Consider the following 49,130-nt stretch of genomic DNA (forward strand, 5'->3'; position numbering starts at 1 on the left):
CTGTGGAGGCGTGGTGCAATCAGGCCGCCCGATGAAGCAGGAACCCGGTACTGCGCGAGCAGCTATCACCCAGTAATGGGAATCCCCCTCCTGTGACGCGAAGCGCTAAGGTGGGGGAGGATGTCAAGGACTCTTCATCTTCGGTGGAGAGGAACACCTTCTTCTGCTCGTTCCAGAGCCAGGGCGCATGGGCCTTGTCGTCGTAGTAACGCACATACTGGCCTTGCATCACGTGGGCCGGGTTGTTGGGATCCAGACCCCAGGCCTGGCCGTAGCTCGGCAGGGTGGTGATGCCGAGGCTGGCGGCGTGCTCCAGGTTCTTGGCATGCCACATGGGCACGGCGCCACCGCCAATCTCCTTGCCGTTCTTGTCAAGGTCATGCCAGATGTTGTCGATGCCTACCGCCCCGTTGCCGCACGGAATGGTGCTGCCACCGGTGCCCGGCTGGCAATCGCTCTGGCTCGGCAGCGCCGCCTTGCCACCCAGACCGTGGGTGCCACCGGTGACCCCCTGCCAGCCACGGGTGTAATAGGGCACCCCTATGTTGATCTTGCCCGCCGCCAGGGCACCACGGAAGTAGTGGGCCGCCCAGGCGGAGTTGAGATAGCCGATGCCGCCAAACTGGGCCTGGGTGTAGACACCCCACTGGGACAACTCGGGATCCGCCTTGTTGTCGAACAGGGCGGCGTTGTGACCGACGAAGTGGTTCCAGGCACCGTGGAAGTCATAGGTCATCAGGTTGACGTAGTCGAGGTACTGGGTGACCTGGAAGTTTTCCATGCCGCGCAGCAGGTAGGCCGAGGCCGGCGAGGCGATGGTCAGCATGTACTTGCGACCGTCCTCGGTGCCGGCGCTGTCGAGCTTGTTGCGCAGGGTCTTCATCAGCACTTCATAGTTCGCAAAGAGCTTGCCGCGACACTGGTTGGAGAGCGGGAAATCGTTGGGGTTGCCCGCATCCTTCATGGAGGTGGGGTACTCGTAGTCGATATCCACCCCATCGAAGCCGTACTGGCGGATGAAGCCCACGGCCGAGTCGGCAAAGGCGTTGATGCTGGCGGTGTTGACCGAGCAGTCGCCCTTGGTGGTGGCGGCGTAGAAGCCGCGGGTATCGGCCCAGCCCCCGACGGAGATGAGGGTCTTCACGTCCGGGTACTGCTTCTTGTACTTGGACAGCAGGTTGAAGTGACCCTGATAGGCGAACTCCGGATCCATCTCGGCGCCCGGCACCCCGTTCCAGGTCAGCTTGGTAGCGGCGTCATCCACCTTGATGGTGTGACTCTGCTCGTCCACCGCCGCGAAGGCGTAGTTGATGTGGGTGATCTTGTCCCAGGGAATGTCGCTCACCAGGTAGGCGGGCAGGCCGTTCTTGCCGGTGCGCCAGGAGGTGAAATACCCGATGACGCGGCGGCCGTGGTCATCCCCCATGCACTCGCTGCCGTCGGCGCGGTAGATCTGGCGCACGTCGCAGGAGAGGTTGCCGCCGGTAGGGGGCAGGGCCGCTTCTTCCACCTGCACGTCCACCTGGGCCGACTCGCCAGAGAGGTTGCTCTTGTCGGTCGCCACCAGCTTGAGGCCGGTCAGCCCCTTGTTCTGGGGCGTCCAGCTCAGCTGCCAGGGGGCGCTGGTGTCCTCGCCCACCTTCTGGCCATTCACGAAGAGCTCGACCTTGGCGACGTCGTCATTGGCATCGGTGACATTGCCGCTCACGGTGAGGGCGCGGCCCAGGGTCACCCTGGCACCGGCGGCGGGGCTTGCGATGCTCACCCTGGGCGCCTCTGGCGCCACCACGGCGGCGACCTTGAAGCTCGAATCCGCCTCGCTCAGCACCTTGCCGTCTTTATCCAGCGCCCGGGCCTTGAGGGCGTGATTGCCCGCACCGGCGGCAGACCAGCTGGCACTCCAGGGAGAAGCCGTGGCGGTGGCGACCAGAGCGCCGTCGATGAGGTATTCCACCCGGGCGAGCGCCGTGACCGGGCCGCTCAGCGTCACCGCCAGGGCCACACTGGCCCCCTCGCTGACGCTGGCACCCACGGCGGGGGAGCCGATGGCGACGACCAGGGCCGGCGGCGGCACCTCGCCACCATACAGCTTCCAGGCATCGGCCCAGACCACCCCCACCCCGGGGGCGTAGTGATAGGGGGACGCGCCGCACCAGCCGGAGTAAGGGAATTCCTTGCATTCATAGAGGGCGCCTGCGTTGCTGACGATGTCGCCAGCCTTGTAGGCGGTGCCGGCCTGATAGGCGGGGTAAGCAGCCTGCGCCCAGGCAGGGACGGCCGCAAGGGCGACCAGCATGGCAAGCCTGCTGGGCCTCAAGATCTGTTGCATATTGTTATCTTCCTTGTTTTGTCTTGGCTTCAATACCGGGAAAAGCGCAATCGCAACAGGGAACAAGGGAGCGACAACAGGCCATGGACGGGCCACAAACCCTCAAGTCACCCTGGGTAACCCCGCTGTCTGGCCCGGATGGGACAGATCGGAGGCTTTGCGTCCCGGCATCACTGCCGGTTTGCCCTTTGCCTGGGTTCCGTGAGGAACGGCTCGAGTATAGGAAGCAAGTGACCACTGCTCAATCTTTATTCTCGAAGGAAAATATGTGAATGCTGGCCGCCTCACACTTTTCGCTCCCACCTGATGACAAATAGATCATCAATATCAAACTGTTAGCCACGTCAAAAAATGGCAAATGGGCTCCTTTGTCTCCTCATAATGTGCGTTGGTTCACTGGTCAGAGCTGCCAGAAATGTGACAATGCGCGCCCTTGGCCACGATGCCAAGGCTATGGAAACACTGGCAAAAATAAAAAAAGGAATACCCATGAAAGGAACACCTACCCTGCTGTCGCTGGCCGTGGGGCTCGCGCTCGCGTCCCCGTCTCTCTACGCCGCCGGCTTCAGTTGCCCGGCCGACAGTGCCCTCACCCCCATCCCCGCCATCCAGGGCAGTGGCGACAAGAGCCCCCTCGTCCCGGACGATCAGTTCGAAAGCACCCAGAGCGTCTCGGTCAAGGCGGTGGTCTCGGGTCTGGGCGAAAGCCTCAACAAGGGCTTCTACCTGCTGGATGTGCAGGGGGACGGCAACCCCGAGACGTCGGACGGCATTTTCGTCTACCTCAACGACAAGAACTTCGCCAGCAAGTACCCGGATATCCAGCCGGGTGCCCTGGTCTGTCTGGAGGCCAAGGTCGAGGAGTATTACGGCCACACCCAGCTCAAGCCCCTGTTTGACGGCAGCACGCCGCGCCTGACGACCCTGGCCCAGGGCGCCGCCCCGGCCGCCACGGCGCTGCGGGTACTGGAGGGGGAAACCCTGGCCCGAGCCCTGGAACGTCACGAAGGGATGCGGGTGCGCCTCGACGCCGACAGCGCCCTCAAGATCAGCCGCAACTTCAGCTACGACTATGCCGCCCGGCGCAACAACCTGGTGCTCGCTCACGGCGCCCCGCTGATGAAGCCGACCCAGCTCCATGTAGCGAGCAGCCCCGAGGCCGTGGCGCTGGCCGAGGCCAACGCCAGCAACCGCGTCTTCCTCGAGTCGGACGTCAAGGCGGGGGACGGCAAGCTCCCCTGGCTGCCCGCCTGGGAGCCGGAGCAGGGTTACCTGCGCATCGGCGATGCCCCGGTCAACCTGGAGGCCATGGTCGGCTACAGCTACAACGAGTACCGCCTGATCGTGCCCCGGGATCAGACCATCACCGCGGGGGATCTGCTGCGCACCGGCGACAACGACCGCCAGAGCGCCCCGGCCCGCCTGGATGGCTCTGACCTTCGCATCGGCAGCTTCAACGTGCTCAACTACTTCACCAGCCACTCCAGCGTGGGGGGCGCCCTCAACGTGCTCTGCGCGGATCAGGCGGATGCGGACAGCGCCAAGGGCTGCAACCGCGGCGCCAAGAGCCTGGAGGAGTTCCAGTTGCAGCGCGCCAAGATCGTCAACGCCATCACCGAAATGGACGCCGACCTGCTCGGCCTGATGGAGATGGAGAACAACGGCTTTGACGAGCACGCCGCCCTCCACGATCTGGTGGAGAGCCTCAACGCCAGGCAGAAGGAGGCGAGCAAGCACTACGCCTTCGTCACCCTGCCCAAGGCCCTGCTCACGGAGGATCGCTTCTTTGGCGGCGACGCCATCATGGTGGCCATGATCTACCGCCCCGCCCTGCTCACCCCGAGCGGGGATGCCGACGTTATCCCCCTGCCCCAGCAGCGCTACACCACGGGCGGCGTCACCAAGAGCGCCGGTCAGCGGGACTCCCTGGTCCAGCGCTTCACCGTGGCGGGCAGCGACGCCCCCCTGACCCTGGTGGTCAACCACCTCAAGTCCAAGGGGTCGGGCTGCTATGAAAACGGAGATGGCAAGACGGAGCCTGCGGACCTGCAGGGCAAGTGCACCGAGTTTCGGGTGAGCGCCGCCAAGGTGTTGGGGGAGGCGGTGAGCAAGATGCCGGGCCAGGTGCTGCTGGTGGGGGACTTCAACTCCTACGCCAAGGAGGATCCCATCCGAGTGCTGACCGACTATGCGCCGGTCGCGGGGGAGCGCCAGATCCGCTCCGCCTCCCACACCTACATCGGCGATAAGCCCTATGAGCAGATGGGCCAGACGGTGGCCAAGGGTTACGGCCTGGTGGATCTGAACGTCAAGTTCAACCAGGAGAAGGCCATCTCCTACAGCTACGAGGCCGAGCTCGGCACCCTGGACTACGCCCTCGCCAACCCGGCGCTGGCTGACAAGGTGGTGGCGGTGGCCGACTGGCACATCAACTCCTTCGAGAGCAACCTGTTCGAATATGGCAGCGCCTACACCGGCGATCTCATCAAGTCGGACAACCCCTTCAGCGCCTCGGACCACGACCCCGTCATCGTTGACCTCAAGCTCAAGGAAGCGAGCAAGGGGGGTGGCGGCGCCATGGGCGCCCTGCTGCTGGCCCTGTTGCCGCTCGCCTGGCGGCGTCGTCGCTAAGACGCGGCATCCTCGATGCCAGGTGCAAAGCCCGCGATGATCGCGGGCTTTTTTTGTGCCAGGGCCATTTGAAAAACAAATGCAAAGGGCCACATCATGGGATTAATAAATACCTTGTTGCCCCACCCCGCCCCTTTCCCGGAGGGCTGGCACCCTGCCGACGGGGAAACCCGGTGCTGACACCAGGGGCCGGATAGCGTATCCCGCAGGCTGCCGAACGAGCCAACCGCCACGCGGCAGAGGATGGCATCGCGCAGCCCGCGCCATGGCCATGGCTGCATCGGCGCCAATCCCCACCCTCACCCCCGTCAGCGGCGGCCAGGGCCGCTGATGCCCTCGCGGACAGGGTGAAGCGCCATCGCAGGCTGCCCAATGAACCAACCGCCACACGGCAGAGGATGGCATCGTGCAGCCCGCGCCGTGGCCATGGCGGCATCGGCGCCAATTTCCACCCTCACCCCCGTCAGCGGCGGCCAGGGCCGCTGACGCCCTCGCGGAGAGGGTGAAGCGCCATTTGCCAGACAAATGCAAAGGGCGAGATCATGGGAAATTCAAATAACAGGCAAACAAAAAGGCCACCGCGATGCGGTGGCCTTGGTGCTTTCTTGCGAAAGATGGTGGAGCTACGCGGGATCGAACCGCGGACCTCTTGCATGCCATGCAAGCGCTCTCCCAGCTGAGCTATAACCCCGATGTGTGTGAGTGACGCTGAATCACTCTGAATTTGGTGGAGCTACGCGGGATCGAACCGCGGACCTCTTGCATGCCATGCAAGCGCTCTCCCAGCTGAGCTATAACCCCAAATTCGGTACTCAATGAATGGTTCTGGCGGCCATTCATCCTCAATAATGGTGGAGCTACGCGGGATCGAACCGCGGACCTCTTGCATGCCATGCAAGCGCTCTCCCAGCTGAGCTATAACCCCACAAAGGTCGGCCTGGGTGATACACACCGCACTGCCCTGGGTACTTCATGTCAATCGGGAACCTGGTGGAGCTACGCGGGATCGAACCGCGGACCTCTTGCATGCCATGCAAGCGCTCTCCCAGCTGAGCTATAACCCCTTGGATTCCAGATTGTTCGAGGAGAATTTGGTGGAGCTACGCGGGATCGAACCGCGGACCTCTTGCATGCCATGCAAGCGCTCTCCCAGCTGAGCTATAACCCCAACTCACCTCGGCGCTACCAAAGTTATCTCTGGCAACGGAGGCGCATGATAGGCATCACCCGCTTTGCTGTCAACCCAAAATTCTCGCCCACTGGAGCGTTTAGTCAAAATTCAGGCAGTTAGCTGTTTTTACCGCCAACCTCGTCGCTATGTCGCTGTTTTACGTCGCAAATCCGCTTGAGGCCAAAATACGAAGGGCCCCCGTCAGGGAGCCCTTTTCATGCCATGGCCGATGTTTATTCAGCGGCCATGCGCGCTTCGATATACGCCAAAGCGCGGTCGATGCGGGCCAGTACCCGCTCCTTGCCCACCAGCGCCATCACGGCGTCGATGCCGGGGGAGATATTACCCCAGACCGGTGACGGCAATGTGCGACGGCAAGCTTACTCGGCGGCCATGCGCGCTTCGATATACGCCAAAGCGCGATCGATACGGGCGAGGACCCGCTCCTTGCCCACCAGCGCCATCACGGCATCGATGGCAGGGGAGAGATTACCCCAGACCGGTGACGGCAATGTGCGGCGACAAGCTTACTCGGCGGCCATGCGCGCTTCGATATACGCCAGGGCGCGATCGATACGGGCGAGGACACGCTCCTTGCCCACCAGCGCCATCACGGCGTCAATGGCAGGGGAGAGATTACCCCAGACCGGTGACGGCAATGTGCGGCGGCAAGCTTACTCGGCGGCCATGCGCGCTTCGATATACGCCAGGGCGCGGTCGATACGGGCGAGGACCCGCTCCTTGCCCACCAGCGCCATCACGGCGTCGATGGCAGGAGACTGGCCCAGACCGGTGACGGCCACACGCAGCGGCATGCCGACCTTGCCCATGCCCTGACCCAGCTCGGCGGCGGTCGCTTCAATCAGCTCGTGCAGCGCCTCGGTGGTCCAGGTCTCCAGGGCCGCCAGCTTGGCCTTGGCCAGCGCCAGCGGCTCGGCAGCCACACCGCGCAGGTGCTTCTTGGCTGCCGCTTCGTCGATGGCCTCGTACTCTTCGAACAGGTAGCGGCTCTGGGCGGCCACTTCCACCAGGGTGTTGCAACGCTCGGCCAGCAGGGTCACCACGTCGGCCAGGGCCGGGCCCTTGCGGGTGTCGATCTGCTGGTGTTCCATGTGCCATGCCAGATGCTTGGCAACATAAGCCGGATCCAGGCTGCGCATGTAGTGGTTGTTCAGCCACAAGAGCTTGTCGGTGTTGAAGGCGGAGGCGGACTTGGAGATGGCATCCAGGCTGAACAGCTTGATCATCTCGTCGAGGGTGAAGATCTCCTGATCCCCGTGGGACCAGCCCAGACGCACCAGATAGTTCAGCAGCGCTTCCGGCAGGTAGCCGTCGTCGCGGTACTGCATGACGGAGACGGCACCGTGGCGCTTGGAGAGCTTGGCGCCGTCGTCACCCAGGATCATGGAGACGTGGGCAAATTCCGGTACCGGCGCGTTCAGCGCCTTGTAGATGTTGATCTGGCGCGGGGTATTGTTGATGTGGTCTTCGCCACGCACCACGTGGGTGATCTCCATGTCCCAATCATCGACTACAACACAGAAGTTGTAGGTCGGCGCGCCATCGGTACGGCGGATGATGAGATCGTCCAGCTCGGTGTTGGCGAACTCGATGCGGCCACGGACGTGGTCATCGAACACCACGGAACCTTCGGTCGGGTTGCGGAAGCGAATCACGTGCGGCGCATCGGCCGGGTGATCGTGGGCACCATCCCGGCACTTGCCATCATAGCGGGGCTTCTCGCCGTTGGCCATCTGGCCTTCGCGCAGCGCTTCCAGCCGCTCCTTGGAGCAGTAGCACTTGTAGGCACGGCCGTCGGCCAGCATCTCGTCGATGAGGCCATTGTAGCGATCGAAGCGCTTGGTCTGGTAGTAGGGGCCCTCATCCCAGTTCAGCTCCAGCCATTCCATGCCCTCAATGATGGCGTCGATGGCCTCCTGAGTGGAACGTTCCAGATCGGTATCCTCGATACGCAGCACAAACTCACCGCCCTGGTTCTTTGCAAACAACCAGGAATAGAGTGCGGTACGGGCACCGCCGACATGCAAAAAGCCGGTCGGGCTGGGAGCAAAACGGGTTTTGACTTTCATCTTTAAGCCTTGTGTAGAGGGCCTTGGGCCAATTCGTTAAAAAAACCGTCGCATTTTAGCACCGACAATGACGGATGGGAAAACCATGGCGAGGCAGAGGGGAAAATAGGGTCTATTCCCGCAAAAACCGCTGTTTTAGAGTGATGTCTCAGAATTTTCCCTTTTTTCCCGCTTAGCTAGGCGAGGTTGCTGGAGAGATCTCCCGCACAGCCGATACTTCAGTCACCCCGTCAACGAACCCTCAACGATACAAGGAACGCGCGATGCAGTTTCGTTCTATCCAGAATCGTATCCTGGTACTGGCCGGTGTCGCCATGACCACGGCCCTGGTCATCCTGATCCTGCTCAACCAGTATTCAGGCCGGCAGACCCAGCAGCTCACCATCGACTCCAGTCGCGCCGCCCTGCAACAGGAGGCGTGGCAGAAGGTGAGCGCCAACGCCCGTGCCGAGGCCGCCACCATCACCCAGCTGCTGCAAAAGGGGCTCTCCTACACCCAGCAGATGGCCAGCGTCTTCGCCCGCCAGCAGGAGGGCAAGCTGCCGCTGGATCGCCAGCAAGCCACCGATCTGCTCAAGGCCCAGCTTGCCCTGGAGCCCCAGCTCTATGGCGCCTTCGCGGGCTTCGAGCCCAACGGCTTCGACGGCCAGGACGAAAGCTTCGCCGGCCAGAGCGCGCTCGGCAGTGACGACAAGGGGCGCTTCGTGCCCTATTTCTATCGCGACAAGGAGAGCATCGGCACCGACCTGCTGCTCTCCATCGAGAAGAGCGATCCGGACGAGTTCGGCAACCCGGCCAACGACTACTACGCCTGCCCGAAACGGGAGGGACGCTCCTGCCTCATCGACCCCTTCAAGGTGGACATCAACGGCCAGCAGGTGCTGGTGAGCACCATCACCACCCCCATCCTGGTGGATGGCCAGTTCAAGGGCATCGCCGCGCTGGATCTGGCGGTGGACTCCATCAGCCGCCAGGCCCAGTCCCTCAACAGCAACATCTATGACGGCAAGGGGGAGACCCTGATCGTCAGCGCCGCCGGCGTCATCACCGGTACCAGCGGCGACGCCAGCCTGCTCGGCAGCCGCGCCGACAAGGTGCTCGGCAACGGCTGGCAGCAGTACCTCAAACCGGACGTGCAGCGCCAGGAGCTCGACGACGCGTTTCGCATCTCGGTGCCCATTGCGGTGCCCGGCATGGCCCGCAACTGGGCCATCATCGTCACCCTGCCCTACAAGGTGGTGCTGGCAGGAGCGGACGAGCTGGCACGCCAGCTCACCGACATGAACCGCGCCGCCATGACCCAGCAGCTCATCGGTGCCCTGCTGGTGCTGGTGCTGGCCCTTGGCACCATGCTGGTCATTGCCCGCAGCATCACGGGCCCCATCCGCCAGATGGTGAGCCTGGTGGATGACATCGCCGACGGCGACGGGGATCTCACCAAGCGCCTGGAGACCCGCTCCAGGGACGAGCTGGGGGCCCTGGCCCGGGGCATCAACCGCTTCATCGACAAGCTGCAGGCCTTGCTCGGGGATGTGCAGAAGACCGCGAGCGAGGTCCATCGCCACGCCGGGGACACCGATCGCATCGCCGGCCAGACCGACAGCAACCTGCAGCATCACCAGGCGGAGATGGAGCAGATGCTGACCGCGGTGCAGGAGATGTCCTATGTCAGCCAGGAGGTGGCCACCCACGCCAACAACACCGCCGACTCCGCCAAGCAGGCCCAGGGCGCGGCGGACGAGGGCAAGGTACGCTTCCAGCGGGTGATCCACTCCATGCACAAGGTGGCTGCCGAGGCGGGCAAGGGAGCCGAGGTGGTGGAAGGGCTGGCTCACGACAGCGAGCAGATCACCAGCATCCTCACCGTCATCCAGGGGATCGCCGATCAGACCAACCTGCTGGCGCTCAACGCCGCCATCGAGGCGGCTCGGGCCGGGGAGCAGGGGCGCGGTTTTGCGGTGGTGGCCGACGAGGTGCGCAAGCTGGCGGGCAACACCCAGCAGGCGGTGCAGAATACCCAGGAGCTGATCGACAAGATCCGCCACAGCTCCACCAACGCGGTCAACGCCATCCAGCAGAGCCAGCAGCTGACCCATCAGGCGGTGGGGGAAGCGGATCAGGCGGAGGCGGCCCTCGGCAGCATCTTCCAGGCCATCGCCACCATCAACGACATGACCTACCAGATCGCCTCCGCCGCCGAGGAGCAGAGCTCGGTTTCCGAGACTGTCTCCGGCAATCTGTCAAAAACCAGCGCACTGGCCAACGACATCGCCAGGGACGCCACCAGTACGGCCAACGCCAGTCAGGCCTTGCGTCAGGCGGCGGAACGTTTGCAGCAATTGTTGGGTCAGTTTCGTCTCAGCTGATAATTTTCATGCTCCGGACTCTCCCCCTCGGGGGCGAGTCCGTTTACCATAGGCGGCATATTTGCCTGATGGCAGGCAATGTAGTGAGAGGTAAATGCCGTGCCCACCCCGGACCGTCGCCCACGTGGCCATAACAGACGAGCCCAGCAGCGTCGCCAAGACGAATCACAAGGAACCCTGCTCCAACGTATCAACGCGGCTACCCTGCCCCTGCGCCAGCGTCTCGGCCAGGGCATGAGTGGCCTGGGTCAGCGCAACAAGGAGCCGAAGGCGGCCTCGTTCAAGCTGGCAAGCCCCCTGCCCCGCAAACACACCATAGGGTTGCTGGTGCTGATCCCGCTCTGGCTGCTGGTGCTGGCCTGGGAGCCCGCCCCCGCCGCCCCGACCACGGCGCCGTCAGGCTCCCTGGCGGTCCCCCTGGCCGTGCCGGCCCAGGCCCTGACCGTCGGCAACGCCGGTGAGCCCCAGGCCGCCAAGCCCGTCGAGGAAAAAGTGGATGGCACCTGGTTGCAGCACGACGTGCAGGCCGGTGAAACCCTCTACTCCATCTTCCGCAAGTTCGAGCTGCCGGGGGCCGAGCTCAGCCGGCTCATCGCCATCGAAGGGCCGGACAGGCCGCTGACCCGGCTGCAGTCGGGCAAGTCGGTGTTCATCCTGGTGGACACCAGCCGCCGCATCCAGCGGGTCGAGGTCCGCTCTCTCGGTCAGGTCAGCTACCGCTACGACCGCCAGGGGGAAGGGTTCGCCCTCAAGGAATAGGGGGCTCGACCCCCCCCTTATGCAGACGGGAGGCCATGGCCTCCCGTTTTTTTTGATGTGAAGCATGAAACAAGCTGCTGACTTCACAATACTTTTAGCTCGCTCAAAAAATGAAAAGTGCCAAATTGACAAGGGATCGGGCTCCAGTACAATCGGTCAGGCTTTAGACAGGGATTTTGCTACATGCTACTGGGACAAAGAGACGTGGTCAGTCATGCTTCAACCCCTGACTTCCAGGCAAATGCTGCCCAACCAGGCTTAGTTTCATTTTGTTATAGATAGGACTTACCACATGTCTGACATTCGCACCGGCCAAGTAAAATGGTTCAACGAAACCAAGGGTTTTGGCTTCATCGAGCAATCCCAGGGACCGGACGTTTTCGTTCACTTCTCCTCCATCCAGAGCGCCGGTTTCAAGACCCTGGCTGAAGGTCAAAAAGTCCAGTTCACTGTGACCCAGGGCAAAAAAGGCCCTCAGGCCGAGAACGTCACCGTTATCTGAGCCAGCGCCAGTGAACCCGTAGGAGGAGCCATCGCCCCTCCTATTTTTTTGCCCGCGATTTCCCCTCCCCGATCGGCAGAGCCCTTGCCGGGCTTGCCATCCCCACCTGCAATCCGTTTATGGCCGCCACCAGCCGCTATAAATCAAAATGATGAGTTTTGGTTAAATGCCCCGGTTTTAACTTACACCGAGCCACTGTCTGTCATTCAGGCCCTGCCAAGCCTGTTAGCCGACCGCAAAGGGTTGTGCCCGATCTCCGGGAGGCTATTAGCAAGCAATACATCTTGGTCTTATGACTTGGGATGTGCGGGGAAGAGAGAAATCAGGCAAACGCCGGATACGACAAATCATCGCGGCGCGATGTGATGGGCAATTCAAAGGGATTATGAGGACGTCGAAGAGAGATTGGAGCGGGAAACGAGACTCGAACTCGCGACCCCGACCTTGGCAAGCGCGGATCATGCTCTACCAACAGGACGCGGCAGTGATGGTACTGAGAAACTGGATTCGTGTACTTGGGGGAGAGATTGAGTTCGAAGGGTTCGAAGAGAGATTGGAGCGGGAAACGAGACTCGAACTCGCGACCCCAGCCTTGGCAAGCACGGATCATGCTCTACCAACTGGATGTGGTAATGAATGTGCTGAGATATTGGATTGATGAACTTCAAGGAGAGATATTGGAGCGGGAAACGAGACTCGAACTCGCGACCCCGACCTTGGCAAGGTCGTGCTCTACCAACTGAGCTATTCCCGCAACAGGATGTCATCTGCAAGTGTTTGGAGCGGGAAACGAGACTCGAACTCGCGACCCCGACCTTGGCAAGGTCGTGCTCTACCAACTGAGCTATTCCCGCAACAGAATGTCATCTGCAAGTGATTGGAGCGGGAAACGAGACTCGAACTCGCGACCCCGACCTTGGCAAGGTCGTGCTCTACCAACTGAGCTATTCCCGCATCGGAATATCACTTACATATCTTTGGAGCCAGCAACGAGACTCGCGCTCGCTACCCCGACCTTGGCAAGCACTGAACACGCTCTACCAACGCGGTGACTCCGGCACTGCATATTGGAGCGGGAAACGAGACTCGAACTCGCGACCCCGACCTTGGCAAGGTCGTGCTCTACCAACTGAGCTATTCCCGCAACATGGATTGTCTTGAGGCTGTGCTGATGATTGGAGCGGGAAACGAGACTCGAACTCGCGACCCCGACCTTGGCAAGGTCGTGCTCTACCAACTGAGCTATTCCCGCATCGGAACGTCATCAGCAAACATTTTGGAGCGGGAAACGAGACTCGAACTCGCGACCCCGACCTTGGCAAGGTCGTGCTCTACCAACTGAGCTATTCCCGCAAAACCTGAAAACAGACCGTACAGCATTTGGTTGCTTGCGCTACTGTACGGGAGCCGAATTATAAGAGCAGACATTCCAATTGCAAGGGCTTTTTTGTCTGGTTGCAGCCGTTCGCTCAAAAGCTGGCCGAACTGCTGATTTTAGCAACCGAACGACGGCAACCCCTTGCCAGCCACTCAGATTTTGAAGACGTGGGCGCGGTAGAACTGCAGTTCGGCGATGGATTCGCGGATGTCGTCCAGCGCCTGGTGGGAGCCACTCTTCTTGAACTGATCCAGCAGTTCAGGCTGCCAGCGACGGACCAGCTCCTTGATGGTGCTGACGTCCACGTTGCGGTAATGGAAGAAGGCTTCCAGATCGCTCATGTGCTTGACCATGAAGCGGCGATCCTGGCCGATGCTGTTGCCGCACAGGGGGCTGGTGCGCTCCGGCACCCACTGGCGAATGAAGGCGAGGGTCTCGGCAACGGCCTTGGCCTCGTCGTATTCACTCGCCTTGACCCGGGCCACCAGCCCGCTCTTGGTGTGGGTGTTGACGTTCCAGTCATCCATCTTGCCCAGCTCTTCCTCGCTCTGGTGGATGGCGATGACCGGCCCTTCGGCCAGCACGTTCAGGTCCTTGTCGGTGACGATGGTGGCTATCTCCAGTACCACGTTCTCTTCGGGGTCCAGACCCGTCATCTCCATGTCGATCCATACCAAGTTCTGCGCGCTGACTGTCATGATTGCTCTCTCTATTGGGAGGAATGGCGGAATTTTGCCAATTTGCATGTATCATACTGGCTTTGAATCTGTTCATAAACTGGCAAACCCCGTGGCAAAGAAAGCAAAACTCAATCTGGGTCAACAAAGGCGCGTCCAGGCCAACCGCGAGCGGCGGCTGCAAAAAGAGCACACCACAGTGGTAGATGACACCCTGTTCGGCCCCGCCATCGAAGGGGTGGTGATCAGCCGTTTCGGCCAGCACGCGGATGTCGAGGCGAGCGATGGTGCCATCCACCGCAGCAACCTGCGGCGCAGCAGCATCAGCAGCCTGGTGTGCGGCGACAAGGTGGTGTGGCGCCCCGGCCTCAATGCCGCGACTGCCGGCGTCATCGAGGCGGTGCATCCGCGCCACTCGGTGCTGACCCGGCCGGACTTCTACGACGGGGTCAAACCCATCGCCGCCAACATCGACCAGATCATCATCGTCTCGGCGGTGATGCCAGAGTTCTCCACCAATATCGTCGACCGCTACCTGGTGGCGGCAGAAGATGTGGAGATAGCGCCCCTCATCGTGCTCAACAAGGTCGACATGCTCGATGACGCGGCCCGCGCCCGTATCGAGCACCAGCTCGAGACCTACCGCAAGCTCGGTTACGAGGTGCTGCTGGTGAGCTGCGAGAGCGGTGAGGGCATCGACGCCCTCAAGGCGGCGCTCACCGACAAGATCAGCATCTTCGTGGGCCAGTCCGGGGTGGGCAAGTCGTCCCTCACCAACGCCCTGATGCCGGGGCTGGACGTGCTCACCGGCGAGATCTCCGAGAACTCGGGGCTCGGCCAGCACACCACCACCACGGCGCGGCTCTACCACTTCCCGAGCGGCGGCGATCTCATCGACTCCCCCGGGATCCGCGAGTTCGCCCTCTGGCACCTGGAAGCCGACCGCATCACCCGGTGCTTCGTCGAGTTTCGCGACTACCTGGGTGGCTGCAAGTTTCGCGACTGTACCCACAAGGATGATCCCGGCTGCGCCCTGCGCGCCGCGGTCGAAGCGGGCGCCATCAGCGCCGATCGCTTCCACAACTACCACCGCATCCTGGAAACCATGCAGGAAGCCCGCCACGGTCGCCAACAGGCGCGGCTGTGACCCGTTCAACTCATTCCCAGATGAAGATCATGAGCATCACTGACAACCTGAAAATTGCCGGTCAATACTGCCTGCCCAAACACGCCCTCTCCCGCCTGGTGGGCAAACTTGCCGCCGCCGAAGCGGGCAACCTCACCACCAGGGTGATCGAGGCCTTTATCAAGCAGTACCAGGTCGACATGAGCGAGGCGCTGCACGAGAGCCCGGCCCACTACAAGAGCTTCAACGCCTTCTTCACTCGCGAGCTCAAGCCCGGCATCCGCCCCGTGGTGGAAGACGCCATGACCCTGGCCCTGCCGGTGGATGGCACCGTCAGCCAGCTCGGGCCCATCAGCCAAGGTCGCATCATCCAGGCCAAGGGCCACGACTACAGCGCCCGCGAGCTGCTGGGGGGCTATGAGGATCTGGTGGCCCCGTTCAAGGATGGCGACTTCGCTACCATCTATCTGGCACCCAAGGATTACCACCGCATCCACATGCCGCTGGACGGCGTGCTGGAGAGCATGGTGTTCGTGCCGGGGGATCTCTTCTCCGTCAACCCCCTCACGGCCGAGAACGTGCCCAACCTGTTTGCCCGCAACGAGCGGGTGGTGGCCACCTTCCGTACTCCCCACGGCCCCATGGCCCTGGTGCTGGTCGGTGCCACTATCGTCGCGAGCATCGAAACCATCTGGGCCGGCAACATAGCGCCGACCAAAGAGAAGAAGGTGGTGCGCTGGGACTACACCGGCGATGAAGCCATCACCCTGCAAAAGGGGGCCGAGATGGGCCTGTTCAAGCTGGGCAGCACAGTCGTCTGCCTGTTTGGCCCGGGCATGCTGGCCGGTTTCGCGCCGCACCTGGCCAACGGGGTCACCACCCGCATGGGTCAGCCCTTTGCCACCCTGGCGGCGCAAGCATGAGCGATCAACCCGCTTCCCAGAAGAACAACCCGCTGCACGGGCTGACCCTGGAGGCCATCGTCACCGCCCTGGTCGCGCACTATGGCTGGGAAGCGCTGGGGCAGCAGATCAATATCCGCTGCTTCACCGATAACCCCAGCATCAAGTCCAGCCTGAAGTTCTTGCGCAAGACCCCCTGGGCCAGAGAGAAGGTCGAAAGCCTCTATCTGTACGTCCAGCGCAAGCAGGCCAAAGAGAAGGAGTGACGCCATGGCGTTCAAGATTACCTACACCTACAAGAAGCAGGCCAGGGAGATTGGCTACGCCAACGACAAGTTCAACAGCATCTATGATGCCGTTGCCGCCGCCGAGGGGATCGATCTGACCCGCTTCCACGCCATGGAAGAGCAGCTGGCCCAGGTGTGCCGCCGCGACAAGAAGAGCGTGAAGGATTACCGGGAGAACTACTTCAAGGAGCTGGGCTTCTCCAACATCGTCATCGAACGGGACGCCAAGGAGTAAGCATGCGCACCCTGACCCTGATGGCCGCCTCCCTGCTGCTGGCCGCCTGCAACACGACACCGAGGGAGCCCCTGGTCGGCGCGGATCGCGACGAACATGGCTGCATCGGCAGCGCGGGTTATCAATGGTCGGCGCTGGCAGGCAAGTGCGTGCGGCTGTTCGAGCAGGGCATTCGCCTCAATCCGACCGATGCCGGTCAGACCGTCAGCGCTTTCGTGCTGTTCAATGCCGATCAGAGTCAGGCCGAGCTGACCCTGCCAGAGGGCGAGCCGATCCGGCTGGTCCGCCAGGGCGAAGAGGGCAACTGGTCCTGGCAGGGCGGCGGCTATCAGCTCTTCCCCTGGAAGGGCTATGTGCTCAAATCCGGTGACCATGTGCTCTATCACGGTGATCTGACCCCCTGATCCTCTGGCGTCATCCCTCCCCTCACGCCCTGATGGACGCAGAGCAGGCATAAAAAACCCCGTTGCACGCAACGGGGTTTTTTATGATACCCGGCAGGATCAGTTGCCGAGGGTGGAGAACAGGCTCTGTTCCAGGCTGCCGCGAGAGACGCACACCGGGGTGATGGAGGGGGCCGGTACCCGCTCGCCGGAGGACTCGACGAAGTAGAGCTGGGTGTTGCCCTTGACGTTGACGGTGGCCACGCTGTTGTTGCCGCTCTGGGTGATGATCAGGTTGATCTGCAGGTTGGGGTTGCCCAGTGCGACCTTGGAGCCCATGGTACCGCAATCCAGCCACTCCAGACCGTCGGCCGAATTCTCGACGTTGGCGGTCATCAGGCCGGAGCCACGCTGGCTGTTTTCGATGTTAAGGCCGTGATCGCCAAACCACTTCTCGGCGCGGGCCCACACCAGATCCACCGGGATCTGCATCTCCTGGGTGTTGTTGGTCGCCTTGGCTACCGGCGGGGTATAGCGGTACTGCTCGCCGCCATTGTTGTCGCTGGCACAACCGGCCATCAACAGGGCCAGTGCTACTCCCACTATCTTTTTCATGCTGCTTCTCTCATCCATATAATCCGGCCCTAGGCCGACCGGCGGCTATTATGGCGGCAGCGACACAGACTGTCAGCAGGGATCGGCAGAAATGAGTCAGCCTTAACCCAAGCTTTACAAAACCAGCCTGCTATCATAGATTTGCTCGAAGTCTCCCCCGTGAGTGTCTGTGTGAACTCCTTGCTCACCCTGCCCCTGCTGCAGCAGATCATCGACCAGCTACCCATGAATATCTTCTGCCGGGATACGGATGGGCGCTACCTGTTTGCCAACCGTGCCTTCACGGAGCAGGCGGGTCTGCCGCTGCCGGCGGATCTCGTCGGCAAGACAGACGCCGACATGCCCTGGGGCGACATCTTTCGGGAAGAGGATCTGCGCCTGCTGGCGGAGGGCAAACCCCTGCTCTATCAGCAGTTGCACTGCAGCAACGGCGACGCCACCAGCTGGATGGAGATCCACAAGATCCCGCTCTACGACGAGCAGGGCAAGCCGGTGGCCCTGTTCGGCATGGTCAACGAGATAGATCAGCGCAAGGAGCTGGAGCAGACCTTCCGCCAGCAGCAACTGCTGCAACGCCGCCTGCTGGACGCCATCCCGGATCCGATCCGGCTGGAAGACCATCAGGGGCTGTTGATCGACTGCAACCAGGCCTTTCTCGACTTCATGGGGATGGCGGCCAGCGAGGCCCTCGGCCAGCGGGTGGCCCACCGTCTCTCTACCGAGCTGCCGATGGGACGGGGTGAATACTGCCTGGTGGATGCCAACGGCCAGGGCCGCCATCTGGAGGTGACCCGGGTCGAGGTGCCGGACGACGAGGGCAACTCCCTCGGCATCCTCACCCTGAGCCGCGACATCACCGGGCTGCGCACCACCCAGGCCCAGTTGCAGCAGGAGCAGCACTACGACAGCCTGACCGGCCTGCTCAAGCTCTCCCACTTTCTGCAGACCAGCCGTCACCTCGGCGCCCGCAAGGCGAGCCTGGTGCTGGTCGATCTGCAGCACTTTCGCGAGATCAACGATCGCTTCGGCATCCGGGTCGCCGACCGCCTGCTCAGCCAGGTGGCCCGTCGCCTGCAGCAGCTGGCACCACCCCAGTCGCTGGTGTGCCGGGTGGCCGCCGACGACTTTGCCATGCTGCTGCCCGAACTGAACGAGCCGCTGGCCAACTGGAGCAGCCGTCTGCAGGGGGCGCTGATGGTCCCCTATCAGGTGGAAGAGCACAGGATCCAGATCCCGGTATTCCTCGGCATCGCCCACGGCAAGGCCAACGACGCCGAACGGCTGCTGAGCCACGCCGAGGCCGCCTTGGCCCAGGGCAAGCGTCAGCAGCAGCACTGCACCCTGTTCGACCCCGAACTCGATGCCAAGCTCAAGCGTCGCCAGCTCATCGCGGCCCAGTTGCCGCTCGCCATCAAGTCCGGCCAGCTGACCGCCGTCTACCAGCCCATCATCAGCACCCGCACCAGTCAGCTGCACGGGGCCGAGCTGCTCTGTCGCTGGCCCCATCCCGAGCTCGGCATGATCTCGCCTGACGAGTTCATCCCGCTGGCGGAGGAGCTGGGACTCATCGGCCTGCTCGGCTGCCACATGCTGGAGCAGGGCTGCGCCCAACTGGCCCGCTGGCAGGCCGATGCGCCGGATCTGGTGCTCTCCATCAACCTCTCGCCCCTGCAATTTCGCGACCCCGAGCTATGCCCTCAGATCTTCGCCTGCATCGAGCGTCACGGCCTCGCCCCCTGGCAGCTGGAGCTGGAGATCACCGAAGGGGTGCTGATGGAGAACGCCGACGAGATAGAGAGCAACCTGGCCTGCCTGATCGAGGCGGGCTTTCAGCTCGCCATCGACGACTTCGGCACCGGCTACTGCAGTCTGGCCTACCTGCCACGGCTGCAGGTGGCGACCCTCAAGCTCGACAAGAGCTTCACGCAGGAGCTGGTCACCAACCAGGCCACCACCGCCATCGTGCGCTCCGTCATCGGGCTGGGCCACGAGCTCGGCATCAAGATCACCGCCGAAGGGGTGGAGACGCAAGAGCAGCAGGCGTGGCTGGTGCAGGCCGGCTGCGACCGGTTGCAGGGCTACCTGTTCAGCCGCCCGCTGCCCCCCGCCGAGTTTGCCCGCTGCTACCAGTTGCCACAGGCGTGATGCTCACAACAACAAGGCCACCCGAGGGTGGCCTTGTTGTTTTTGCAAAGCGTGCGTGAGCTGGCGCCTTACTCCTGGAAGTAGGTGCCCCAGCCGTCGTAGTCCACGCCGTATTTTTCGAGGATGGGCAGCATGGTGGCGATGTCCGCCACTATGGTCTCGATGTCCAGCTTGCACTCGACGGTGGCGTCGAAGCAGAAGATGGTGGCGCCGTCATCCAGCTCCATCTCTTCGGCATCGGTCACTTCGAAACCGGCCTTGAACAGGTCGACCGCCGCCTTCTCCAGCAGATCGAAATCCTGGCAGGCAAAGTGGTGCTCAATCTCGTACTCCAGATCCGGGTTGCTGCCATCGGCCAGCAGCTCGTTGACGATGGCGGCGGTCTCTTCGCGCCACTCTTGCATATTGGTATTCATATAAACCCCAGGCGGTGTTGAATGGATGTCACCCCTGCCAGCCGCGTCGGCCCGGACCATGGCCAGGGGATGAGTGCGGCAAAGCATACCCGCAGAGCGCGGCAGGCTCAATCGATGGGCCAAGATAACTGGCGCCTCTCCCGGCTTGGCGCCAGCGGGCAGCCCTCGGCACGTCAGGCAGCTCGCCCCCCTTCATGATGTTCTGCTGGCCGTCGGCCCACCCTGCCCCGCAGGCGCCCCTCTTTTCATGGTTAAAACGGGGAAACCGGTCCAATCACGGGAAGATTGCTCGGATATCGAGCGAACGGTACATCAATCTGCGGCCTGTGGTTGACACCTCAGTCCAGAAAGGGTTTAATGCGCGCCGTTGCCCAGATAGCTCAGTCGGTAGAGCAGGGGATTGAAAATCCCCGTGTCGGCGGTTCGATTCCGTCTCTGGGCACCAACTATTCCTCCTTAGTTCAGTCGGTAGAACGGCGGACTGTTAATCCGTATGTCACTGGTTCAAGTCCAGTAGGAGGAGCCAAATTCGAAAGGCCCGCTCAGATGAGCGGGCCTTTTTGCATCTGTCATTTACTCACATGCCGGGGCTAGTAGTGGTTTTCGTCCCCATGCCATACGTGTCCGGCCGAGCAGGCCCGGGCGACTTCGTGGCAGGGGTCGTCCGCATGGCGGCGGAAGAAGTGCTGATCCTGTTGCAGCAGGAGCGAACTCATCGAGTGGCTCATGCCAGCCAGTGCCTCGCCAGCGGTCAATCCTGCAACCCGGTGATCTGTGGCCAAATGAGCCAGGACTTTTTCACGACTGTTCATGATCGCCTCCCTCTGTGGATCCGGTCGTAAATTGACCATAGCAGCCGTGCTCTGCATACAGCAAACCCGCGCCAGCAAAGGGCTACAGGCAGGTCCTGACCTTCTGCTCTGGCATGAAAAAACCCGCTCATGACAAGCGGGTCTGTTTCACTCAGCTAACCGCCGTTGCAGGCCGCCAGCAACAGAGTGGCACCACAGGTGGCGCTGAACACCAGCAAACCCGCCTGCAGCACCCCCTCCGGATCCCTCTGTGTGCGTCTCTTGCGAACACGTATCCATCTCGGCTTCATCGAGCCAACTCCATCCAGTTTCCTGCACCCGGGGTGCTGACCTATCCCTGCCCGTCCCGGCAGGCGGCTCATCTTTGTCCAGTTGCAGCCCGCCGTCAACCGCGGCGAAACCACACCTTGTACGGCACCGACCTCAGGCTCCATCTCTGTTAACAATCTGGAAAACCGGCGTGACCCGCCCCTGCGCCAGGGCTATGATGAGGCCGACGATTTTCCTACCCTCAGGGAGACCCCAGATGAGCAGCCCCTTGCACTATGTGCTGGATGGCATCCATTGCGAGCCACACTTTTTTACCGTGCCCCTCGACCACCAGCATCCCGATGAGGAGGCGACCCTCACCCTGTTTGGCCGCACCCTCTGCCGCAAGGACAAGCTGGATGATGACCTGCCCTGGTTGCTCTATTTGCAGGGGGGCCCGGGCTTTGGCGCTCCTCGCCCGACCGCCGATGGCGGCTGGATCAAGCGGGCCCTGCAGGAGTTTCGGGTGCTGCTGCTCGATCAGCGCGGCACCGGCCACTCCACCCCCATCAGTGCTGACGCCCTGGCGGGGATGACCCCCGGTGAGCTGGCGGACTACCTCGGCCATTTTCGTGCCGACAGCATAGTGCGCGACGCCGAATGCATTCGCGAGGTGCTGAGCCCGGGGCGCCCCTGGAGCCTGCTCGGCCAGAGTTTCGGCGGCTTTTGCAGCCTCACCTACCTCTCGTTGTTCCCAAGGAGCCTGCACGAGGTCTACCTCACCGGCGGCGTGGCACCCATCGGGCGCAGTGCGGATGAGGTCTACCGCGCCACCTACCAGCGGGTAGCGGACAAGAACCGCGCCTTCTTCACCCGCTTCCCCCATGCCCAGGCCATCGCCAACCGGCTGGCCAACCACCTGCACCACTACGATGTGCGCCTGCCCAACGGCCAGCGCCTGACGGTGGAGCAGTTGCAGCAGCAGGGGCTGGATCTGGGGGCCAGCGGCGCCTTCGAGGCACTTTACTACCTGCTGGAGGACGCCTTCATCGGCGAACGCCTCAACCCCGCCTTCCTCTACCAGGTGCAGGCCATGCAGCCGTTCAACACCAACCCGGTGTTCGCCATTTTGCACGAGTCCATCTATTGCGAAGGGAGTGCCAGCAACTGGGCGGCAGAGCGGGTGAGAAGGGAGTTCCCTGCCCTGGCCTGGGCGCCAGGCAAAGATTTCGCCTTTACCGGCGAGATGATCTTCCCCTGGATGTTCGAGCAGTTCCGCGAGCTCATTCCCCTGAAGGAGGCCGCCCACCTGCTTGCCCAGAAAGCGGACTGGGGCCCCCTCTACGATCCGGCGCAGCTGGCCCGCAACACTGTGCCGGTGGCCTGCGCCGTCTATGCCGAGGACATGTACGTGGAGTTCGACTACAGCCGCGACACCCTCAAGGGGCTTGGCAACAGCCGCGCCTGGATCACCAACGAGTACGAGCACAACGGCCTGCGGGTCGATGGCGAGCAGATCCTGGACCGGCTCATCCGCATGAATCGGGATCGCTGATCCCGCCGGGCTCGCGCCCGCAGCAAGACGACAATATCGAGGGTGGCCCATGAGCCGCCCCGCCCCCTGGAAGCAGCACAAAATAATAAGGACACCCATTGGATCATCCGGAAATATCGGCCGGCTGGCTGAGCCGCCTCTTCTATCACTGGACCGGCCCGTTGCAGCGCAAGGGGCTGACCGAGCCCCAGGTCAACCTCGACGATCTCTATCCCCTGTTGCCGGAAGACAGGCGCGATGGCCGCGCCGACGCCTTCCTCGCGCTCACCGCCGCCCAGCCGGTGCGCCCCTGGCCCATCACCGCCTTTATCTGGCGCCAGTATCGCGGCCGCATCGGCCTGCTCACCCTGTTACAGTTGCTCGGCATGCTGGCCACCCTGGCCAGCCCCTGGCTGCTCAACCACAGCATGACCCAGCTCGGCACCGATGCCACCACCGGCCACAAGCTGCTGCTGGCCCTGGCCCTGTTCGCCTCCGTGCTCGCCGCCGGCATGCTGGCGGAGCACTCCCTGCAACTGGCCCTCAAGATGCACGTGCCCATCCGCCGTCTGCTGGCCGAATCCCTGCTCGCCAAGGTAATGAAGCAGGGTGGCAAGAGCTTCGACGACAGGGCCGGCGGCCGGGTTCAGAACCTCATCAACCGGGACGTGTGGGACATTACTTGGATCCTGGCTGACCCCGCCATGCCGCTCACCATGCTGCTGCAACTGCTCGGCACCATAGCCCTGCTGGTGTGGCAGGTGGGCAGCGCCGGCCTGGTGGGCTTTGCGGTGCTCACCCTGCTGCTGCTCATCTCCACCCGGGTGGTACGGCGCATGAACCAGCAGGAGCAGCAGCTCAAGCGCCAACAGGATGAGCGCAACGGCATCCTGGCGGAGTACATCAAGAAGCTGCGGCTGGTACGCCAGAACGGACTCGGCGCCTTCTTCACCCGGGCCGCCGGCCACAAGCGCCAGCAGGAGCTGGGGGTGCTGGGACGGGTGCTCCGGCTCGATGCCATCAACGAGAGCCTGATGCTGAGCACCCCGCTGCTGGTGACCCTGGCCACCTTCACCACCTATCTGGTGTCGGGCAGGGAGCTCACCCTGCCCCAGGTGTTCACCACCATCGCCCTGTTCACCGTGCTGCGCATCCCCATGATGCGGCTGCCCTATCTCATCCGCACCCTGATCAACTTCAACACCGGCTTCAATCGGCTGTGCGAGTTCCTCAACAGCCCCGAGCAGCACCGGGATCTCACCGACTCAAGCTTGCCGGTGGGGGCCCTGCAGTTCGACAACGTCACCGCCTTGCACCAGCAAAAAACCGTGCTGCAGGGGGCCAATCTGTTCATCCAGCCGGGGGAGCTGGTGGGGATCACCGGCGCCACCGGGGCGGGCAAGAGCTGTCTGCTGCACCTGGTCGCCGGCTTTGACGACAGCTTCGAGGGCAGCATCCGCCGCCACGGCCGGGTCGCCCATCTGGGCCACAAGCCCTGGCTGATGAACGACACCATCCGCAACAACATCCTGTTTGGCCAGCCCTGGCACGCCGAGCGCTATCGCTGGGTGCTGGGGGCCTGTGCGCTGGGCGCCGACCTCGAACTGCTCAGCCACGGCGATCAGACCCTGGTGGGCGAGCTCGGCACCCGCCTCTCCGGCGGCCAGCAGCAGCGAGTCGCCCTGGCCCGCGCCCTCTACGCCCGGGCCGACATCCTGCTGCTGGACAACCCCCTCTCGGCGCTCGACCCCATCGTCTCGGCCCAGGTGCTGGAGCGGGGGCTCGCCTTCAAGCCGGGGCCGACCCGGCTCCTGGTCAGCCACGACCCGGACGTGCTGGCTCACTGCGATCGGGTGATCCGCATCGAGCAGGGCGAACTGGTGGAGCTCGATGCCCATCAGCTGGCGGATCTTATCCAGCATCCCCAGCCCGTCCCGCCGGTGCCGCCCCAGGAGGCGGAGCAGTTCAATGAAGAGAAGGTGGTGGAGGGCAAGGTGGACTGGGGGCTATTCGGTTTCATGTGGCAGCGCCTGGCCGCGCCCGGCGCCATCCTGCTCGCCCTGCTGCTTACCCTGGGTCAGGAGGGGCTGCGCATCGCCTCGGATCTCTGGCTCGGCGGCAAGGCCGGGGTGACAGAGGTGAGCGAACTGCTCGGCATCTATGTGCTGCTGGGAGCGGGCTCCCTCACCTGCATCATGGTGGTGCGGGTCATCAACTACAAACTCGGCCTCAAGCTGGCCTGGACCCTGTTTGACGGCATGCTGGGGCGCATCAGCCGCGCCCCCATGGCCTTCTTCGACAAGGTGCCGCAGGGGCGCATCCTCAACCGCTTCGACCGGGATCTGGGGGAAGCCCAGGAGATCCTGCTGTCGATGCTGATGGGGCTGTTCGGCATGCTGGTGTCGGTGGCGCTGCAGGTGGTGGTGATCGGCGTCAACATGCCGCTGTTGCTGCTCATCGCCCCCCTGGTGGGCTGGGCCCTCTACGTGCTGCAGCGCCGCTACCGGGCGGTGCAGCTCAAGCTGCGGCGACAGGCGTCGGTGCTGCGCTCTCCGCTCTACATCAGCATCAGCGAGACCATCCGCGGCGCCCCCGCCCTGCGCCTGGCCGGGGCCGAGCGTTTCGCGCTGGATCAGGTGCTGCTGCACTATGACAACAACCTGCGCAGCTGGTACACCACCACCTCCATCAACCGCTGGCTCGGCATGCACCAGACCCTGCTCTCCGCCGCCCTGGTGGGCGCCGTGGCGCTGATGGTGGCCTTTGGCAACAGCTCGCTGCTGGGGGCCGTGGCCATCACCTATGCCTTTACCGCTTCCGCCATGCTCAACTCCCTCATCCGCACCTTCGCCGAGGTGGAGCAGGTGATGAACGCGGTGGAGAGGGTGCGTGAATACAGCGAAATAGAGAGCGAGCGTCAGGAGGGGGAGGCCCTCGCCACCGCTCACCCCAAGGTGCGCTTCGACAACCTGGGGCTGCGCTACCCCCAGGCCAGCCAGTGGGCGCTGCACAAGGTCAACTTCGAGCTGGCCCCCGGCGAGAAGGTGGGCGTGTGCGGCCGTACCGGCGCCGGCAAGAGCTCGCTGCTGGGGGTGCTGCAGGCCATGTATCCCGCCACCCAGGGGGAGATCTACTACGGCGAGCAGCCGCTCTCCCGGCTGGCACCGGAAGCGGTGCGCGATCTCTACGACACCGTCTCCCAGATCCCGCTCACCTTCTTCGGTACCCTGCGGGCCAACCTGGCGCCCCTGACCGAGCATGACGACGCGGCACTTGAGCAGGCACTGGCCCGTGTGGGGCTGGCCGAGCGCTGCGCCGGCCGGCTGGACGAGGAGCTCGACAGGCTGCAACTCTCCGCCGGCGAGACCCAGTTGCTGGTGATCGCCCGCATCCTGCTGTCACGCCGCCCGCTCATCGTGCTGGACGAGGCAACCTCGGATCTCGACCACGGCGGCATGCGCAAGATGGCGGAGCTGCTCTATCGCTACCGGCCGGAGGCCAGCTACCTGGTGATCGCTCACCATCTGGAGCCGCTCTTGTCGGTGGACAAGGTGGTGGTGATGGAGGCCGGCACCGTGGTGGAGCAGGGTTCGCCGGTGAGCCTGCTGGCCAACCCCCACTCCCGCTTCCACCAGCTGTTTGCCGGCCAGGTCAACCGCCAGGTGCCCCAGACGGTGTGAGGGCTGAAAATGACAAGGGCTGCCCGCGGGCAGCCCTTGTTGCTTGAGGAGAGCCTCAACGCTCCATGATCTGGGTGATGTCGTCCTTGTTGATATGCACCTCCCTCCCCTCTTCATCGTAATAGCGATACATGCCTGTGGTCTCGTCCAACCTGGGTTTGCTGTCGGTGGCAATCATCTTGCCATCCTTGGTGCTCATGATGTATTGGGAGCTGCACCCCGCCAATCCCAACAGACAAACCAGCATCATCACAGCTTTCATCACTCTCCCCTTCTTCACGCTCACCCTGGCGGTGATAGATGAAGCCTAGCTCAACCGGATGGCCCGTTTACCTTGATTGCAGCAACAGGATTCACAGAAAGAATCCACCTGCTATAGCCATTGAAAATGATCTATCAAGAAAAGAAAGACCGGACATCTGTCCGGCCTGCTCTGGATTATTAGTTACTTGCCCGGCTTGCGCTCGCCGGTGACGGTGGGGTTGGCCGGATCCATGCTCCACTCGAACCATCCGCCGTCGTAGACGCTGATCCGCTTCCAGTCCATCAACCAGGCGTAGAAGAACGCCTCGGAGGCGCGCCAGCCGGTGCCGCAGTAGAAAGCGGCCTGCTGGGTCGGCTCGATATTCCACTCATCCCACATGGCGAGGATCTCGCGGGCGGGCTTCATGGTGCCGTCCGGGTTGTGGAAGTCGCTCATGCTGTTGGCATCCACCCCGCCATGACCCCATCTGGCCCCGGGAATGTCCCCCTTGGGCTTGATGTAGCTGTAGCCCGAGGTATTGCCCACGAACTCGTCCCAGGTGCGCACGCTGACCAGGGCGCCGTCCGGCTGCTTGAGCAGGGCCTTGGCCTGGTCAAGGGTGGTGTAGAACTCGGGACGGGCGGGGATGACCACGCCAAACTCCCTGGCCGGTTTGAAAGTATTGGCCAGACCGGTCTCGGTGCGCAGATGCTGCACGAACCAGGCCTCCAGCCCGCCATCCAGCAGCCGCACATCCTCGACCCCCGCATACATCATCAGATGGGCCGCACGGGCCGCCGCCATGGTGTTGCGGCCATAGAGGATGACGGTGGTGTCATGACGGATGCCGTTCTCCAGCAGCAGCGCCTTGAGCGCCTCGTCAGAGACCTTGTTCCACAGCGGCTCCCCTTCCAGCCGGTTGGTATCGATGTAGCCGGCTCCCGGAATGTGGCTCAGCAGATAGGCCTTGGGGGATCCCCAGTCCACCTCGAACACCTTCCACTCCCCCTTGGGGGCGGCGATGACCGGCTTGCCTGCCTGCAAGTCTGCCAGCCAGAGCGGATGGACCAGCTGCTGCCAGCGTGCCAGGTGCTCCCGGGGCGCCTCTTTCCATCCCTGCAGCTCGAACAGCTGCTTGATGCCCTGCTGGCGCAGCAGACGGGCCACCTCGGCCACCTCGCGAGGGGTGCCATAGAGGGCGACGGGTTTGTCGGCCTTCAACCCCTTGCTCGCGAGTGCCGCAGGCCACTCCTCGTCACTGTATTTCCACTCTGCGGAGAGCAGCTCGGCACCGGCCACATGGCCCCCCTGCCTCTCCCCGTCCATGGGCCAGCCCTGATAGAAATAGCTCGGGCGGGTATCCAGGATCACCGCCTCCTTCCCCTTGGCATCCGCCAGGGAGATCGGGGGCAGCTCGGCGGCCAGCGCGGGCCAGGCACACCAGAGCAGCAAGGCGGTCAGGCAGCTTCGCCACAGTCCAGTCATTCGTTTCATGATGTCGTCTCGATGCATAGTGAAGAGAGTTAAAAAATGGAGCGGCCCAGGCGCTCGGCCAGCAGCTCCAGCGCCGCCGTCCCGGCCAGGGAGTTGCCCGCCTTGTTGAGCTCGGGTGACCAGACGCAGATGGAAAGCTCTCCCGGGATCAGCGCCATGATGCCGCCCCCCACCCCGGATTTCCCCGGCATGCCGACCCGGTAGGCGAAGTCGCCCGCCTCGTCATAGAGGCCGCAGGTGGCGAGCAGGGCATTGACCTGCTTGGTGGTCCGGGCTGGCAGCAGGGGCGTGCTCTCGCCAAGAGGGACGCCCCGGTTGGCCAGATAGACGAAGGCTCGTGCCAGATCGACGCAGCTCATGCGGATGGCGCAGGCATTGAAGTAGCTCTGCAATACTTTGTCCACCTCGTTCTCGAAGTTGCCATAGGCCTTCATCAGATAAGCGATGGCGGCATTGCGGGCGGAGTGCTGGTACTCGGAGCGCGCCACCACCTGATCCGCCATGATGGCCGGGTTGCCGCACAGGCGGCGTACCAGCTCCAGAGTGCGTTGGCGAGGAGCGGTGAGCCGGGTTTCCAGCAGATCGCTCACCACCAGGGCACCGGCGTTGATAAAGGGGTTGCGGGGAATGCCCTGCTCGAACTCCAGCTGGACGAGGGAGTTGAACGGCTGACCGGAGGGCTCCTTGCCCACCCGAGCCCAGATCTCCTCCTCCTGATAGAGGGTCAAGGCCAGCGTGAGGCTCAGGGCCTTGGAGATACTCTGGATGGAGAAGGGCTCGAAAGCGTCACCTGCGGTGAACAATTCCCCTTCAACGGTACAGACCGCGATCCCCAGCCGGTCGGCAGGCACCTGGGCCAGGGCGGGAATGTAATCGGCCACCTTCCCCTGCCCGAGCAGAGGACGCACCTCTTCCAGGATGCCGGCCAGTAATTCGGATGACAACACCATTGGCTATTCCATGACGTGAAACGAGGCGGGGCCAGCCCACCGACAAAAATCCCGCCGGCGGCGGGATTTTCTATCTGCCCGGGAGGCAGTCAGATATCAGGCCGGCTCGCCGTACCAGAGATCGAACAGCTCGGTGACCACCACGGCCTCCAGCCCTTTGCCTTGCAGCCAGGTCTGAACGGCGGAACGGTCTTCGTCGGTGCACTTGCCGAGCTGCTGGGTGCAGATCATCCCTTCCCAGGCCAGGTGACCCGAGCCGGCGAAGGCCAGCTTGCGAGGCTCAATCACCTCGTCGATCAGCGCATCGACCACGGCATCAATGGTCTCTTCGGCGGTGCCGACCGGGAAGTTGAAACTGATGTCGAACCCCATTTCCTGGAATTCATCGACGCGCAGTTTCTTGCGCAGACGGCGGCTACGGTTGGCCATGATAGCTCCTTAGTTGATACGTTGACTCAGTTGACTCGTTTGAAAATCAGATCCCAGACACCGTGGCCCAGACGATGGCCACGCTGCTCGAATTTGGTCAGGGGGCGCCAGTCGGGACGGGGCACCCAGTTGCCGGTGGCGGAGGTGTTCTCGTACCCCTCGGCGGCACTCATCACCTCCAGCATGTGCTCGGCGTAGTTCTCCCAGTCGGTGGCCATGTGGAAGACGCCACCGATGGCAAGCTTCTGGCGGATATCCTGGGCAAAGGCAGGCTGCACGATGCGACGCTTGTGGTGGCGGCTCTTGTGCCAGGGGTCAGGGAAGAAGAGCTGCAGACAGGAGAGAGAACCGTTCGGGATCATGTGCTCCAGCACTTCCACCGCATCGTGGCAGATGACGCGCAGGTTGGTGACACCCGCCTCCTGGGCGGTGCCAAGGCAGGCGCCCACACCCGGAGAGTGCACCTCGATGCCGATGAAGTTCTTCTCGGGGGCGTTCTTGGCCATCTCCACCAGGGAGGCGCCCATGCCGAACCCGATCTCCAGCACCACGGGTGCCTCGCGGCCAAACAGGGCCACCATGTCGAGCGGCTCTGGTGCGAAATCGATGCCCATGACCGGCCAGAGCTCTTCCAGGGCCTTCTCCTGCCCTTTGGTCAGGCGGCCTTCGCGACGGACGAAGCTGCGGATCTTGCGCATGAACTTGCCGTCTTCGTTAAACACATCTTGGGTCACAGACATAGTAAATTGCTCGTTATTGCATCGCTCTGGAACAGAGCCGACATAAATGGATCGCTCGTTATTGCATCAGTTCGCAAAAACAGGGGAGCGAATTATCCCAAGATAGGCACAAGGCGCAAGTGTTTCCCACAACAAATCCCCCGGGACTGCCCACATCCACCGGCAAGGTTGACAAATGCCCCCCCCTTCACAGAATCTGCCGGACGTCAGGTTCATCCTGACGCGGAAAAATAAAACCATATACAACAAAGGATTGCAGTATGAAGAAAACCCTGTTGGCCCTCGTTCTGCCTGCCATGCTGGCCGGTTGCAACCCCTCTGACAACGACTCCCAACCCCCTGCCCCCGCGGCTCAGGCCCATGAATTTCTGGTGCAACTGAGCTCTGGCGCAGAAGGGATAGGCGCTCGCCCCACAGGCACCGAGGCCGAAACCCGCGCCGCAGCCTGGATCCAGGATCACCTGGCCGGTTGGGGCTACGAGGTGCAGAACCAGCCGTTCACCTACACCCGGGGCGGCACCGAACGCACCTCCCAGAACATCGTCGCCGAGCTCAAGGGTCAGAGCGACAAGGTGATCCTCATCGGTGCCCACTATGACAGCACCGGCGAGAAGAAAGGATCCGAAGGCGCCACCGACAACGGGGCCGGCGTCGCCGCCCTGCTGGCGGTTGCCGAGGCACTCAAGGGAGAGACCCTGCCCTACACGGTGCGCTTCGCCTTCTTCGGCGCCGAGGAGAACGGCCTCAACGGCTCCAAGGCCTATGCCGCCAGCCTGGACGGCGCCGCCATCGCCCAGCTGCTGGCCATGGTGAACTACGACACCATCGCCGGTGGCGACATCGTCTACGTCCACTCCGCCCACTCGGACGTGGCCGAGTACAACTGTGCCGAGCCGAGCCGCTACAGCTTCGATCCCAAGGTGCGCGACCGCCTGCTGGCCATCTCCAAGCAGGGCGCCAACCCCTTCGCCATCCACCCGAGCTACCCCGGCTATCCGGAGGGCGAGACCGGCAGCTGGTCGGATCACGCCCCCTTCGCCTGCCTGGGGGTGCCAGTGGCCTACGTGGAGGCGACCAACTTCACCATCGATGGCGAGGATGGTTATGACGGTTACTCCCAGAGCACCAACCCGGCGCTGTGGGACTGCTACGACGAGACCAGCAAGAGCGCCTGCGACCGGGACAGCGAGACCCAGTGGGGCAAGATCTGGCATACCCAGTACGACCGCCTCGACAAGATGGCCGAGCTGTTCCCTGGCCGGGTGCAGCAGCAACTCGGCGCCAACACGGATCTGATGATCCGCTTCCTGAAAGAACCGGGGCTCTGATCCCGCGGTCGATGAGGTCCCCCTCAGGGGTTTTTACGCCCCCGGCCACGGCGGAGACGATAAAATTCGGGCAGGTGCCAAACCTGCCCTTTTTTATGGATTTTTGTTACAGCCATTGCCTCATTTCTTAAATCTGATACAAACGGATAACCTGGCGGTTGAATGGAGCGACCGCCACCCTAGTCAGAGAGAACCCTATGCAGCCGTTTTTTGCCCAGCGCTTCGAGAAGGTCGAGCCTTCGTTCATCCGTGAAATCCTGAAAGTCGCCACCAACCCGGAGATCATCTCCTTCGCCGGCGGCCTGCCCAATCCCCACCTGTTCCCGGTCAAGGCCATCGAGCAGGCCTGCCAGGACGTGCTGCGCGAGCAAGGGGCGGCCGCCCTGCAGTACGCCACCACCGAAGGCTTCGCGCCGCTGCGCCAGTACATCGCCGATCGCTACCTGAGCCGTCACGGCATGGCGGTCAACCCAGACAACATCCTGATCACCAGCGGCTCCCAGCAGGCGCTGGATCTGCTGGGCAAGGTGCTGATCGACGAGGGGCAGGATCTCATCATCGAAGAGCCGGGCTATCTCGGCGCCATCCAGGCGTTCTCCGTCTATCAACCGAACTTCAGACCCATCACGCTGGGGGAAGAGGGGCTGGATCTGGCCGCGCTGGATGCGCTGCTGGAGCAGGGTTCCAACGCCAGGCTGCTGTACGGGGTGCCGAACTTCCAGAACCCGAGCGGGGTCTCCTACAGCCGCGCCAACCGCGAGGCGCTGGCCGAGCGGCTGGTACGCCACGAGCTCTTGATGGTGGAAGATGACCCCTACGGCGAGCTGCGCTTCGAGGGGGAGCACCTGCCCCCCATCGCCAAGCTGGCGCCGAACAATACCGTGCTGCTCGGCTCCTTCTCCAAGACGGTGGTGCCCGCCTTCCGCCTCGGCTGGATGTTGGTGCCGGACTGGCTGCGCAAGAAGGTCACCATCGCCAAGCAGGCCACCGACCTGCACAGCAATGCCTTCAGCCAGCAGGTGCTGCACCGCTTCCTGACCGACAACTCGCTGGATGCTCACCTCGAGAAGATCAAGGAGGTCTATGGCCGCCAGCGCGCCGCCATGGAGGCCGCCCTCGGCCGTCACTGCCCCCCCGGCGTCAGCTACACCCGGCCCCAGGGCGGCATGTTCCTCTGGCTGACCCTGCCTTCGAGCGTCAGCGCCATGGCCCTGTTCGACGAGGCGATCAAGGAGAAGGTGGCCTTCGTACCCGGCGCCCCCTTCTACGTGCGCCCCGAGATCCAGAACACCCTGCGCCTGAGCTTCTCCTGCGTGGACGAGGCCACTACGGAAGAGGGCATCAAGCGCCTCTGCCGCGCCCTGGCCCGCATGCTCTAAGCCAGCTTCGAATGAAAAAAACCAGCGACCCGGTCGCTGGTTTTTTTATGGCTGCCCTTGGCCGTCACCCGGCCATGTAGTGCGCGATAAACGCCTTCATCGGCATGGGCCTGCCATAGAAGTAGCCCTGCAGGAAGGTCACGTTGCGCGCCCTCAGGTAAGCGGCCTGCACCTCGTTCTCCACCCCTTCCGCCACCAGTTGCAGCTCGAGCCGGGTCGCCAGATCGATGACGTTCTCGACGATGTGGCTGGAGAGCGCGTCCGAGCCGATCATGCCGACGAAGCTCTTGTCGATCTTGAGGAAGTCCACCTGGAAGGCCTGCAGATAAGTCAGGCTGGAGTGGCCGGTGCCGAAGTCGTCGATGGCGATGAAGACGCCGAGGGCGTGCAGCTCGGCGAACAATCGGTCTGTGGTCTCGTCCGCCACTATCAGCTCCCGCTCGGTCAGCTCCAGCACCAGCTTGATGGGGTTGTCCCTGAAGGCGTCGATGAAGTCGCGGCAATCCTCCACCAGGCTCAGATCCTTGCAGTGGCTGGCGCTGATGTTGAAGCCGAAGTGGAATCCCTTGGGCAGCTCGTGGACCCGGCCGGCGAACTGGGCGCGCACCTGCCTCATCAGCGAGCGGGTCATGGGCACGATGAGGTCGCACTCCTCCGCCATGGGGATGAAACGATCCGGCGAGATCATGCCCTGCTGGGGATGTTGCCAGCGCATCAGCACCTCGCAGCCGCTCAGGTGGGCGTCGTCGCCGGTCACCACCGGCTGGATGTAGGGGATGAACTCCTGCAGCTCCAGCGCCCGTCGCAGCGCCTGCTGCGGCGAGGTGGAGCGGCCCGTCAGCCAGAAGACCCCGAGGCCGAACATCAGACTCAGCAGGGGATAGAAGATGAGGCTGACCTTGGAGTAGTCCCAGATATGGGCGCCGTATTCACGGTTCGAGATGGTGGTCACCACCTTGAAGGGGTATCGCTGGGACGCCTGCTCCAGATAGCCGCCGTCCTCGGGAGAGAGCAACTGATCGGTGAGCTGGCTGTCGCGCAGCAGCATCTGCGGCCCCACCACCAGCCCCAGCGGCGAGTTGCGGCTCATCATGTCGAGGATGTTGAGCAGGTAGTAGCCATCCACCCCCACCAGCACGCTGTACTCCCCCGCCTCCTGGCGGTAGACGATGAGCGGCCGCTTCGGGGTGACCGGATTGCCCCGCATGAGATCGAGTTTCCCCCCGACATAGTCGTTGAGATCTATCATCCCCTTGACGGGGCCATAGAGGGAGGTGCAGTAGATATTCTCCCCCTCGGCCAGGTTGACGCTGCGCACGTCCGGCACCGTCGCCACCTGATCCCGCAAGCCCTGCACCACCGTGAGGCAGGGCTTGCCGACGCTGCCCATCACGGCGTCGGCGGCCAGGCGCGCATTGTCCAGGGTCCGGTCAAACATCAGCTGGGCATGCTGCAGCCGCTCCACCGCATCCTGTCTCACCCCGGCCATGGTCTGCCAGGCGGAGATGGAGAACCCCAGCACCATGGGCAGCAGGCCGGCCAGCAGGGAGTAGACCAGCCGGAGATAGTATTGGCGCACCCTCAGACGACGAAATGGCATATTCCTCCAGATTCGACACGGCGAAAAAGCGGGCAAGTTTACCCCTTGTCGTCGGCTTGGCAAGGGATGATGACGGCATCATGGGCGCCGCCTTCCCGAAATTTAGCGTCCAAACAGGCCTTTTGTATATGCCTTTCCGTCCCGGCGAGGCGCGCGGATCCGGGCGGCCATCCTCGGAAGCCGTGAGCGGCGACGAAATATAACCCGAGCAAAAACAGCCGCTTGTTCATCCGACTCCGGCCCTCTAGAGTAGAGGCAACGGCATCGGGAGAGCGCGCATGAAGATACTGATCACGGGGGGCACGGGGTTTATCGGCCGCCGTCTGGTGGCACACCTCAAGGTGGCGCACGAAGTAGTCGTGCTGACCCGCCAGGGCAGCCGGGCCTACGAGCTGCTCGGCCACGATGTCACCCTGCTGGACAGCCTGGACAGGCTGGATCACCTCAATGACGTGGACATCGTCATCAACCTGGCCGGCGAACCCATCGCCGCCGGACGCTGGAGCGAGTCCCGCAAGCAGTTGCTCTGCAACAGCCGCTGGCTGCTGACCGAACAGCTGGTGGATCTCGTCAAACTATCCAGCACGCCCCCCAGATTGCTGCTCAATGCCTCCGCCATCGGCTGGTATGGCCGCCAGGATGACGCTCCTCTGGATGAAACATGCCAGAGCCCTCACGACGAATTCACCCACCGTCTCTGTCAGCAGTGGGAGCAGCTTGCCCAGCAGGCCCGCTCGGCCCAGACCCGGGTCTGCATCCTGCGCATCGGCCTGGTACTCGGCATGGAGGGGGGCGCCTTGCCCAGGATGCTGCCCCCTTACCGCCTCGGCCTCGGCGGCCCCATGGGCAGCGGCACCCAGATGATGAGCTGGATCCACGTGCAGGATCTGGTGCGGGCCATGCTGTTTCTCATCGAGCACGGCGAGTGTGACGGCATCTTCAACGGCACGGCCCCGCAACCGGTCAGCAATCGCCGGTTCAGCGAGACCCTGGCCGCCACGCTCCATCGACCGCACCTCTTCTTCGTACCGGCACCCCTCCTGCGACTCCTGATGGGAGAGGCGGCGGATCTGCTGCTCACCGGACAGCACGTGCTGCCCGCCCGCTTGCAGCAGGCCGGTTTTCACTTCAGCTTCTCGGCCCTGCCCGGCGCTCTGGACAATCTGCTGCACTCACCCCGTTGACCCAATGACACATCCCGACCGAGGTCGGGATGTGTCGAGCCATCAGAGCAGCCCCTGCCCCAGTCCCCTGAGCCGGTCGCTCAGGGTACCCGCCAGCAGTTGGCGGCGCATGCCCTGTCCAGCCAGGGTCACCAGCACGGCCCCAAGCAGGGGGAGTGCAGCCCAGATGGCCCAGTGGAACTGCCACTGCGCTCCCTCCCACCACCACTGCAGACCGAAGGAGCAGAGCTCCACCACCATGGCGGCGCAAAGCCCCGCCAGGGCACCGCTCGCCACCAGCTCCCAGCGCAGCATCTTCTCGAGCAGGGCGCTGCCCGCCCCCAAGGTGCGCATCAGCAGCAGCTCCCGGCGCCGATGGGCCATGCCGGCCTGGGTCTGGGTCAGCAGCACCAGCAGGGCGGCTACCGTCACCAGCCCGAGCATCAACCCCAGGGCGCGGCTCACCTGATCGGAGACCAGGGTGAGGCGGCCTATCAGATCCTCCACATCGATGAGGCTCACCGTGGGGTGGCGGCGGATGAGTTCCACCTCTGCCCCTCGCCCCTCAGGCGGCAGACGATAGCTGCCGAGCCAGGTCTGGGAGAAGGGGGCCAGCACGTCCGGCGAGAAGATCATGTAGAAGTTCGGCCTCATGTTGTCCCACTTGATGGACCTCAGGCTGGTCACCCTGGCCTCGAACGCCCGCCCCTCTATGGTGAAGCCGAGCACGTCTCCGAGCGCGATGCCGAGCCGTCCCGCCAGCGCCTCATCGACGGAGACCTCCCCCTTGCCGGCCAGCCATTGACCGGCAGTGACCTTGTTGTCGGCGGGCAGGGCCGATGTGGTGGTGAAGTTGAGCTCTCTGTCCACCCCCTCCCGCGCCGCATCCTCCCCCACCGCCTCACCAGCGATACGGGTCAGGCGCCCGCGCACCATGGGGTAGAAGTCCGAGGTGATGGCCCCGGCCCGGTGCAGATCGGCCAGGATCCCTTCCCGCTCGCTGTCCGCCACATTGACCAGGAAGCGGTTCGGGGCGTCGGCAGGCAACCGGGTGGAAAAATCCTCCAGCAGATCGACCCGCGCCGCCCACAGCAGCCCGAACAGCATCAGGGCCAGGGCGAAACCCGCCAGCTGGAACAGACCACTGCCCCGCTCACGGGAGAGGTGATTGATGGCCAGGCGCAGGGCATGGGGCCCCTTGAGCCGACTGCCAAGACGCAGCAGCACGGAGGCGAGCAGGGCCAGCAGCGCCATCAACACCCCCATGCCGCCGATGAGCCCGCAGGCCAGCCTGATGTCGGCGGTAAAGCCCCACACCAGGGCAAACAGCCCGATGAGCCCCACGGGCACCGTCAGCCAGGGAGGGATCCCCGCCTCCAGCTCCCGGCGCAGCACCCGCAGCGGCGGTACCTTGAGCAGCCTCAGGAAGGGGACGAACGCCAGCATCAGGGTGATGAAGAAGGCGACCGCAAGGCCCAGGGCGAAGGGTCGCCAGGAGGGGGGCGGCAGATCCGCAGGCAGCAGATCCCCCAGCAGGTTCAGGGTCAGCCACTGCATGGCGCTGCCCGCCACCAGCCCCATCAGGGCCCCCACCAGGGTCAGGGAGAACAGCAGGGTGCCCATCAGTTGCCACAGGGTGCGCCGCGAGGCCCCCAGGGTCTTGAGCAGGGCCACCATGTTGGTCTGGCGCTCGGCGAAATGGCGCACCGCTATCCCCATGGCCAGGGCGCCGAGCAGCACGCCGGCAAGGGATGCCAGACGGAAGAAGCGCTCGGCATTGCCCAGGGATTTCCCCACCTGGGTACCCTGATCGTCGGGTTTGACGAGCTTCTGCCCGGCGCTCAGCCTGGTGTTGAGCCAGGCCTCATAGCGGGCGATGGCGTCACGGGGCCCCTTGACGAGATAGCGCCACTGCTGGCGACTGCCCGGCAGCAGGGCCCCGGTCGCCTCGATATCGGCGCTGTGGATCAAGGCCCTTGGTGCCATCTGGAAGGGGCTGAACCCCTGATCCGGCTCCTGGCCCAGCTCCCCTGCCACCGTCAGCCGGGTGTTGCCGACCTCGAGTACCTCCCCCACCTTGGCGCCGAGCAGCTGCATCACCCTGGCGGAGAGCCAGATCTCGCCGGGCGCCGGGGCGCGCTGGGGAGTGAGCTCCAGCTTGCCGTAGAAGGGAAAATCCCCGGGCACGGCGCGGATGGAGGCCAGTTGCAGGGTATCGCCGTGAAACAGCATGCTGTTGAAGCTGACCGTGGTCTGCACGGCCAGCCCCTCCTGATGCGCCTGCGCCAGCCACTCTGCCGGTGCCGGCGTCGCGGAGCGCAGCACCCTGTCCCCTCCGATGAAATCCCGCCCGGAGGCCTTGAGCCCCGCATCCAGCCGATCCGCCACCAGAGCCACGCTGAGCACGCAGGCGACGCTCAGCGCCAGCGCCAGCACAAACCAGCGCAGCTCCCCGCTGAACCCTTCCCGGCGCAGCAGCTTCAATCCCAGTCGCCACTGACTCATGACGCCTCCCTCACCGTCCATGCGGCTGCCAACGATCGCCTGGTGCAGCTCTGTCTCCACTGACTCATGACAGCTCTCCCACCCTGGCCGCCATGACAGCCTGTGCCTCCAGCCGCCCGGCTGACATCACCAGCTGCCGCTGGCAGCGCTGGGCCAGCTCATGGTCATGGGTCACCACCACCAGGGTGGTGTTGTGCTCGCGGTTGAGACGAAACAGCAGTTCGATCACCGTCTCCCCGGTCTTGCTGTCGAGGTTGCCGGTGGGCTCGTCCGCCAGCAGCAGACTGGGGCGGGTCATGAAGGCACGGGCAATGGCGACCCGCTGCTGCTCGCCGCCGGAGAGGCGCGGCGGCAGGTGATGCAACCGCTCCCCCAGACCGACCTGGGCCAGCAGCTCCCGGGCACGGGGCTCGCTGTCGGTCTCCCCCCGCAGCTCGGCCGGCAACATGACGTTTTCCAGGGCGCTCAGGGTGGGCAGCAGCAGGAACGACTGGAACACGAACCCCACCTGCTCGGCCCGCAGCCTGGCGCGTCCCTCCTCGTCCAGCCGGGTGAGGGAGTGGCCGAGGATCTCTATCTCGCCGCTGCTCGGCAGATCGAGACCGGCCAGCAAACCGAGCAGAGTGGACTTGCCGGAACCGGACGCACCGACCAGCGCCAGCGTCTCGCCGGTATTGACTTGCAGATCGATCCCTTCAAGGATGGTGAGGCTTTCCTGACCGAGGCGAACGGTTTTACCGAGCCCCCTGACGGCGATAATGGGCGTTGAACTCATCTTGGGTATCCTGTTTGCCTGAACCTGTAATGACAATAGAACGTGGGAGTTGACTGCATGATGCGTCTCTTGTTTGCCGTGAGTTGCCTGTGCTGCTGGGCAGCGTCCGTCCAGGCCCAGACCCTGCTTGTACTGGGCGACAGCCTGAGTGCCGGCTACCAGATGCAGGCCGAACAGAGCTGGCCTGCCCTGCTCAATGAAAAGTGGCAGCAGCAGGGGGGAGAACACACCCTCATCAATGCCAGCATCAGCGGTGAAACGACCCAGGGCGGCCTGGCCCGCCTGCCCGCTCTGCTCGAAACCCACAAACCGGACTGGGTGTTGATCGAACTCGGCGCCAACGACGGGCTGCGGGGCTTTGCTCCCGCCATCACCCGGGCCAACCTGACCAAGATGATCGAGCTCACCCGGGCGCACCAGGCGAAGACGGTGCTGACCCAGATCCTGCTGCCCCGCAACTATGGGGCGCGCTATCTGCAACAGTTCGAGCAGATCTTCCCGGATCTTGCCAAGGCCAACGACCTGCCGCTGATGCCCTTCTTTCTGGATGATATTGTGCTGCGCCCTGAACTCATGATGAACGATGGACTGCACCCGACGGCCGCCGCCCAGCCCCGGATCCGCGACAAGGTCGCCCGCTTTGTCGAGCCTCTGCTGACACAGTAGCCCGGTGGCCGGGCCCATGGCCCTTCCCCTTGCCCAGCAAAAAGCCCCCGCATGGCGGGGGCTTTTTCATGGTTCGGCGTGCCGGTCTCAGCGGCCCAGGATCTGCCGCATCCGCTGCTGGGCCACATCCACCAGCAAGTCGGGCTGGAATTTGGAGATGAAGCGATCACACCCCACCTTCTTGACCATGGCCTCGTTGAAGTTGCCGCTCAGGGAGGTATTGAGGGTGATGAAGAGATCGGACATGCGCGGATCGCTGCGCACCTCGTGAGTCAGGCGATAACCATCCATCTCCGGCATCTCGGCATCCGTGATCATCAGCATGATCTCGTCGGTCACCTTCTTGCCCGCATCGCACCACCCCTTGAGCAGCTTGAGGGCCTGCAAGCCGTCCTGGCACTCGATGACCTCGAGCCCGAGCTGGGCGAGGGTCTCGCGCACCTGGTTGCGGGCCGTGCTGGAGTCATCGACGATGAGCACCCGGCGTCCCTGCATCTGGGGCAGGATCTCCTCGTCCAGCACCTCGGACGAGATGCGCACGTCATAGGTGATGATCTCCGCCAGCACCTTCTCCACGTCGATGATCTCGACGATCTGGTCGACGCCCCCTTCCGGGATGCGGGTGATGGCGGTGAGGTAGTTGGCACGACCCGCCGAACGGGGCGGCGGCAGTATGTCCTTCCAGGTCATGTTGACGATGTGGGCCACCTGCCCCACCAGGAACCCCTGAATGGTGCGGTTGTACTCGGTGATGATGAGGTTGGACTCCTGATCGATGGCCATGGGACGCATCCCGATGGCACCGCGCAGGTTGATGACGGGGATGGAAACGCCGCGAATGTTGGCGACGCCGCTGATGTTGTGGTGGGACCCCGGCATCTTGTTCAGATGGGGCAGCTTGACCACTTCCCGCACCTTGAAGACGTTGATCGCAAACAGTTGCTGGGCACCCAAACGGAACATCAGCAGTTCCAGGCGATTCTCCCCTACAAGCTGGGTACGTTGATCCACTGAATCCAATATGCTCGCCATATAACGCCCTTACGTCCATTTCCCGAAATTGCCCCGCACCGGAGCTGCGACATGCCAACCAGCCCCGCTTTCCCTGTCGGGACAACGCAAGCCTATATAGAAATAATGAAAAGCGTCGAGGAAAGATAGGATCTTGACCACGGGGCGTGATCATCGCCCCATCACTGCCTCATGGCAAGCACAGCCACGCACCGGCCCCGACAACAAGGGTATCGACCACACAGGGCCATTGCTGAACCCCGGCGTGCCGCTCTTGTCATCCAGCGCGGTCCGCCAGCAACAAAAAGACCGGCCACATGGGCCGGTCCTGGGATGTGCAGTGCGTCCGGGACGACTTAGAAGTTGTACTGCAGGGCCACAGCGACGATGTCGTCGGTGGACTTGTTCAGGCTGTTCTTGCCGGTGGAACCCACTTCGTCCAGCAGGTTGATCTTGTAGTCCACGTAGGCATTGAAGTTGTCGGTGAAGTTGTACCAGGCACCCACGGAGACGTATTCGGTCGCGGTGTCATCGATGCCGTGAGCGCTGTCCTTCACGTCGGTACGCAGGTAGGCCAGGGAGGGCTTGAACTTCGGCGTGATGTTGTACTGCACGACCGCTTCGTAGCCATCCATCTTCTCGGCGTAACCGCGCAGGGAGCCGGTGTCCACGAAGAGGTGATCTTCACCGTGGGAGTAGGTGGCAGCCATGTAGAGGTTGCCGACGGCGTACTTGGCGCCCACCCCGAACAGCTTGGCGTCGCTGTCGCCGCCGAAGCTCACGTTCTCGGCCTGCTCGTCGGTCTTGCCTGCCTGGTTGTAGGCAGCACCCAGGCTCAGGCCCATGTTGAAGTCATAGTTGGCAGAGAGAGCATACCCCTCGGAAGAACCTTTCGGGCTCCAGGTGCTGTTCGGGCCGACGCGCTCGCTGCGGCTCGCGTTCTGCGGGTCGTTGTTGCCGGTGAACTGGGCACCCAGGGTCAGCCCCTGCCAGTTGTACATGTACTGGGCCAGGCCGTTGGTACGACCGGTGCCGAACACCTCGGTGTCCTTGCCCAGACCATCACCACCCCACTCCGGCAGCACGTCGGTGTAGTTGTTCACCGCCTTGGTGAACAGACCGTCCTGGCGACCGTAGCTGAAGGCACCGAAGCGATCGTGCTTGATGCCCGCATAGGCGTAACGCAGCTCGTCGTTGTCAGAACCGGAGACCGGCAGGTTGTACTCGGCGAAGCCGAACGCGGTCAGATCCTCGTCAACCTTGGTTTCACCTGCGATGTGCAGACGCAGGTAGCTGGCATCGCCTTCGGTGGCATTGTCATCGGTGCCGTAGTACATGCCGTTGACGCGGCCGCCGATGTCCAGTTTGGTACCATTCTGATCGTAAACGTTGGCGGCCTGTGCACCACCGGCCAGCAGCAGGCTGGAGATGGCCATCGTCAATGCTGTCTTTTTCATTGTTCTTTCCTCAGGTGTAAGCACTCTCTGTCAGACCAGAGTTCGGTCGTGATGATCGGTTGATGTGCCGATGGCCTAAGGTAGATCCGGAAACCTTGATGGGAACTGAAGCGGCGAACGATTAATTATAAAAGCGTCAATTCGAGCTGACGCCGCGACACATAGTGTCACGCGAAATAATTTTTGCGGAACTTATGACCAAGAAAATCAATATAGCAATACAAGTGATCTATAAAGCGGGATAAATGCAGTTTAATCCTTCAACAAGGCGAGAAGCTGGGAAGCCCTGCCGGGCGACACGGGCTCCCCGCACACCTTCCCCGCCCCGTCAGACCGGCTGCCAGCCGCGCATGACCCTCAGCAGGTCCTTCCAGCTCACTATGCCCACCAGGGCGCCGTTCTCCAGCACAGGCAGACAGGAGATCTGGTGCTCCAGCATGAGGCCGGCGGCCTCTTTCAGGGAGCGTTCGGGGGAGACGGTGATGGGTTCACGGCTCATTATCTGGTGGGCGCGCCGGTTGAGGGTCTCGGTGTCCCGGTTCATCTCGGCATCCGTGTCCAGATAGGGGCTGATGGCACGCAGCAGATCCCGGTCCGAGATGACCCCCACCAGCTCCTCTTCTTCCACCACCAGAAGGTGGCGGAAATGGGCCTGCTCGAAGATCTCCTTGATGACGCTCAGCCTGTCATCCATGGAAACGGTCGCGACCCGGGTCGTCATGATCTCTTTAATCAACATGGTCAGCCTCCTGCCCCCCAGATGTCTCTGTTATGACACGTTTTTCCGGCGGCAGCCATCCCCCCCGCCCTCAAGTGCAAATTTGTGTCATTTCACGTAAGATCCGCGCCAGTTTCTCTCCTTCAATCGAGCCAAGCAGACCCATCCATGATAGTTGCCAGTCAAATCGAACTGATCCGCGGCGGCCGCACGCTGCTGGACAACGCGTCCGCCACCATACACCCCGGCCACAAGGTGGGCCTGGTGGGCAAGAACGGCTGTGGCAAGTCCACCTTCTTTGCGCTGGTGCGGGGCGAGCTGGCCATCGACAACGGCAGCTTCAGCCTGCCCGCCGGCTGGCAGATTGCCGGCGTGGCCCAGGAGACCCCGGCGCTGGACTGCTCCGCCCTGGAGTACGTGATCGACGGCGACAAGGAGTTCCGCGCCCTGGAGGCCGAGCTCGCCCGGGCCGAGGCGGATGACAACGGTCTGCTGGTGGCCGAGCTGCACGGCAAGCTCGATACCATAGGTGCCTACAGCATTCGCGCCCGCGCCGCCGAGCTGCTGCACGGTCTGGGTTTTGGCGGCGATCAGCTCGACTCGCCGGTCAGAAGCTTCTCCGGTGGCTGGCGCATGCGCCTGAACCTGGCCCAGGCGCTGCTCTGCCGCTCCGATCTGCTGCTGCTGGATGAACCGACCAACCACCTGGATCTCGACGCCGTCATCTGGCTGGAGAAGTGGCTCAAGGGCTATCAGGGCACGCTGGTGCTCATTTCTCACGACCGCGACTTCCTCGACTCTGTGGTGACTCGCATCATCCATATCGAGAACGGCAAGCTCAACGAATACAGCGGCGGCTACTCCGACTTCGAACTGCAGCGCGCCGAACACCTGGCCCAGCAGCAGTCCATGTACGAGAAGCAGCAGCGGGAGATGGCCCACATGCAATCCTATGTGGATCGCTTCCGCTACAAGGCCTCCAAGGCCCGTCAGGCCCAGAGCCGATTGAAGGCCATGGAGCGGATGGAGAAGATCCTGCCCGCCCACGCCGACTCCGAGTTCAGCTTCGAGTTTCGCGAGCCGTCGGCCCTGCCGACCCCGCTGATTGCCATGGAGAACCTCAGCGCCGGTTACGGCGACAAGGTGATCCTGGAGAAGATCAAACTCAACCTGGTACCGGGTTCACGCATCGGCCTGCTCGGTCGCAACGGCGCCGGCAAATCCACCTTCATCAAGATGCTGGCGGGATCCAACCCGCCGCTCTCCGGCAAGCTGGAAGTGAGCGCCGGGGTCAGCATCGGCTACTTCGCCCAGCATCAGCTGGAGACCCTGCGCCTGGACGACTCCCCCCTCGATCATCTGGTACGCCTCGCGCCGGACAAGACCGAGCAGGAGCTGCGCAACTACCTCGGCAGCTTTGGTTTTCACGGTGACAAGGCGCTGGACAAGGTGGCCCCCTTCTCCGGTGGCGAGAAGGCGCGGCTGGTGCTGGCCCTCATCACCTGGCAAAAGCCCAACCTCTTGCTGCTGGATGAACCGACCAACCACCTGGATCTGGAGATGCGCCACGCCCTGACCATGGCGCTGCAAGGGTTCGAGGGGGCCATGGTGGTGGTCTCCCACGACCGTCACCTGCTGCGTACCACCACAGATGACTTCTATCTGGTGCACGGTGGCCGGGTCGAGGCCTTCGACGGCGATCTGGACGACTACCACAAGTGGCTCGGCGAGCAGGAGAAAGAGGCCAACGCCAAACAGGACGACGGCGTCGTCTCCGCCAACTCGGCGGTGGCGCGCAAGGATCAGAAGCGGCGCGAGGCGGAGTTCCGGCAAGCGACCCGACCACTGCGCCAGAAGCTGGAGAAGCTCGAAACCAGCATGGAGAAGCTGCAGGCCAAGCTGGCCGCGGTGGAAGAGCAGCTGGCCGATCCCGCCATCTATGAAGAGAGCGCCAAGCAGAAGCTCTCCGAACTGCTCAAGTCCCAGGGCCCCATCAAGGAGGAGCTGGAAGGGGTGGAGCTGGAGTGGATGAGCCTCAGTGAGGAGCTCGAAACCATGGAGCAGGCCTTCCTTGCGTGACGAACAGCTGATGACGAGCGAGCGGATCGACGCCCACGAACTGCCGGGCCCGCTCGACTTCTGGCACTGGAGCGGCGAAACCTACGGCATGCGCAGTCAGGACTGGCTCAGCGTGCAGGCGCTGGGGGGCAACGTCAACCTGGCCCTGTTGCTGCACCGGCTTGATCAGAGCAGCATCCCGGTGGATCTCACCGACCTGCAACCGGCGCTGGTGCAGACCGAGGCGGTGCTCGGCCCCTGGCGCACCCTGCGTTCGAGCGCCAAGGCGCGGCTCGGCGAGCAGGAGTATCAGGCCATGCTGGCCCACGAGCTGGAGCTGGAACGGCTGCAACAGGGGGTCCTGCTGCAGACCCTTCGCAGCCTCACCCTGTTTCGCGGCGACAGCCGCAACCTGTTTCACTATCTATCGTTACTGGGTGCCCAGCAGGGCCCCCTCAGAGATCTCATATGCTGAGCTACCGCCACGCCTTTCACGCCGGCAACCACGCCGATGTGCTCAAACACGCCGTCCAGGCCCTGATCATCGAGTCCCTCAAGAAGAAGGAGAAACCCTTCATCGTGCTGGACACCCATGCCGGTGGCGGTCTCTACGACCTGCGCGGCGACTGGTCCCAGAAGAAAGCGGAATATGCCGACGGGATCAAACGCCTGTGGGATGAGCGGGCCCAGTGGTCTGCCATGGCCCCCTATCTGGGTGTCATCGAGGAGATGAACAGCGATGGTCAGCTGCACTACTACCCCGGCTCGCCGGAGCTGTCCCGCCGCCTTATCCGCGATCAGGACAAGCTGGCGCTGATGGAGCTGCACAACAACGAGGTGGAGGATCTTCGCGCCAACATGGGGTACGACCCCCGCGTCGCCGTGCACCATCGCGACGGCTTCGAAGGGCTGGTTGCCCTGCTGCCCCCCACCCCGCGCCGCGGCCTGGTGCTCATCGACCCCCCCTATGAGCTGAAGGAAGATTACTTCGCCGTGGTCGATACCCTTAAAAAAGCGCAAAAGCGCTGGGCCACCGGCATCTACGCCCTCTGGTATCCCATCCTCGGGCAAGAGGCGGACAAGTCCCGCGACATGCTCAAAGCGATCAAGCGGGAGAACTTCGGCAACGTCCTGGTGGCCGAGCTGGAAGTGGCCGGCCAGACTGCCGATTGGGGCATGAACGGCTCCGGCATGCTGATCGTCAGCCCCCCCTGGATGCTGGACCAGCAGATCGAGGCCTTCTTGAAACCCCTGTGCTCCAAGCTGGCCCAGGGCGCCGGCGCCCAGTACAGGGTGGAGTGGCTGAACAAAGCCGAAGCCTGACCCTCGGAACCACAGAAAATGAAAAAGGGCCTGTCACAGTAGGCCCTTTTTCATTGGGGCTGATGACCCGGCACGTTCACGCTAGCCAGCTGCTCGGACAGGCGGCTCGCCAGCCAGTCGATGGCAAGCCGGGTCTTGAGGGGCAGATGCGGACCATGGGGCCAGAGGGCGTTGATGGAATAGCGCCGACCCGGCAACCGGGCCAGCAGCTCGCGCAGCTCGCCCCGCTCAAGGTGGGGCCGCGCCAGCCAGGTCGGCAGCCAGGCGAGACCAAAGCCCGCGATGGCCGCCTGGGTGATGGCGTTGAGATCGTCCATCTGCAACCGCCCTCTGGGCTGGACTTCGCGCCATGCCTCGGCCTCCTGCCACCACCACGACAGCACCCGCCCCTGGCGCAGATAGGCAATGCACTCATGATCCGGTAGCTCAGCCAGGGTCACAGGTTCCCCCCGCTCGGCCAGATAGGCGGGCGAGGCGCAAAGCGTCATGCCGTGCTCCCCGAGCCTGCGTGCCGCCAGATCCAGGCTGTCCGGCGGCTCTGCGTTGCGGATCACCAGATCCACCCCCTCCTCCACCAGATCCACCTTGCGATCGCTGAACGACAGCTCCAGGGCCAACCCGGGATGCGCCTTCGCCAGCGCCAGCAAAATGGGGGCCACGCACTGCTGGCCGAACAGCACCGGCATGGAGACCTTCAATCTGCCGTTGAGGGTGAGCTTGTTGCTGGCCAGCGCCGTTTCCCCAAGACGCACCTCCTCCAGCGCCCGCAGGCAGTGGCGATAGAAGAGCGCCCCCTCCTCGGTCAGGCTCTGGCTGCGGGTAGTGCGATGAAACAGTTGCACGCCGAGACGCAGCTCCAGCCGCGCCACCCCCTTGCCCACCGCCGAGCGGGTGAGGTGGAGCCGCTCCGCCGCCTGGGCGAAGCTGCCCGCCTCCACCACGGTGGCGAAGAGATCGATGCCGTTGAGCGTGTTTGCCATCTATTGCATACCTTTTGGAGCCAATATGGCGAAATAGTATCAGCACTGCGGAAAAAAATGACTGGTAAGCTCCCTTCATTCTTCACACGTTTCAGATGGAGTTCCCCTCATGAGCCAGATCCTGCTGCTGCAATCCAGCCTCAACGGCCCCGCATCCCGCACCAACCAGTTGATGAAGCACTTCCTGCAAACACGCCGGGAGCAGGGCCACCAGGACCAGGTAGTGGTGCGCGACCTGACCGCCCTCGACTTGCCCGCCCTCGACAGCCCGTTGTTTCACGCCCTGCGGGGGGCTGAACCTGCCAATGAGGCCATCCGGCAGGCGGTGGCGCTGTCGGATCGGCTGATTGCCGAACTCAAGGCCGCCGACCTGCTGCTGATCGGCGCCCCCATGTACAACCTCAACGTGCCGACCCCCCTCAAGAACTGGTTCGATCTGGTGGCGCGGGCCAGGGTGACCTTCCGTTACACCGACACCTACCCCATGGGGCTGGTGGAGGGGGTCAACGCCCTGGTGTTCAGCAGCCGCGGCGGCGTGCATCAGGGACAGGCGACGGATGCGGTCACCCCCTACCTCCAATCCGTGCTCGGCCTGATGGGCATCGCGGAGGTGGAATTCGTCTACGCAGAGGGGATGGATCTGCACCCCCACGGGGCGGAGCAGGGAATGCGCGAGGCCCATGCTCGGATCGCTGGCCTCGGCAGGTAGGGCCATCACCCGATCTTGCCCCTTCCAACCGGCCACCTGCTGCGCGGGACATTCCAAGTAAAAAAGCCCCGCAAGGGGCTTTTCTATGACTGCGGCAGTGGCGGAAGAGACTAGGCTTGTCTGGCATCGGGGCCTGCGGGCATGTCCCGCCAGAGCGCCAGAATGAGCAGCGCCAGCAGGGCAAAGGGCGGCACCAGGCAGAGCAGCACGCACAGGAAGGTGACAAGCCCCGGGTGGCGGCTCTTGCGCCGGGCCAGTCGCCAGGCCACCACGCCGACGACGATCATCAGCAGCAGCATGAAGAGAACAAACAGGTTGGAGTTGATGGTCATGAAAGCTCCTTTTTCATGGCAAAAGGCACACTCTAGCGCCGTTGCGTTCCCAGGCAACTCCCAATCTGGTGGTGCCTCCCCCGGTCGATAGGCATTTTCTATTTCGCCGATAGATGAGAATGATTTTCATTTGGTGGAATTCTGGGTGATACTGCCTTCATCGCCAGAGGAGACACCACCATGAAAAAGACCATCAGCTTCGCCATCCTGCACTTTTGTGTCGCCTTCACCGTGGCTTACCTGCTGACCGGCGAACTGCTCACCGCCAGCCTGATCGCCCTCATCGAGCCCGCCGTGAACACGGTCGCCTTCTACTTCCACGACCTTGGCTGGCACAAGCTCAAGCCTGAACACAGCCTGCAGGCCAAGACCAGCAGCTTCGCCCTGGTCCACTTCTCGGTGGCCTTCGGTGTCGCCTACCTGTTGAGTGGCGAGCTGCTCACCGGCGGCGTGATGGCACTGATCGAACCTGCCATCAACACCGTCGTCTTCTTCTTCCACGAGCGGCTGTGGCGCAGCCGCCAGCAGCTGGCTCTGGCCTGAGGGAGGGGCAACTGCCCTTCCCCCTGAACAAGCCTCTCTCCCCCGGCCAGGGGACCACTCCCTGCCGTACTGACCAATTTGTTGATCCCGCCCCAACATTTATCACCTCGCCCTTCCCCTGCGCCCCTCTCTCGCTACCATACCCGAATGGCAATCCAAGCCTCGTCGGAGTCACCCATGAGCCCTCTCCGCCATCCCCGTTGGTTACCAAGCAGCAGACTGGAAGCTGAAATTCAGGGGCGGTAGCCATGTCATCGGCTTGCCAACTCCTGCCGATCACAGCAAGGGGCGACCGGCGACTCATCCACAACATGCTAAGGAAGGTGCGAACAAGTCCCTGATATGAGATCATGTTTGTCATCTGGAGCCATGAAAAAGGGTTCATCATGAGTCATCAGCTCACCTTCGCCGACAGTGAATTCAGCAGTAAGCGCCGTCA

Annotated in this window: 42 protein-coding genes, 13 tRNA genes, 2 pseudogenes and 1 riboswitch; of the genes and pseudogenes, 23 read left to right on the plus strand and 34 right to left on the minus strand. The window is 63.2% G+C overall.

The features are described 5' to 3' along the window. Positions 1-124: 124 nt before the first annotated feature. Positions 125-2,296: pseudogene (locus HKD46_RS15080) on the minus strand (glycosyl hydrolase family 18 protein); the annotation flags it as partial. Between the two features lie 145 nt (positions 2,297-2,441). Continuing rightward, a riboswitch (cyclic di-GMP riboswitch) is annotated at positions 2,442-2,525 on the minus strand. Positions 2,526-2,818: 293 nt separating this feature from the next. Here HKD46_RS15080 and HKD46_RS15085 point away from each other — a divergent pair. Next, complete coding sequence (locus HKD46_RS15085; RefSeq protein ID WP_171865609.1) at positions 2,819-4,960, plus strand: ExeM/NucH family extracellular endonuclease; 2,142 nt, start codon at positions 2,819-2,821, stop codon at positions 4,958-4,960. A gap of 615 nt (positions 4,961-5,575) precedes the next feature. On the opposite strand, the gene HKD46_RS15090 is transcribed toward HKD46_RS15085, so the two are convergent. The 9 genes and pseudogenes from HKD46_RS15090 to gltX form a co-directional block, all read right to left on the minus strand. Beyond that, positions 5,576-5,651 (minus strand) — tRNA-Ala (locus HKD46_RS15090). A 34-nt stretch (positions 5,652-5,685) separates the two neighbouring features. Further along, positions 5,686-5,761, minus strand: a tRNA-Ala gene (locus HKD46_RS15095). A 48-nt stretch (positions 5,762-5,809) separates the two neighbouring features. Beyond that, positions 5,810-5,885 (minus strand) — tRNA-Ala (locus HKD46_RS15100). A gap of 63 nt (positions 5,886-5,948) precedes the next feature. Further along, positions 5,949-6,024 (minus strand) — tRNA-Ala (locus HKD46_RS15105). 28 nt (positions 6,025-6,052) lie between these two features. Further along, a tRNA-Ala gene (locus HKD46_RS15110) sits at positions 6,053-6,128 on the minus strand. 236 nt (positions 6,129-6,364) lie between these two features. Then, positions 6,365-6,500: pseudogene (locus HKD46_RS21420) on the minus strand (glutamyl-tRNA synthetase); the annotation flags it as partial. Positions 6,501-6,511: 11 nt separating this feature from the next. Continuing rightward, positions 6,512-6,643, minus strand: a complete 132-nt coding sequence (locus HKD46_RS21425; protein ID WP_223302521.1) for a glutamyl-tRNA synthetase — start codon at positions 6,641-6,643, stop codon at positions 6,512-6,514. 15 nt (positions 6,644-6,658) lie between these two features. Continuing rightward, the gene (locus tag HKD46_RS21430; protein WP_223302521.1) at positions 6,659-6,790 is read right to left on the minus strand and encodes a glutamyl-tRNA synthetase; all 132 of its coding nucleotides are present in this window, start codon (positions 6,788-6,790) and stop codon (positions 6,659-6,661) included. A gap of 15 nt (positions 6,791-6,805) precedes the next feature. Continuing rightward, the gene (gene gltX / locus HKD46_RS15130) at positions 6,806-8,221 is read right to left on the minus strand and encodes a glutamate--tRNA ligase (protein WP_171865610.1); all 1,416 of its coding nucleotides are present in this window, start codon (positions 8,219-8,221) and stop codon (positions 6,806-6,808) included. 263 nt (positions 8,222-8,484) lie between these two features. On the opposite strand from gltX, the gene HKD46_RS15135 reads away from it, so the two are divergent. The 3 genes from HKD46_RS15135 to HKD46_RS15145 all read left to right on the plus strand — a co-directional run bounded on the left by HKD46_RS15135 (position 8,485) and on the right by HKD46_RS15145 (position 11,848). Continuing rightward, positions 8,485-10,587 (plus strand): methyl-accepting chemotaxis protein, encoded by a 2,103-nt coding sequence (locus HKD46_RS15135; protein ID WP_171865611.1) that lies wholly within the window; start codon positions 8,485-8,487, stop codon positions 10,585-10,587. A gap of 99 nt (positions 10,588-10,686) precedes the next feature. Next, a complete protein-coding gene (locus HKD46_RS15140; protein WP_010675484.1) occupies positions 10,687-11,346 on the plus strand; it encodes a LysM-like peptidoglycan-binding domain-containing protein in 660 nt (219 codons plus the stop codon). Positions 11,347-11,638: 292 nt separating this feature from the next. Next, complete coding sequence (locus HKD46_RS15145; protein WP_005297820.1) at positions 11,639-11,848, plus strand: cold-shock protein; 210 nt, start codon at positions 11,639-11,641, stop codon at positions 11,846-11,848. Between the two features lie 678 nt (positions 11,849-12,526). On the opposite strand, the gene HKD46_RS15150 is transcribed toward HKD46_RS15145, so the two are convergent. The 7 genes from HKD46_RS15150 to orn form a co-directional block, all read right to left on the minus strand. After that, a tRNA-Gly gene (locus HKD46_RS15150) sits at positions 12,527-12,602 on the minus strand. A gap of 24 nt (positions 12,603-12,626) precedes the next feature. Beyond that, a tRNA-Gly gene (locus HKD46_RS15155) sits at positions 12,627-12,702 on the minus strand. Between the two features lie 24 nt (positions 12,703-12,726). Continuing rightward, positions 12,727-12,802: transfer RNA gene (locus HKD46_RS15160), tRNA-Gly, on the minus strand. A 114-nt stretch (positions 12,803-12,916) separates the two neighbouring features. After that, positions 12,917-12,992: transfer RNA gene (locus tag HKD46_RS15165), tRNA-Gly, on the minus strand. A gap of 32 nt (positions 12,993-13,024) precedes the next feature. Further along, positions 13,025-13,100 (minus strand) — tRNA-Gly (locus HKD46_RS15170). A 25-nt stretch (positions 13,101-13,125) separates the two neighbouring features. Next, positions 13,126-13,201, minus strand: a tRNA-Gly gene (locus tag HKD46_RS15175). A gap of 177 nt (positions 13,202-13,378) precedes the next feature. Further along, on the minus strand, positions 13,379-13,924 hold the full coding sequence (orn, locus tag HKD46_RS15180) for an oligoribonuclease (protein ID WP_042014296.1): 546 nt from the start codon (positions 13,922-13,924) through the stop codon (positions 13,379-13,381). 91 nt (positions 13,925-14,015) lie between these two features. On the opposite strand from orn, the gene rsgA reads away from it, so the two are divergent. The 5 genes from rsgA to HKD46_RS15205 are packed head-to-tail and all read left to right on the plus strand — an operon-like array spanning position 14,016 to position 16,857. Next, complete coding sequence (rsgA, locus tag HKD46_RS15185) at positions 14,016-15,050, plus strand: small ribosomal subunit biogenesis GTPase RsgA (protein ID WP_164882023.1); 1,035 nt, start codon at positions 14,016-14,018, stop codon at positions 15,048-15,050. A 29-nt stretch (positions 15,051-15,079) separates the two neighbouring features. Continuing rightward, the gene (asd, locus tag HKD46_RS15190; protein ID WP_029314786.1) at positions 15,080-15,952 is read left to right on the plus strand and encodes an archaetidylserine decarboxylase; all 873 of its coding nucleotides are present in this window, start codon (positions 15,080-15,082) and stop codon (positions 15,950-15,952) included. After that, positions 15,949-16,197 carry a VF530 family DNA-binding protein gene (locus HKD46_RS15195; RefSeq protein ID WP_041212447.1) on the plus strand — a complete coding sequence of 83 codons (249 nt, stop codon included), beginning with the start codon at positions 15,949-15,951 and terminating at the stop codon, positions 16,195-16,197. Before asd ends, HKD46_RS15195 begins: the two co-directional genes overlap by 4 nt. A gap of 4 nt (positions 16,198-16,201) precedes the next feature. After that, positions 16,202-16,453 (plus strand): DUF2960 domain-containing protein, encoded by a 252-nt coding sequence (locus HKD46_RS15200; protein WP_010675489.1) that lies wholly within the window; start codon positions 16,202-16,204, stop codon positions 16,451-16,453. Positions 16,454-16,455: 2 nt separating this feature from the next. Beyond that, positions 16,456-16,857, plus strand: coding sequence for a hypothetical protein (locus HKD46_RS15205; RefSeq protein WP_045525703.1), 402 nt, complete (start codon positions 16,456-16,458; stop codon positions 16,855-16,857). Positions 16,858-16,956: 99 nt separating this feature from the next. On the opposite strand, the gene HKD46_RS15210 is transcribed toward HKD46_RS15205, so the two are convergent. Further along, on the minus strand, positions 16,957-17,451 hold the full coding sequence (locus tag HKD46_RS15210) for a hypothetical protein (RefSeq protein ID WP_171865612.1): 495 nt from the start codon (positions 17,449-17,451) through the stop codon (positions 16,957-16,959). A 171-nt stretch (positions 17,452-17,622) separates the two neighbouring features. Between HKD46_RS15210 and HKD46_RS15215 the strand changes: the two genes are divergently transcribed. Further along, positions 17,623-19,596, plus strand: a complete 1,974-nt coding sequence (locus HKD46_RS15215; protein ID WP_005297806.1) for a bifunctional diguanylate cyclase/phosphodiesterase — start codon at positions 17,623-17,625, stop codon at positions 19,594-19,596. 68 nt (positions 19,597-19,664) lie between these two features. On the opposite strand, the gene rraB is transcribed toward HKD46_RS15215, so the two are convergent. Continuing rightward, a complete protein-coding gene (rraB, locus tag HKD46_RS15220; RefSeq protein WP_171865626.1) occupies positions 19,665-20,000 on the minus strand; it encodes a ribonuclease E inhibitor RraB in 336 nt (111 codons plus the stop codon). A 381-nt stretch (positions 20,001-20,381) separates the two neighbouring features. On the opposite strand from rraB, the gene HKD46_RS15225 reads away from it, so the two are divergent. Together HKD46_RS15225 and HKD46_RS15230 are read left to right on the plus strand one after the other, a co-directional pair. After that, a tRNA-Phe gene (locus HKD46_RS15225) sits at positions 20,382-20,457 on the plus strand. 5 nt (positions 20,458-20,462) lie between these two features. Further along, positions 20,463-20,538: transfer RNA gene (locus HKD46_RS15230), tRNA-Asn, on the plus strand. Positions 20,539-20,602: 64 nt separating this feature from the next. Here HKD46_RS15230 and HKD46_RS15235 read toward each other — a convergent pair. After that, positions 20,603-20,824 (minus strand): hypothetical protein, encoded by a 222-nt coding sequence (locus HKD46_RS15235; protein WP_010675494.1) that lies wholly within the window; start codon positions 20,822-20,824, stop codon positions 20,603-20,605. 155 nt (positions 20,825-20,979) lie between these two features. After that, a complete protein-coding gene (locus tag HKD46_RS21435) occupies positions 20,980-21,114 on the minus strand; it encodes a hypothetical protein (RefSeq protein WP_081000980.1) in 135 nt (44 codons plus the stop codon). 236 nt (positions 21,115-21,350) lie between these two features. Between HKD46_RS21435 and HKD46_RS15240 the strand changes: the two genes are divergently transcribed. Further along, on the plus strand, positions 21,351-22,628 hold the full coding sequence (locus HKD46_RS15240; RefSeq protein WP_171865613.1) for an alpha/beta fold hydrolase: 1,278 nt from the start codon (positions 21,351-21,353) through the stop codon (positions 22,626-22,628). A 98-nt stretch (positions 22,629-22,726) separates the two neighbouring features. Then, positions 22,727-26,287, plus strand: a complete 3,561-nt coding sequence (locus HKD46_RS15245; RefSeq protein ID WP_171865614.1) for an ATP-binding cassette domain-containing protein — start codon at positions 22,727-22,729, stop codon at positions 26,285-26,287. A gap of 55 nt (positions 26,288-26,342) precedes the next feature. Here the strand turns inward: HKD46_RS15245 and HKD46_RS15250 are convergent, their stop codons facing one another. The 5 genes from HKD46_RS15250 to trmB all read right to left on the minus strand — a co-directional run bounded on the left by HKD46_RS15250 (position 26,343) and on the right by trmB (position 30,144). Continuing rightward, positions 26,343-26,549 carry a YgdI/YgdR family lipoprotein gene (locus tag HKD46_RS15250; protein ID WP_041215736.1) on the minus strand — a complete coding sequence of 69 codons (207 nt, stop codon included), beginning with the start codon at positions 26,547-26,549 and terminating at the stop codon, positions 26,343-26,345. Positions 26,550-26,732: 183 nt separating this feature from the next. After that, the gene (locus tag HKD46_RS15255; RefSeq protein WP_409240929.1) at positions 26,733-28,016 is read right to left on the minus strand and encodes a rhodanese-like domain-containing protein; all 1,284 of its coding nucleotides are present in this window, start codon (positions 28,014-28,016) and stop codon (positions 26,733-26,735) included. Positions 28,017-28,054: 38 nt separating this feature from the next. Further along, entirely contained in the window at positions 28,055-28,975 is a 921-nt protein-coding gene (gene glsB / locus HKD46_RS15260) for a glutaminase B (RefSeq protein ID WP_010675499.1), read from the minus strand. A gap of 96 nt (positions 28,976-29,071) precedes the next feature. After that, positions 29,072-29,404 carry a YggL family protein gene (locus HKD46_RS15265; protein ID WP_039040181.1) on the minus strand — a complete coding sequence of 111 codons (333 nt, stop codon included), beginning with the start codon at positions 29,402-29,404 and terminating at the stop codon, positions 29,072-29,074. A 26-nt stretch (positions 29,405-29,430) separates the two neighbouring features. Continuing rightward, complete coding sequence (trmB, locus tag HKD46_RS15270; protein ID WP_010675501.1) at positions 29,431-30,144, minus strand: tRNA (guanosine(46)-N7)-methyltransferase TrmB; 714 nt, start codon at positions 30,142-30,144, stop codon at positions 29,431-29,433. Positions 30,145-30,404: 260 nt separating this feature from the next. Between trmB and HKD46_RS15275 the strand changes: the two genes are divergently transcribed. Both HKD46_RS15275 and HKD46_RS15280 read left to right on the plus strand, forming a co-directional pair. Then, the gene (locus HKD46_RS15275) at positions 30,405-31,472 is read left to right on the plus strand and encodes a M20/M25/M40 family metallo-hydrolase (protein ID WP_171865616.1); all 1,068 of its coding nucleotides are present in this window, start codon (positions 30,405-30,407) and stop codon (positions 31,470-31,472) included. Between the two features lie 197 nt (positions 31,473-31,669). Then, a complete protein-coding gene (locus HKD46_RS15280) occupies positions 31,670-32,851 on the plus strand; it encodes a PLP-dependent aminotransferase family protein (protein ID WP_171865617.1) in 1,182 nt (393 codons plus the stop codon). A gap of 64 nt (positions 32,852-32,915) precedes the next feature. On the opposite strand, the gene HKD46_RS15285 is transcribed toward HKD46_RS15280, so the two are convergent. Further along, positions 32,916-34,451, minus strand: coding sequence for a cyclic diguanylate phosphodiesterase (locus HKD46_RS15285; RefSeq protein WP_171865618.1), 1,536 nt, complete (start codon positions 34,449-34,451; stop codon positions 32,916-32,918). 278 nt (positions 34,452-34,729) lie between these two features. On the opposite strand from HKD46_RS15285, the gene HKD46_RS15290 reads away from it, so the two are divergent. Beyond that, on the plus strand, positions 34,730-35,635 hold the full coding sequence (locus tag HKD46_RS15290) for a TIGR01777 family oxidoreductase (RefSeq protein WP_052815202.1): 906 nt from the start codon (positions 34,730-34,732) through the stop codon (positions 35,633-35,635). A gap of 42 nt (positions 35,636-35,677) precedes the next feature. Here HKD46_RS15290 and HKD46_RS15295 read toward each other — a convergent pair whose 3' ends face one another. Both HKD46_RS15295 and HKD46_RS15300 read right to left on the minus strand, forming a co-directional pair. Next, entirely contained in the window at positions 35,678-38,119 is a 2,442-nt protein-coding gene (locus tag HKD46_RS15295) for an ABC transporter permease (RefSeq protein WP_171865619.1), read from the minus strand. A gap of 64 nt (positions 38,120-38,183) precedes the next feature. Further along, positions 38,184-38,894, minus strand: a complete 711-nt coding sequence (locus tag HKD46_RS15300; RefSeq protein WP_042016058.1) for an ABC transporter ATP-binding protein — start codon at positions 38,892-38,894, stop codon at positions 38,184-38,186. 57 nt (positions 38,895-38,951) lie between these two features. On the opposite strand from HKD46_RS15300, the gene HKD46_RS15305 reads away from it, so the two are divergent. Further along, positions 38,952-39,560 carry an arylesterase gene (locus HKD46_RS15305; protein ID WP_039040186.1) on the plus strand — a complete coding sequence of 203 codons (609 nt, stop codon included), beginning with the start codon at positions 38,952-38,954 and terminating at the stop codon, positions 39,558-39,560. 87 nt (positions 39,561-39,647) lie between these two features. Here HKD46_RS15305 and HKD46_RS15310 read toward each other — a convergent pair whose 3' ends face one another. The 3 genes from HKD46_RS15310 to HKD46_RS15320 all read right to left on the minus strand — a co-directional run bounded on the left by HKD46_RS15310 (position 39,648) and on the right by HKD46_RS15320 (position 42,767). Next, complete coding sequence (locus HKD46_RS15310) at positions 39,648-40,592, minus strand: chemotaxis protein CheV (protein WP_041212426.1); 945 nt, start codon at positions 40,590-40,592, stop codon at positions 39,648-39,650. Between the two features lie 335 nt (positions 40,593-40,927). Continuing rightward, the gene (locus HKD46_RS15315) at positions 40,928-42,028 is read right to left on the minus strand and encodes a porin (RefSeq protein ID WP_043156284.1); all 1,101 of its coding nucleotides are present in this window, start codon (positions 42,026-42,028) and stop codon (positions 40,928-40,930) included. A 328-nt stretch (positions 42,029-42,356) separates the two neighbouring features. Continuing rightward, positions 42,357-42,767, minus strand: coding sequence for a CBS domain-containing protein (locus tag HKD46_RS15320; protein WP_010675511.1), 411 nt, complete (start codon positions 42,765-42,767; stop codon positions 42,357-42,359). Between the two features lie 147 nt (positions 42,768-42,914). Here HKD46_RS15320 and HKD46_RS15325 point away from each other — a divergent pair, with 147 nt between their 5' ends. From HKD46_RS15325 to HKD46_RS15335, 3 genes are read left to right on the plus strand one after another with little or no spacing between them, the layout of a single operon-like run. Then, positions 42,915-44,825, plus strand: a complete 1,911-nt coding sequence (locus HKD46_RS15325) for an ABC transporter ATP-binding protein (protein ID WP_171865620.1) — start codon at positions 42,915-42,917, stop codon at positions 44,823-44,825. After that, positions 44,818-45,279 carry a DUF2390 domain-containing protein gene (locus HKD46_RS15330; protein WP_171865621.1) on the plus strand — a complete coding sequence of 154 codons (462 nt, stop codon included), beginning with the start codon at positions 44,818-44,820 and terminating at the stop codon, positions 45,277-45,279. The genes HKD46_RS15325 and HKD46_RS15330 overlap by 8 nt, the downstream gene beginning before the upstream one ends. Continuing rightward, positions 45,273-46,127 carry a 23S rRNA (adenine(2030)-N(6))-methyltransferase RlmJ gene (locus HKD46_RS15335; protein ID WP_171865622.1) on the plus strand — a complete coding sequence of 285 codons (855 nt, stop codon included), beginning with the start codon at positions 45,273-45,275 and terminating at the stop codon, positions 46,125-46,127. Before HKD46_RS15330 ends, HKD46_RS15335 begins: the two co-directional genes overlap by 7 nt. 50 nt (positions 46,128-46,177) lie before the next feature. On the opposite strand, the gene HKD46_RS15340 is transcribed toward HKD46_RS15335, so the two are convergent. After that, positions 46,178-47,107, minus strand: a complete 930-nt coding sequence (locus tag HKD46_RS15340) for a LysR family transcriptional regulator (RefSeq protein ID WP_171865623.1) — start codon at positions 47,105-47,107, stop codon at positions 46,178-46,180. A 109-nt stretch (positions 47,108-47,216) separates the two neighbouring features. On the opposite strand from HKD46_RS15340, the gene HKD46_RS15345 reads away from it, so the two are divergent. Beyond that, positions 47,217-47,816: an FMN-dependent NADH-azoreductase gene (locus HKD46_RS15345; protein ID WP_171865624.1), complete on the plus strand. Its 600-nt coding sequence runs from the start codon at positions 47,217-47,219 to the stop codon at positions 47,814-47,816. A gap of 110 nt (positions 47,817-47,926) precedes the next feature. Here HKD46_RS15345 and HKD46_RS15350 read toward each other — a convergent pair whose 3' ends face one another. Next, complete coding sequence (locus tag HKD46_RS15350) at positions 47,927-48,148, minus strand: hypothetical protein (protein WP_010675517.1); 222 nt, start codon at positions 48,146-48,148, stop codon at positions 47,927-47,929. 180 nt (positions 48,149-48,328) lie between these two features. Here HKD46_RS15350 and HKD46_RS15355 point away from each other — a divergent pair, with 180 nt between their 5' ends. Continuing rightward, the gene (locus HKD46_RS15355; RefSeq protein WP_171865625.1) at positions 48,329-48,691 is read left to right on the plus strand and encodes a DUF2061 domain-containing protein; all 363 of its coding nucleotides are present in this window, start codon (positions 48,329-48,331) and stop codon (positions 48,689-48,691) included. Positions 48,692-49,130 lie beyond the last annotated feature (439 nt).

Origin of the sequence: Aeromonas sp. TW 6, assembly GCF_013168745.1 — a bacterium.
Classification (GTDB): domain Bacteria; phylum Pseudomonadota; class Gammaproteobacteria; order Enterobacterales; family Aeromonadaceae; genus Aeromonas; species Aeromonas caviae.

Coding starts and splice junctions, on each gene's coding strand:
- gltX (WP_171865610.1), bottom strand. CDS start 8,221: ATGAAAGTCAAAACCCGTTTTGCTCCCAGCCCGACCGGCTTTTTGCAT.
- HKD46_RS15250 (WP_041215736.1), bottom strand. CDS start 26,549: ATGAAAGCTGTGATGATGCTGGTTTGTCTGTTGGGATTGGCGGGGTGC.
- HKD46_RS15255 (WP_409240929.1), bottom strand. CDS start 28,016: ATGACTGGACTGTGGCGAAGCTGCCTGACCGCCTTGCTGCTCTGGTGT.
- HKD46_RS15200 (WP_010675489.1), top strand. CDS start 16,202: ATGGCGTTCAAGATTACCTACACCTACAAGAAGCAGGCCAGGGAGATT.
- trmB (WP_010675501.1), bottom strand. CDS start 30,144: ATGTCTGTGACCCAAGATGTGTTTAACGAAGACGGCAAGTTCATGCGC.
- HKD46_RS15295 (WP_171865619.1), bottom strand. CDS start 38,119: ATGAGTCAGTGGCGACTGGGATTGAAGCTGCTGCGCCGGGAAGGGTTC.
- HKD46_RS15325 (WP_171865620.1), top strand. CDS start 42,915: ATGATAGTTGCCAGTCAAATCGAACTGATCCGCGGCGGCCGCACGCTG.
- HKD46_RS15280 (WP_171865617.1), top strand. CDS start 31,670: ATGCAGCCGTTTTTTGCCCAGCGCTTCGAGAAGGTCGAGCCTTCGTTC.
- HKD46_RS15315 (WP_043156284.1), bottom strand. CDS start 42,028: ATGAAAAAGACAGCATTGACGATGGCCATCTCCAGCCTGCTGCTGGCC.
- HKD46_RS15300 (WP_042016058.1), bottom strand. CDS start 38,894: ATGAGTTCAACGCCCATTATCGCCGTCAGGGGGCTCGGTAAAACCGTT.
- HKD46_RS15350 (WP_010675517.1), bottom strand. CDS start 48,148: ATGACCATCAACTCCAACCTGTTTGTTCTCTTCATGCTGCTGCTGATG.
- HKD46_RS15275 (WP_171865616.1), top strand. CDS start 30,405: ATGAAGAAAACCCTGTTGGCCCTCGTTCTGCCTGCCATGCTGGCCGGT.
- HKD46_RS15290 (WP_052815202.1), top strand. CDS start 34,730: ATGAAGATACTGATCACGGGGGGCACGGGGTTTATCGGCCGCCGTCTG.
- HKD46_RS15210 (WP_171865612.1), bottom strand. CDS start 17,451: ATGAAAAAGATAGTGGGAGTAGCACTGGCCCTGTTGATGGCCGGTTGT.
- orn (WP_042014296.1), bottom strand. CDS start 13,924: ATGACAGTCAGCGCGCAGAACTTGGTATGGATCGACATGGAGATGACG.
- HKD46_RS15285 (WP_171865618.1), bottom strand. CDS start 34,451: ATGCCATTTCGTCGTCTGAGGGTGCGCCAATACTATCTCCGGCTGGTC.
- HKD46_RS15340 (WP_171865623.1), bottom strand. CDS start 47,107: ATGGCAAACACGCTCAACGGCATCGATCTCTTCGCCACCGTGGTGGAG.
- rraB (WP_171865626.1), bottom strand. CDS start 20,000: ATGCAAGAGTGGCGCGAAGAGACCGCCGCCATCGTCAACGAGCTGCTG.
- HKD46_RS15345 (WP_171865624.1), top strand. CDS start 47,217: ATGAGCCAGATCCTGCTGCTGCAATCCAGCCTCAACGGCCCCGCATCC.
- HKD46_RS15240 (WP_171865613.1), top strand. CDS start 21,351: ATGAGCAGCCCCTTGCACTATGTGCTGGATGGCATCCATTGCGAGCCA.
- HKD46_RS15195 (WP_041212447.1), top strand. CDS start 15,949: ATGAGCGATCAACCCGCTTCCCAGAAGAACAACCCGCTGCACGGGCTG.
- glsB (WP_010675499.1), bottom strand. CDS start 28,975: ATGGTGTTGTCATCCGAATTACTGGCCGGCATCCTGGAAGAGGTGCGT.
- HKD46_RS15265 (WP_039040181.1), bottom strand. CDS start 29,404: ATGGCCAACCGTAGCCGCCGTCTGCGCAAGAAACTGCGCGTCGATGAA.
- HKD46_RS15355 (WP_171865625.1), top strand. CDS start 48,329: ATGAAAAAGACCATCAGCTTCGCCATCCTGCACTTTTGTGTCGCCTTC.
- HKD46_RS15310 (WP_041212426.1), bottom strand. CDS start 40,592: ATGGCGAGCATATTGGATTCAGTGGATCAACGTACCCAGCTTGTAGGG.
- HKD46_RS15235 (WP_010675494.1), bottom strand. CDS start 20,824: ATGAACAGTCGTGAAAAAGTCCTGGCTCATTTGGCCACAGATCACCGG.
- HKD46_RS15145 (WP_005297820.1), top strand. CDS start 11,639: ATGTCTGACATTCGCACCGGCCAAGTAAAATGGTTCAACGAAACCAAG.
- HKD46_RS15335 (WP_171865622.1), top strand. CDS start 45,273: ATGCTGAGCTACCGCCACGCCTTTCACGCCGGCAACCACGCCGATGTG.
- HKD46_RS15305 (WP_039040186.1), top strand. CDS start 38,952: ATGATGCGTCTCTTGTTTGCCGTGAGTTGCCTGTGCTGCTGGGCAGCG.
- HKD46_RS15205 (WP_045525703.1), top strand. CDS start 16,456: ATGCGCACCCTGACCCTGATGGCCGCCTCCCTGCTGCTGGCCGCCTGC.
- HKD46_RS15085 (WP_171865609.1), top strand. CDS start 2,819: ATGAAAGGAACACCTACCCTGCTGTCGCTGGCCGTGGGGCTCGCGCTC.
- HKD46_RS15320 (WP_010675511.1), bottom strand. CDS start 42,767: ATGTTGATTAAAGAGATCATGACGACCCGGGTCGCGACCGTTTCCATG.
- HKD46_RS15135 (WP_171865611.1), top strand. CDS start 8,485: ATGCAGTTTCGTTCTATCCAGAATCGTATCCTGGTACTGGCCGGTGTC.
- HKD46_RS21435 (WP_081000980.1), bottom strand. CDS start 21,114: ATGAAGCCGAGATGGATACGTGTTCGCAAGAGACGCACACAGAGGGAT.
- asd (WP_029314786.1), top strand. CDS start 15,080: ATGAGCATCACTGACAACCTGAAAATTGCCGGTCAATACTGCCTGCCC.